Raw genomic sequence first — 56,651 nt, forward strand, 5'->3', positions numbered from 1 at the left:
GGCGTAGGGCGCGCCGCGCTCGGCGGCGGTGCTGGCCAGTTCGCGGCCGCGGTCGAGGGCGGCCTCGGCGTAGGGCGCGCCGCGCTCGGCGGCGGTGCTGGCCAGTTCGCGACCGCGTTCGGCGCCAACGTGCAGGCCGTGCGCGATCTTTTCGCCGAGCTCACCGAGGTCGGTGTCGAACAATGCGTCGTCGGACCCGGGCAGCACCGAGGACACCCGGTCGGACAGCCGCTCGGCTGCCTTGCGGCCGCGCCATCCCAGCGACGGCTTGCCGGCGGTGTCGGCGGACGCGATCATCAACCCACCCAGCAGGCTCAGGTCTTTCAGGAACTCGCGGCGTCGCTCGGCTTTGCGCTGCGGGTCGCTCTCATTCCAGAACGAGTAGGAGCCGAAGTTGGCCGGCAGCACCGTCAGGGCAAGTACGGCCGACGCGACGCGCGGCATTTTCCCGGTGGCCAGCAGCAGCCCGCCGCCGATCTGAACACCGGCGGTTATCTGGGCGAACGTTTGGGGGTCGTTGGGCATACTGCGGGCCACTTGGTCCGGCAACGCCTGCAGGCCATCCACCGCGGGGGCTGCGGCCTCGGCGGCAGCTTTCGGATTAAGTAGGGATTCAACTCCTTGGCCGATAAAGGCAACCGACAAGAGGGGACGTGCGATTCTGCGGATCACCATGGCAGGGGGTGTACCCGGGGAGTCGGCAAACAAACCGACTCTGCCGCAGTTGACGGCGATATGGTGGAGCGCGTGCGAGCGTTGATCATCGTCGACGTGCAAAACGACTTTTGCGCGGGCGGCTCGCTGCCCGTGCGCGGCGGCGCTGAAGTGGCCGGTGCCATCAACGACTATCTGGCCCGCGAGCCCGGCTACCAACACGTGGTGGCCACCAAGGATTTCCATATCAACCCGGGCGACCATTTCTCCGACCACCCCGACTACTCGTCGTCCTGGCCGCCGCACTGCGTTGTCGGAAGTCCGGGAGTGGAATTTCGTCCCGACCTCGACACCCGGCCGATCGAGGCGGTATTCCGCAAAGGCGCCCGCGCGGCGGCCTATAGCGGCTTCGAGGGTGCCGACGAGAGCGGGACCTCGCTGCTCGAGTGGCTGCGGCAGCGCGGCGTCGACGAGGTCGACATCGTCGGCATCGCCACCGACCACTGCGTCCGGCGAACCGCCGAGGACGCGGCGCGCAGCGGTTTGAGCACCCGGGTCCTGCTCGACCTGACCGCAGCGGTGTCGCCGAGTTCGGCCGCGCAAGCACTAGTCGAGATGCGAAGTGCCGGAATCGAAGTGGTCGAGGGCATCTGATGGTGGTGCCACTGGACCGCGAGTCCCTGCTGGCCGCGGTGGAGCGCTCGCCCCGGGCGGCCGCCGCCCACGACCGCGCCGGTTGGGTGGGGTTGTTCACCGAGGACGGCCGTATCGAAGACCCGGTCGGCTCCCGACCGCATCTGGGCCGGGTCCAGATCGGGGACTTCTACGACACTTTCATCGGTCCGCGAGCGATCAAGTTCCATCGCGACATCGACATCGTCTTCGGCACCGTCGTGCTGCGCGACCTCGAACTCGAGGTGTCGATGGGTGCGGCCGTCACGATGTACATACCCGCGTTCCTGCGTTACGACCTGCGAGAAGCGAACGGCCAATGGCAGATTGCTCATCTGCGCGCGTATTGGGAGCTACCGGCGATGATGCTGCAGTTCCTGCGGACCGGATCGTCGGCGGTGTCGCCCGCGGTGGCACTGTCGCGAGATCTGCTCAACAATCAAGGGCTGGCTGGAACTGCGGGCTTCGTGACCGGCTTTCGCCGACCCGGTGCCCGGCACAAGACGCTGGTGCAGACATTCCTCGGCGCTGTTTCGCGCGGCGATACCTTGGCTGCGGCTCACGCGCTATCACCTGCTGCTGAAATCACTTTAGGTGACAACGACCCGCTCGACATCGCCGAATTCGCGGCGGAACTCGCCGGCGCGAACTGGACCAAGATGATCGGTGCGGGATCCACGGTCACCGTGTCGCTCAATTCGGCTCACGGGCGCGGCATTATGTTTGCCGACCTGGGCCGGCGCGGCAAAGTGATCGATCACGTCCGCTATTTTCCGGCCTGAGCGTGCCCCGATCGGCTCGCTAACAGCGCCGCCCGCAACGACGGCGGAGTTTGCGGGTCATCGTCGCTCGTTCGGCCCTGCGTACCGCGTGGTTGCATGTATTGCCGAGAACCTGATAGGTGCCGTAGAAATAGCTGTCATGAAACGGAGGCAAGCGATGAGTGTGATAAGAACCGTCGGCGTTGGGGTGGCGGTCACCGCCTTGCTGACCGCCACGACAGCCTGTGGCAAAGATGAAAAGTCCTCTTCCTCTTCCTCGTCGTCGTCGACGTCGTCCTCGACTTCGGCGGCATCGTCGAGTTCGGCAGCGTCCTCATCCGCGTCGAGTGCGGCGCCGTCGGGGACCGCGCCGCTGGCCGACTACTCCAACTTGCTGGTCTCGGCTGCCGACATCGGTGCCGACACGACCTTGGGTCCGCCGGAGCAGAACCCGGGCGGCGTGGCCGGGGTGGCGGTGACCTTCAGCAACACCTCCAAGACTCACACGATCACCGATCTTCTCGTCGTGTTTACCGACCCGGCGTCGGCCGCCCAAGGCGCCAAGGACCGCCCCGCCTCCCTGGGCAAATACGTCACCGGTGCCCCGCAGCCGTTCGCGGTGGGGACCAACGGAGTCATCGTGGTCGGGCCGTCGCCCGATAACACCAAATCGGTGACCTACGTGGTGTTCTCCGAGGGCAAGGTCATCGTCGACCTGGAGTTCGACAGCGGACCCAACGATGCCGCTCCGCAGGACTTCGTGATGGATGTGGCCAAGAAGCAGGACGACGCGGTCAAGAGCCGCATGACCAGCTAGTAGCGCTGGATCACCAGCAGCGCCAGCGACGCTGCGGACAGGCACAGGAACGCGCCCGGAAAGGCGATGTTGTACAAGACGCGTGCCCTGACGTGAGTCAGCACCGCCCCGATGAAGAACAGGACCAGGCCGGCCGCGGCCGCGATACCTAACGCCGGCAGACCGGCCAGCCCGGCGACCAGTCCGACGGCCCCGGCCAGCTTCGTCAACGCCAACGCAGGTAGCCACGAACGAGGCACGCCGACCTCGGCCGAGTTCGCCAACACGAATTTCGCCGGGATGAGGTCGGCGACGGCGATACCGCCGGTGGTGATCACGGTGATCACGGTGATCACCAGGTATGCGATGTGCATGCCATCAGGTCCTTCCTTCGTTCAAACCGTTGTGGTGCAGCAATTTCCGCTGCGGCGAGCCCAGTGGCCGCGGTGCGCGCCGCGGCGCACAATCGGTAGGGTCATGGTGCTGGTCTCCTGGGTGCGAAGAGCTCGATCGATGCGGTCATCTTCTTGACGACTCCCGTGCGGAAAAGGTGACCCATGAATGCGAGAACCGAAAATCCGGTGGACCTCACCGGTCTGGCGCAGCGGTTTGACGCCGATCGTCAGCACCTGCGGGCGGTGGCGTTTCGGCTGCTCGGCTCGACCACGGATGCCGACGACGCGGTGCAGTCCGCGTGGCTGAAGGCCAGCCGGGCCTACGGGGGCGACGTCGGCAACCTGACCGGTTGGTTCACCACGATCACCGCGCATGAGGCGTTCGACCAGCTGCGCATGCGAAAGCGCCGCGCCGAGCAGCCGGTGGCCGACGCGCACGAATTCGACCGCCTGACGGCCACCGCGTCGGTGCCGGCGGACGAGGACGCGCTGCTGGCCGACTCGGTCGGCACCGCGATGCTGGTGGTGCTGGATCGCCTGTCGCCCGCGCAGCGAGTCGCATTCGTGCTGCACGATGTGTTCGCCGTGCCGTTCGAGACGATCGGCGATGTGCTGGGCCGGTCGCCGGCCGCCGCCAAGAAACTGGCGAGTCGGGCACGTTCGCGACTGCACGGTGGCTCGCCCGCTCAATCCCGCCTCCTCGCCGGGCACCTCGAGATCGTCGAGGCGTTTCTGACGGCATCCCGCGGTGGTGATATCGCCACGTTGCTCGAGCTGCTGGCCCCCGATGTGGTGCGCAGGGTCGATCGCGTGTTGGTTCCCGACGACGTGGCGGTGCAGGTTCGCGGGGCCCGCGAGGTCGCCGAGGAGACGCGTCGATTCACGCGGCGTGCGCGGGCCGGCGTGGTCATGCTGATCGACGGGGCCGCAGGCATCGTGATCGCGCCGCGCGGGCGCGCGCAGATTCTGTTGCAGCTCGGCATCGGCGCCGACAACCGCATTCACACCATCGACATCACCGCCGACGGCGGCGGCCGGCGGCGGGCCGAACTTGCATTGCCGGGGTGGCCGTCTTAGGCGGATGCCAGACCGATCGGGTACCAAGGACATGGAAACGGCCGATGGAGACGTCGGCGATGGGCGAGAACGGGAACACGATGCTCGATAAGCCGTTCGGACGGCGCAGCTTGATGCGGGGCGCCGGCGCTGTTGCGGCAGCGGCTCTGGCGCCGTGGGCCGGTGGGTGTGCTTCCGACGACGACGCGTTGACGTTCTTCTTCGCCGCCAATCCGGACGAGGCCGCCGCCCGCCTTCGTGTCGTCGCCGAGTTCGAGCGCCGCCACCCCGACATCAAGGTCCGGGCGGTGCGGTCCGGGCCCGGAGTGATGCAGCAGTTGTCCACGTTCTGCGCGGGTGGCAAATGCCCGGATGTGCTGCAGACGTGGGATCTGAGCTATGCCGAGTTGGCCGCCCGGGGGGTGTTGCTCGACTTGAACGACCGCTTGGCGCGCGATCAAGCCTTCGCCGCCCAGCTCAAGACGGACTGCGTCGGGCCGCTCTATGACACCTTCACGTTCGACGAGCAGCAGTCGGCTTTTCCCGAGCAGTGGTCGGGAAACTTCTTGTTTTACAACAGGCGGCTGTTCGCCGACGCGGGCGTCGCGCCTCCGCCCGCGTCGTGGGACAAGACGTGGACGTTCGCCGAATTCCTCGACACGGCCAAGGCCTTGACCAAGCGGGACGGATCGGGGCGCGTCACGCAGTGGGGTTTCGTCAACACCTTTGTCTCGTACTACTCGGCCGGATTGTTCGCGATGAACAACGGCGTACCGTGGTCGACGCCGATTCGGAATCCGACCCATTTCAATTTCGACAGCCCGGCGTTCATGGAGGCCGTGCAGTTCTATGCCGACCTCGCCAACAAACACAAGGTGGCACCGAATGCGTCCGAGGTGCAATCGATGTCGACGCCAGATCTGTTCGCCGCGGGCAGGGCGGCCATGGCGCTGGGCGGTCACTGGCGATACCAGACCTTCATTCGCGCCGAGGGATTGGATTTCGACGTCGCGCCCCTGCCGGTGGGGCCATCGCTGCCCAGCGGGCACAGCGCCTGCTCCAACATCGGCACCACCGGACTGTCCGTCTCGGCGAGCAGCCGGCATCAGGACCAGGCATGGCAATTCGTCAAGTTCGCCTGCGGTCCGGTGGGTCAAGCGATCATCGCCGAATCCTGCCTGTTCGTGCCGGTGTTGCGATCCGTGCTTGCCTCGGACGGCTTCGCCAAGGCCCACCAGGGGATTCGCAACCTCTCGGTGCTCACCGAAGGACCTGCTTATTCCGAACGCCTGCCCGTCACCCCGGCTTGGGAAAAGGTCGTTGCGCTGATGGATCGCAACATGGGACCCGTCCTGCGTGGCTCACGGCCCGCGACATCGCTGACCGGGTTGTCGGTCGCAGTTGACGAGGTGCTGCGCAACCCATGACATCGGTCAACAGATCAGCCGTGCTCACCCCGGCCGCCGCGAAACGCCGTCCCCAGGGTCCGTATCCGTCACGGCGGCGAGCCTGGGCGGGACGCTTGTTCGTCGCGCCCAACCTGGCCGCGGTCGCGGTGTTCATGCTGTTTCCGCTCGGGTTCTCGCTGTACATGAGCTTTCAGCAGTGGGATGTGTTCAGGCCGCCAAAGTTTTTGGGCCTCAAGAACTTCGAAGACCTCTTCACATCAGACCCGTTGTTCCTCATCGCGATCCGCAACACCATCGTGTTCTCTCTCGGAACGGTCATACCGACGGTCGTCATCAGTCTCATTGTGGCGGCGGTGCTGAACCGGAAAGCCAAGGGCATAGCCATCGTTCGGACAATCGTCTTCATGCCCCTGGCGATCTCCTCGGTGGTGCTGGCGGTCGTCTGGCAGTTCGTCTTCAACACCGACAACGGGCTGCTCAACATCATGCTCGGCTGGGTGGGACTCGGTCCCGTCCCGTGGCTTGTCGACCCCAATTGGGCGATGGCCTCGCTTTGCGTGGTCGCTGTGTGGCGCAGTGTGCCGTTCGCGACCGTCATTCTGCTGGCGGCGATGCAAGGAGTGCCGCAAACCGTCTACGAGGCAGCCAAAATCGACGGTGCGGGCGAGATACGGCAGTTCTGGTCGATTACGGTGCCGCTGATCCGCGGCTCGGTGTCGTTCGTCGTCGTCATTTCAATCATCCACGCATTCCAGGCGTTTGACATGGTCTACGTTCTCAATGGTTCCAATGGCGGCCCGGAGACATCGACCTATGTGCTGGGCATCATGCTGTTCCAGCACGCCTTCTCATTCCTGGAATTCGGGTACGCGTCGGCGCTGGCCTGGGTGATGTTCGCGATTTTGCTCGTTCTGACCCTGGTGCAGTTGCGGCTGACGCATCGGCGATCGTGGGAGGCTTCGCGTGGCCTTAGCTGAGGGAGTGTTCAAGCGCAGTGCTTTTCGCGCCGTGGTGGTCTACGCGCTGCTGATCACCATCGCCTGGTGCTGGCTGTTCCCGGTCGCCTGGGCGGTGTCGGGTTCGCTGAAGAGGGAGGGCGAGATCAGTGAGCCGAAGCTGCTGCCGTCGCACCCGAGGTGGTCGAACTACGTCGAGGTGTTCAATGTGATGCCGTTCTGGCGAATGTTTTTCAATACCGTGCTGTACGCCGGATGCGTGACCGCGGGACAGGTTTTCTTTTGCTCGCTGGCCGGATATGCCTTCGCGCGACTGCAATTCCGTGGTCGCGACACGTTGTTCGTGTTATACCTGGGGACGCTGATGGTACCGCTGACCGTGACGGTGATTCCGCAGTTCATCCTGATGCGGACGGCGGGCTGGGTTGATACACCCTGGGCGATGATCGTGCCCGGCCTGTTCGGCAGTGCGTTCGGCACCTACCTGATGCGGCAGTTCTTCCAAACGCTGCCCGCCGATCTGGAGGAAGCCGCGATTCTCGACGGTTGTACGCCGTGGCAGATCTATTGGAGGATTCTGTTACCCCATGCCAGGCCCGCGGTGATGGTGCTCGCGGTGCTCACCTGGGTCAACGTCTGGAACGACTTTTTGTGGCCGCTGTTGATGATTCAGCGCAACAGCCTGGCCACGCTGACGCTCGGGCTGGTGCGGCTGCGGGGAGAGTACGTTGCCCGCTGGCCCGTCATCATGGCTGCTTCGATCATCATCATGGTGCCGCTGGTGATCATCTATGCGGTCGCGCAGCGTTCCTTCGTGCGCGGCATCGCCGTCACCGGGCTTGGTGGGTGAATCGTGGCGTCAGTGAGTTGGGAACAGGCGACACGACACTTCCCGGGCGCACAACGCCCGGCCCTGGACGGCCTCGATCTGTTTGTCGGCGACGGCGAGTTCGTCGTCCTGGTCGGGCCGTCCGGATGCGGCAAGACGACTTCATTGCGGATGGTCGCCGGACTGGAAACGCTGGACGCCGGATGTGTTCGCATCGGTGAGCGCGACGTAACTCATGTCGATCCCAAGGATCGCGACGTGGCGATGGTGTTCCAAAACTACGCGTTGTACCCGCATATGACGGTCGCGCAGAATATGGGTTTCGCGTTGAAGATCGCGAAAACCTCGAAGGCTGAAATCACCGATCGGGTGCTCGCCGCGGCGAAACTGCTTGACCTGGAACCATATCTGGATCGCAAACCCAAAGACCTCTCCGGCGGGCAACGCCAGCGGGTGGCGATGGGACGTGCGATCGTGCGGCGCCCGCACGTGTTCCTGATGGACGAGCCGCTGTCGAATCTCGATGCCAAACTCCGGGTGCAAACCCGCAATCAGATCGCCGCGCTACAGCGACGGCTTCAGACCACGACCGTCTACGTCACCCATGACCAGGTAGAGGCCATGACGATGGGGGACCGCGTGGCGGTGCTGCGCGACGGCGTGCTGCAGCAATTCGCGGCGCCACGCGAGCTCTACCGCAACCCCGCCAACGTGTTTGTGGCCGGATTCATCGGGTCGCCGGCAATGAACCTGTTCACTCTGCCGATCATCGATTCCGTTGTCTCGCTGGGGGATTGGCCCATCCAGCTGCCGCGTGAGATCGCCAACAGCGCGAGCGAGATCGTGGTCGGTGTCCGGCCGGAGCACTTCGAGCTGGGCGGCCTCGGTGTCGAGATGGAGGTCGACGTCGTCGAGGAGCTCGGGGCCGACGCCTACCTGTACGGCCGGATCACCGACTCGGCGAAGGCAATTGACCAGGACGTCGTCGCGCGCGCGGATGGGCGCAACCCGCCCCAGAAGGGCAGCCGGGTGCGGTTGCATCCGGAACCCGGGCATGTGCACTTCTTCGGGGTCGACGGCGAGCGGATCTCGTGAGTACGCAGCCCGTCGATCTGGTTTGCGAGGGCGGCGGCGTCCGGGGTATCGGCCTGGTGGGTGCGGTGGACGCGCTGTCCGCGGCCGGCTACCAGTTCCCTCGCGTGGCCGGGACGAGCGCGGGCGCGATCGTCGCATCGCTGGTGGCAGCCCTGCAGGCGGCGGGCGAGCCACTCAGCCGGCTCGCGGAGATCATGCGTTCGCTCGACTACCGAAAGTTTCTGGACCGCAACCTGATCGGGCATGTTCCGCTGATCGGTGGGGGACTGTCATTGCTGGTATCGGATGGGGTTTACCGCGGCGCCTATCTCGAACACCTGCTCGCCGGCTTGCTGGCCGACCTGGGTGTGCGGACCTTCGGCGACCTGCGCACCGGTGAAGAACCCGAGCAATTCGCGTGGTCGCTGGTCGTCACCGCCAGCGACCTGTCCCGGCGCCGGCTGGTGCGCATACCGTGGGACCTCGACTCCTACGGAATCGACCCGAACGACTTCTCCGTGGCACGCGCGGTGCACGCGTCGGCGGCTATTCCCTACGTGTTCGAACCGGTCCGGGTGGGCGGCGCAACCTGGGTCGACGGCGGCTTGTTGTCGAGTTTTCCGGTGGAGCTGTTCGACCGGGCTCAGCCGCGGTGGCCGACGTTCGGGATCCGGCTATCGGCACGGCCGGGCATTGCGCCCACGCATCCGGTGCACGGGCCGGTGTCGTTGGGCATCGCGGCGATAGAGACGCTGGTAAGCAATCAGGACAACGCCTACATCGACGATCCATGCACGGTGCGACGCACCATCTTCGTGCCCGCCGACGAGGTGAGCCCGATCGATTTCGACATCACCGCCGCGCAGCGCGACGCCCTGTACCAGCGTGGATTGGTCGCGGGCCAGGAGTTTTTGAAGACGTGGAACTATGCCGACTATCTGGCGGCCTGCGGCGGGCCGGTCGAACAGGGTTAACGCCGTGCGCACCCCATCGCATCGAGTCTTTGCTCGACGCGCACGATGTCGTCCAGCGAGGGCATCTCGTTCGTGATCCGAAAGATCGCGACTCCGACATCGACGGTGCCGACCGGCCCGGCTTTACGTGCCATGAATTCACTTGTGATGGTGGTGATTTCATCATCGGTGACGCGGCGGCGCAGCAGCGCCAACAGCGGCACGTAGCCGCGCTCCGGCGCCCCGGCCGGGTAGCCGGCGCGCAAAAACGCGACAGCCTTCGACACCAGGCCGGCAATCCCCATTGCTTCCACCTCATCAACTGCTGCGCGCAAGGCGCACTTAATTAACGTAGCAGCAAAGCGCTCATTCGCGGGTGGGACAACGCGGTCCTTACAGGTTTCGCGCCGATTTTGCCGCTTCATTAACGCCCGTCGGCAGGCGCTCATGGGCGCGCCGATCACCGATTTCGGTCGCGACCGTTCCTAGTATTGCCCGCGTGATGGATCGTTACGGAACCGATGTCCTGGCCGCCGCTCGGCGCAAGCCACGTTCGGCCGAACACCCAGCTGAGCTGGGACTTGTTGTCGAGGATGTCGAGACAGGCTACGTCGGTGCGGTGGTGCGGGTCGAGTACGGACGCATCGACCTCGAAGACCGGCATGGCCACGTCCGAGGCTTTCCGCTCGGGCCCGGATACCTGCTGGAGGGGCGTCCGGTGATCCTCACCGAGCCGCGCCGCGCGGCGCCGGCGGCCGCGAGCCGTACCGCGTCCGGATCCGTCGCGGTGCCGGGCGCTCGCGCCCGCGTCGCGCGCGCCAGCCGGATCTACGTCGAAGGCCGTCACGACGCGGAACTCATTGCGCAGGTCTGGGGCGAGGACCTGCGTATCGAAGGTGTCGTCGTCGAGCATCTCGGAGGCGTCGACGATTTGGTGGGCATCGTCGCAGAGTTCGCTCCCGGTCCGGGGCGCCGGCTCGGCGTTCTCGTCGATCACCTCGTCACGGGTTCGAAGGAGGCACGCATTGCCGAGGCGGTGCGCCGGGGACCCGGCGGGCCCGACACGCTGGTCGTCGGCCATCCCTACGTCGACATCTGGCAGGCGGTGAAGCCGCAACGGCTCGGCCTGACTGCCTGGCCCGAGGTGCCGCGGCACCTCGAATGGAAGCACGGCGTGTGCCAGGCGCTTCGCTTGCCGCACGCCAACCAGGCCGACATCGCCCGGGCGTGGCAGCGCATCCGGTCGCGGGTGCGGGACTGGAACGACCTGGAACCCGCACTGATCAGCAAAGTCGAAGAACTCATCGACTTCGTGACCGAGCCGGGTCGCTGACGCGGGCGGGAAGTGCCGGCGCTCTTAATCACGACGGCAAGTTAGGTTAGGCTAAGTCGAAGGTCCCGATCCACGGGATGGGAATCGGACGCATGCAAGGCGTATTCGGCGTTTTCCTCGGCACGTTCCTCATCGGCCTGCGCGAAGGCCTGGAGGCGACGCTCATCGTGAGCATCGTTGCGGCCTTCCTCAAGCGAAACGGGCAGTCGACCCGCCCGATGTTTGCCGGCGTGGCCTTGGCGGTGCTGATCAGCGTTGCGGTCGGCGTCGGTCTGGATCTGTTCTCGGCGACGCTTCCGCAGGCCCAGCAGGAGATGATGGAGACGGTCATCAACGCCATTGCCGTGGTGTTCGTGACCTCGATGATCATCTGGATGAACCGCAACTCCAGGCGGCTCAAAGGCGAACTCGAGCGCGAAGCCCAACAGGCGCTCAACCGTGGCGGGGCGCTCGCGCTCGTCGCGATGGCCTTCCTCGCCGTCCTCAAGGAGGGCTTCGAGACATCGGTCTTCCTGCTGGCGGCTGCCCAGACGTCGCACGGCAACCGGTGGTTCGCCGTGCTGGGCGGTGCGGTCGGGCTCGGGGCGTCGATCGTGCTGGGTGTCGGCCTGTACTTCGGCGGTCTGAAGCTCAATCTCGGCCGCTTCTTCCGAATCACCGGGGTATTCCTGGTGCTGATCGCCGCCGGACTGGTGCTGGGCGCGCTGCGCACCGCACACGAGGCGGGCTGGGTGACCATCGGCCAGCAGCAGGTGCTCGACTTCTCGTCCTGGATACCGAGCCAGTCCGTGCTGGGCGCGTTGCTCGCCGGCGTGTTCGGCATCCCCACCGACCCCCGCCTCATCGAGGTGCTGGGGTGGCTGCTGTACGCGGTGCCCGTGCTCGTCGTCTTCCTGTGGCCCGAGCGCCTGGCCGCGACGCCGCGAAGCCGCTCCCGGCTACAGCTGGCCGCCGCGGCGGTGCTGGTCATCATCGCGGCGATGCTGGCGGCGATGACGCCCGCGGGTAGCTCGTCGCCGAGCGCGCGGACGCGCACCGTCATCGACCACTCCGGCCACACCGCTCAGGTGTCGATCACGACCGGGCCGCACGGACGCGAATTGATTCTCACCGACGAAGACACCCCGACCGGCCGTCGTATCCCGCTGATCCCGGCGGACGACCAAACCGTGGACGGGTTGCCGGTCCAGGCGTGGCAGGCTTCCGAGCCCGCCGGCGCCGATGGCGCGCCGGCCGTAACGCTGGATCAGTTGCGAAACATGGCGGGGGGCCGGCTGCCGGTCGGTCTCGCGCCCGGCCGCACGCCGGGGCCGTTTGTGGGGCAATGGGCGACGACTACCGCGTATACCGTTCTTACGCGAGGCGATTTCGTGATCAGCGCGCAGGCGACGAGCAACCGCACGGCGATCTTGACCGGCGGTGGGCTGACCGGAGCCAAGACCGTCAGTCTCGGCGGGCTAGCAACGGACTGGTCGACCGCCGCCGCCGAAGATCAGTCGACCGCCGCCCAAATCGCCGCCGGCACCCAGAAGCACGCCGAGCGACAGTTGTGGCGGGTCTGGCTTCCGTTGGTACTGGCCTGCTTTGCGCTGGCTTGTGCCCTGGGCGCCATAATCTCGATGCGCAGCGACGCGCGAGCCCTACAGGAGAGGAAAACGAGTGATAGCGAATCGCACCGCCCGGGCAAGGTCGCGGTCTCGTGAATTCTGGCTTACCGCACCGGCTTTGGTTTCCAGCGCGGTGTTGGCCGCGGCCGGCTGCAACCACTCGAGCCCAGCCGCGGGCCCCCCGCCGTCTCGACAAGCCAGTCCGACCGGCGGGACGAACGCCGTCAAAGTAACGATGGCCAACAGCAGTGGAAAAGACGGTTGTGCCCTGGACACCACCAGCGTGCCGGCCGGCCCGGTGACCTTCACCGTCGTCAACACCAGCGCGCCGGGCATCAGTGAGATGGAGTTGCTCCGAGATCAGCGCATCGTTGGTGAGAAGGAGAACCTCGCACCCGGATTGAACCCGGTGTCATTCACCGTCACTCTGGACGGCGGCTCGTATCAACTGTATTGCCCCGGAGCGAGTGTGGAATACCAAACCCTGTCGGTGACCGGTCAGGCGCCCGCAGGGCCGACGGGCACGGTGGCGAGCATCCTGGGTCAGGGCACCAGGGACTACGCGACCTACATTGTGACTCAGATCGGCCAGCTCAGTGACCAAGTGAAGGCACTCGATGCCGCCATCCAGTCCGGCAACCTCGACGCCGCCAGGGCGGCCTACGCCAAAGCCCGACTGTTCTATGAGCGCGCGGAATCCAGCGTCGAAGGCTTCGTCCTGCCGGGCTTCGCGGTCGGCGACAACGCGGGCAGCCTGGACTATCTGATCGACATGCGCGCTTCCACTCCGGTGGACGCCAAAGTCGGGTGGAAGGGCTTCCACGCGATCGAGCGCGACCTGTGGCAGGATAACGCGATCACGCCCGGTACCAAGGCGTTGAGCACCGAATTGGTCAGTAACGTAGGAAAATTGAAAGATGTAGTCTCCGGCTTACAGTACAAGCCGGAAGACTTGGCCAACGGTGCAAGTGATTTGATCGAAGAGGTGCAGAACACCAAGATCACCGGTGAGGAAGAGGCATTCAGTCACATTGACCTGGTTGACTTCTCGGGCAATGTCGAAGGCGCCCAACAGGCTTACGCGTCACTTCGGCCGGGCTTGGAGAAGATCGACGCCAACTTGGTCAGCCAGATCGATCAGCAGTTCCGTGCGGTGCTCAGTGTGCTGGACGGCTACCGCGACCCCGCCGCGCTGGGCGGCTACCGGACATACACTCCGGTACTGCAGGGTAGCGATGCGCCGAAACTGACCGCGGTGATTCAGCCGCTGCACCAGAGCCTGTCCATGGTTGCTCAAAAAGTGGTCTCCGCCAACTGATCATGGCTGACGACGAACTGGTTGAACCTGACGGCGTTGAGACGCCCGCCGATGAAGCGTCGGTATCGCGGCGGCGGATGCTCGGTGGCGCGATGCTGGCCGGTCTCACCGGGACCGCGATCGGCGCCGTCGGTGGCGGGTTCGCCGGATATGCGTCCGCGACAGCCCACCACGGCGGCTCGGATGCTGGAGACGACATCGTGGACATGCGCCGTAGCTATCCTTTCTACGGCCAGGTGCATCAGGGCGGAATCGCCACGCTCCCACAGCGTTACGCCGTCTTCATGTCGTTCTCGTTGGCTTCGGCCGCGGTTCGCGCCGATGTCCAAGGGCTGCTGGCGCGCTGGTCGGCCGCGGTGGCGGTGCTGCAGCAGGGTAAGCCCGTCGGCACGGTTGCGCCGCAGGTCGAAGTGCAACCTCCCACCGACACCGGGGAGGCCTACGGACTGAGCCCCGCCAGCCTCACCGTGACGATCGGATTGGGGCCGTCACTGTTTGGTGATCGGTTCGGTCTTGGCGCGCGGCGTCCGGCGGTATTCACCGATCTGCCGCCGCTCAACGGGGACAACCTCGATCAGAGGCTGCACGGTGGCGATCTGTCGGTGCAAGCCTGCGCAGACGACCCGCAGGTCTGCTACCACGCGGTGCGCAATCTGGCCCGCCTCGGGCGCACCATCGTGTCGCCGTTCTGGGCGGTGCTGGGCTTCGGCCGAGCCTCCGCCGGCCCCGGTCAGCAGACCCCGCGAAACCTGTTGGGATTCAAGGACGGTACCCGCAACGTCGCCACCGAGTCAGAGTACGAGCGTTTCGTCTGGGTCGACAACAGCGACCAGCCGTGGATGAACGGCGGCACCTATCAGGTGGTCCGCAAGATCCGGATGCTGCTCGAGACGTGGGACGTCGACCGGATCGGCAACCAGCAGAGGATCTTCGGCCGTACCAAGCAGGAAGGAGCGCCGCTGAGCGGCAAGGCCGAATTCGACACGCCGAATTTCGCCGCCAAAGGCGCCGACGGCGAACCGCTGATCGATCCGCGCTCACACGTCGGCTTGGCTGCCCGGGAAAACAACGACGGGATCATGATCCGCCGCCGCTCGTACAACTACACCGACGGCCTGGACCCCAACGGCCAACTGAACGCCGGACTGCTGTTCGTCTCGTATCAAAAAGATCCGCAAGATTTTATTCGTTTGCAGAACCGGTTGGGCGCCAACGACCTACTCAACGAGTACATCCGTCACATCGGATCAGCTATCTTCGCAGTGCCGCCCGCGCCGGCAGAAGGCCACTACATCGCGCAAACCCTGTTCGACTGAGCAAATCTCGGGTGGGCTCGGTGGGCACCGACGGCACGGCCGTTTCGGGCAGCGGCAATCTTGCGTCGTCCACCTAAATCACACTGACCCGCCGTCACGCACGGGGATCAACCGAGCACTAACCCGGTGGAGACCAGAATCAGCGAGAAACGGAGGAACTCCATGACCGACGCGCTCGTCATCGACGCGGAAGGGCTTGACCGGCTGTCCTGTAATGCCAAGGCCGATCCCGCCACCGGCAAGAAGACCCTGAAGGCCAAAACGGTGTGTGAAGCCGGGTTTCGCAACATGACCTACGTGCGCGACCTCGCACCACTGCTCGTCGGGGAACCACCCGCATTGCTGGGCGACGACTCCGCGCCCAATCCTTCCGAGACCGCCCTGGCCGCCCTGGGGTCCTGCATCTCGGTCGGGCTGTTGGCCAACGCCACCCACCGCGGTGTGACGCTCACCAAGATCGAGGTCGAGATGGAAGGCGACATCGACATCTCCGCGGTGTGGGGAGTCGGCGACACCCCGGACGGCAAGGTGCTCGGCTTCACCGCGGTCCGCTGCAAGGTGGCGTTGGCCGGTGACACCGATGACGAGACGCTCAGGCAGATCCACGACAACGCCATCGCCTGGTCGCCGGTAGTGAACACCTTCAGCCGCCCCGCGAGCGTCGACTCGACTCTGGTCATCGATTAGTCCGGGAAACACACCGAACAGGAGTCCGTGCCGTGACCTCAACCGTGGATGCCGCAGTCGAGCGGCTCGATCCAGAGCTGCTGGCAGACATTCGTGCCCATGCGAGCGCACTGGACCGCTGCGAGCAAACCTCGCGCCGCAGCTTCACTCGGCTGGGTGCGGCCGGCCTGCTTGGCCTCGGCGCCCCGGGAAACTCCGACGGGCGGCTCCCTCAGATGGCCGATGTCATCGGCCTGATCTCCGCAGAGTGCATGAGCACGGGGTTCTCGGTGTGGGCCAATCGCATGGCGCTGGAGTATCTCCTCACGGCCGCAACGCCATTCAGCCTCGCGGCGGCCCAGTCGCTGCTTGCCGGAACCGCGCTGGGCGTGACCGGAATGGCTTCAGCGTTCAAGGAGGCGGCCGGTTGCGGCACCCTCGATCTCACCGCAGCAGCGGTCGATGGTGGATACCGGCTGAACGGTTCGATCAGGTGGGCCAGCAATCTCTATCCCGACTCGACGATGGTGACCGCGGCGCGCACCGATACGGGCGAGAGGTTGATCGTGGCGCTTCGGCTGGATACGCCGGGCGTTACGGTCGGTGACCACTTCGACCTGTTGGCACTGGGGAGCACGGCGTCGTCATATCTGACGTTGGACAACGCACATGTGAGTTCGGAACAGGTGCTGTCTAATGGCTTTGACGCGTTCCTGCAGACGGTGCGACCGACTTTTCTCGTGCTGCAGTCGGCGATGTGCCTGGGGCTGGCCCGGACCACCGTCGAGCAGAGCAAGCTCGGGCTCACCGGGGTCAACTCGGTGTTCACCGCCGAGGTCGACGCCATCGCGGACAAGCTCGCGGCGGCGGAGACGACGCTGGCCGAGTTGGCCGGTGCGGTCGGCGGAGCGAACTCGCCGTCGAAGCGCGAACTGCTGTCGCTGCGTCTTGCCGCTGCTGAATTATCCAGTGCCAGTGCTAATTTAGAAATCCGCACCGCCGGTGGCAAAGGGTATGCGAGCCGGACGTCGGCGAGTCGCCGCTACCGGGAGGCGGCGTTCATCCCGGTGCAGTCGCCGTCGGAGGCGCAATTGCGCTGGGAACTGGGCAGATGCGCTTGAGTTCGGGCCGATGGTGAGCCAGGTGGCGGTGCCTCCGGAGGACACTGCGCACCTGGTCGGCGGGATACCGCTGGCCAGTTTGGTCCGTGATTTTCACCGGCCGATGGTGAATTTCGCTCGCACGATGGTGGATTCGACGGCGGTAGCCGAAGAGGCGGTGCAAGAGGCGTGGGTGCAGGTTTTGCAGTCGTCGGCTTCGTTCGAAGGGCGCTCCTCGGTGGGCACCTGGTTGTTCGCAATCGTCAAAAACACCGCTTCGCGTCATCGCCGCCGTGAATCCCGGATTCGGGACCACGAGGTGCTGTCCGCCACCGAGACCGACCCGCTCGCCGGCCGGATGCATCCGGCCGGCCATCCCGACGCCGGGCATTGGAGTGACCCGCCGTCGCGGCGCTTTCTTCCGGAGGACCGCACCGTGGCCCGGGAGCTGATCGGCTACGTGCGGGCGGCGCTGGAGGCGCTGCCCGCACGGCAGCGCCAGCTCGTCATCCTGCGTGACCTCGTCGGAACGTCTGCCGAAGAGGCGGCGGCGATCCTCGGCCTCTCCGCCGAGGGGCAGCGCGCACTTCTGTACCGCGCGCGGGGCAACCTTCGTAATGAACTAGAGAAGTGGCACCGCCAATGACCGTCCACGACAACACAGTTCCCGCCATCGACTGCGTGGATTTCGTCCGGCTGGTCGACGACCTGGTCGACTCCAGTGCCGACCAGTGGGGTCCCATCGTGGCTAAACACCTCGAGGATTGCCCGCCGTGTCTGGTTTATCTGCAACAGATGGCCGACCTCAAGGTTCTGCTCACTCACGTCTTTGACGGGCAGAAGCTCAGCGAGGACCACATCGCCGGATTCGTCAACGCGATCAACAAGCTCAAGGACAGTCGGCACCGATAGCGCCGCAACGCCGAAAGCCGCCGGTCAATCCGCTGCTGCCCAGTTCACGAAGGTCCTGAAGTCCCGGTGGTTGGGGACCAAAGCCTCACGACCGCACACCCCGATGGTCAATAGCGTTACTCCCGACGAAAGGAGTACGAAATGTCGGCACCTGTCAAAAAACTCGGCATCGTTGTCGCGGTCGATGGCTCACCCGCATCGGATACCGCCGTTGTCTGGGCGGCCCGCGACGCCGCGATGCACAACATTCCGCTGACCCTTTTCCACGCGGTGGTTACTCCCACCACCACTTGGCCGCCGGTTCCCTATCCCGACTCGCTGTTGGTCAAGCTGGAAGATGATTGCCGCCAGCAACTCGCTCACGCATTCAAGTTGGCCGAGGAGGCGATGCCGGCAGGCCGTAAGGTCACCATTACCAAGGAGTTTGTCTACTCGACTCCGGCGCTGGCCCTGATCAAGATGTCCGACGACGCCGAGATGATCGTCGTCGGCAGCTCGGGTCGCGGGCTGCTGGCGCGTGGTGTGCTCGGTTCGGTCAGTTCAACCGTGGTGCGCCACGCTAAGTGCCCGGTCGCGGTCATCCGTGACGAAGACGTGCCGGACCCGCAGCACGGCCCCGTTCTGGTGGGAATCGATGGTTCACCGGCGTCGGAACTCGCAACGGCGATCGCGTTCGATCAAGCGTCGCACCGGGGAGTCGATCTGGTGGCGCTGCACGCCTGGAGTGATGTCGCAATCCTCGAACTTCCAGCATTCGACTGGGAGTCGGTCGAGGCCGAGGCCGAGCGCAGCCTCACCGAAAGACTGGCCGGTTGGCACGAACAATATCCCGATGTCACCGTGCGCCGTGTGCTGGCTCGGGACCTGCCCGCCCAACAGATCATTCAACAGACGAAGTCTTTAGAAGCGCAGCTGGTGGTGGTGGGCAGTCACGGCCGCGGTGGTCTCACCGGTCTGATCCTGGGCTCGGTCAGCAATACCGTTCTGCATTCGGTGTTGGTGCCGATCATCGTTGCGCGGCCGACGCAGGTGTAGCACCGAATCGGCCATTCACGACGCTACATGCCCATGCGCACAGCGCGCAGATGTCGCGCCCCGCGCGCATGACCGTCCGATCCGGGCGGACCAGCGCGGCGGTGGCGTGGCCTTCGTGCAGCCAACGCGCCAGCTCGTCGCCTGGCTGGGCAACCAGCACGATGAAGCCGCGCTGCGCAAGCGCGGCTTCATCGGCGGCGCTCGGACTGCGGATGGTGATCAGGCCGAAGCCGCTTCCCAATACCTCGTCGAGCCGCTGATCGTCGCCCAGCCGCGGGTTCGGGCATAGCGTGCCGGCCAGGTGGCCGGGCTGGCGTGATCTGCACACCAGCGCGGAAGAAGACAGTGCCGGTGTGGTGGAGTCGACCACCTTGTCGCGCAGGCCAGGGATCAGCCGCAGCCGGGGCAGCACCACGCGGCGTAGCGCATTGCCCACCCGGGCGCCGCCGGTCATCGCACGACCGACGTTGAGCGCCAACCGAATCAGGCTTCGGGTGTGCGGTTTACGTTCCTGCTCATAGGTGTCCAGCACGGCTGGAGCAAGATTGCCGTGGTGTACCCCGGCGATCTTCCAGGCCAGATTCATCGCGTCGCGCACCCCGGCTCCCATGCCCTGGCCGATAAACGGGGGAGTGAGGTGCGCCGCGTCACCGAGGATGAAGATGTTTCCCCGGCGCCAGCGCTCGGCGATCTGGGCGCGAAACGTGTACTCCGCGACGCGCAGCAGCGCCAGTTCGTGGTCCTCGACACCGGCGGTCCAAGGTTTGATCAGTGGCCACAAGGCAGTCAAAGTGCCGAATTGGTCGGCACTTTCGCCGTCGAGCAACTGAAACTCCCAGCGGTAGCGTGACGCTCCGATGCGCATGTAGGTGCCCGCGCGCACCGGATCGCACACCTGGTGCACGCCTTCCCACTGGCGCAGGTCGGCGTCGGTGGCGACGTCGACCACCAGCCAGCGCTGTTCGAAGTTCAAATCCTTGATCGTTGAGCCTATTTGGGCGCGCACCAGGCTGTTGGCTCCGTCGCAACCCAGCAGGTAGTGGGTATCGACCTGGTGCACCGCGCCGTCGGTGCGGTCGGTGAAGGTGACGCGCACGTATTCGTCGGTGTCGGTCACATCGGTAACCTCGGCGTCGCCGCGCAGCTGAGCCTGCGGGTGCCGCTTGAGGTTTGCCCGCAGCAGTGCCTCCAACTCCGGTTGGTCGAACATGTTGGCCTGCGGAAATCCATTGCGGCTGTGAGCGGTGTCGCGAGTGAACTCGGCGAGGACGCGAAGACGACCGTCGAGCAATCGCAAGCCCAGCGTCGGCCGGGAAATAGCCGCAAACTCATCGGTGATGCCGAGCCGGGCGATAATGCGGTAAATCTCGTCATCTAGATGGACGGCGCGTGGTTGTTGATAGACGCCGCGCCAGCGATCGAGGATCAGGGTGTCAACGCCGTACTGCGCCAACAGTGTGGCGGCGGTGATACCGGTAGGTCCGGCGCCGACAACCACGACGGGAACGCGCCGAATTGCCTTAGCGCTCACGCGAATCGGACTGCGTTGCGCTGTGTCCCGAGGTCGATGGCTCCGTCATCGGTGGCGACCGATGCCTCGACGATGTCACCGTGTCGCAGATAATTCGGGTTGCCGGCCTGACGACTGAAGAACACCTTCCACTTGAGGGAGGTCGGCAGCAGGTTCCCGATCATCGCCAGCGGCTTGGGCGGAGCACTGAGCGCGGTGCCGGCCGGGGTGCCGGTGAGCACCAAGTCGCCCGGGGCGAGTTCCTGGAACTGGGTGAGTGACTGCAGAGCTTGCAGCGGCCGATACAACATGTCCCCGTCGACCAGCGCGTTCTGCCGTTCGACGCCGTTGACGCGCAGCCGCAGCCGCAGATCGCCGAAGCGGGCGAGCTCGTCGGCTGTCAGCAACACCAGCTCCGGTCCCACCGGGGTGAACGTCGGATACGACTTGGCCTCGTAGAACTGGGTTTGCGGAAGCTGGACGTCGCGCGCCGAAACATCGTTGGTGACCACCAATCCGGCGATGAACTCGGCCAAGTTCGCCTCGGAAATGGTGGTGCCGACCGGGATTGCACGCCCGATCACCAACCCGATTTCCACCTCGTAGTCGAGCAAACGGACGTGTGGGGGTTTGACGATCTCGTCGAACGGACCGGTGATCGATGCCGAGGCCTTGCGAAAGAACGTCAGCGGAACCGATGCCGGGTCCATGCCCGCGTCCCTGACGTGCGACTCGAAGTTGGTCATTTGAGCCACTACTCGGCACGGCCGGGTCACCGGCGAGAGCAATGGGAGGTCGGTTATCGGCACGGTGTCGGTCTGTATGGCGGCTTCGATTGCCGCCCGGTCCATCAGCAGCGCGCCGGTCGTCGTCGCCGCGGTGTCGATCTTGGCCGCACCCGTACCGGTTTTGAGCCACCAGGCGTCGGCGGTACGCAGGACGGAAACGGTCATGATGTGGGTACTTTCAGTAGGCCGATGAGGCGGCGGATATCGAACTCGTTGCGGGCGCGCAGCGCGGTGATCATCGAAACCAGTTCGTGGCGAGCCGATTTCAGATCAGTTCCTAAAAAGTCTCTGGTCGCCGCAGGTCCCCACTGGGCCAAGCCGGACGCGCGAAACGGTGCCCAGCCGGGTTCGACGGTGTTGTCGAACAGATCTCCGTCGGCGAAGTGCTCGACCAGAAATCCGTCGGGATCGCGCCAATAGTCGAAGATCTGGCTGCCCTGGATGTGCCTGCCGATTCCCCACGACCGAAAGTAGCCACGCTCGTGCAGGTATTCGCCGCCCGCGGCCAGGGCATCGAGATCGCTGACCTGATAAGCGGAATGGACGTAGCGGTTCGCCGGACCCAGAGCCAGCGCCAGCGTGTGGTGATCGGCGGGGGTCGCACCTCGATCGCACCGGATGAAGCTCATGGTCGGTCCGCGCTCGCGTTGACCCGGAAAGAACAGGAAGTCGCTGACGACCATCCCCAGATTGTCCAGATACCAGTTCAGGGTTTCGACGTACTTCGTGGTCTGCAGCACCAGGTGACCCAGCCGTTGCACTCGGGCGGGCACCCGTGCCGGGCGCTGGCCGGTGTTGATCCGTTGCGGGTGGTCTCCGAAGTTGAACGTGTGGAGCTGCTGGCTCGGCAGTTCCGGCAATTCGTGCATGCCGGCGACCACCCGGACCGGCATGCCGGTGGGGTCGACCAAGTCGACCGACAGGCCGCCGAGGGAATCCGGCAGCGGCCGCGCGCGGGTGCCGTACGTGTCGGCCAGGCGCAACACGTCGGCCTCGTCGCCGGCCCGAAAGGCCGCACCGGTGAACCGCGTTCGCGGACCGCGGCGCACGATCACACAGGGTGCACCCGCCCGGGTGCCACGGAGCTGGATTTCGTCCGGGCCGCGCTGGGCCGATTGAAACCCGAAGGCCCGCGCGAATGCCTCGGAGCGGGGCAGATCCGGCTTCTCGAACTCGAGCCATGCGATGTCGACGACCTTGATCACCGGGTTCCGGGACCGGCCGCTGGGTTCACCCGGGAGTGCGCCCTGCTCGCTGTGCAGATCCCGGTGCGTGGCGTTGGCTTGAGTAAACATAACTGACGAAATCGTCACATACGAGACAATGCTCAGTCAAGGTTTCTGACGAAATCCTCAAAAGTGATGCATACTTTGTGAGATGAGCGCGATGCCCGAGGAAGCCGACCCGCCCAATCGGCTGGAGCGGCGCAAGCAGCGCACCCGGGCGGCGTTGATTCAGGCGGCGCAGCGGTTGATCGCCGAGGGCAAACTCAACGTGCCGGTACTCGAGATCACCCAGGCCGCCGACGTCGGAATGGGTTCCTTTTACAACCACTTTGACACCAAGGAGGAGTTGTTCGAGGCCGCGGTCGCCGACGTGCTCGATGCCCACGGGGCGATGCTGGACCGGTTGACCGAATCGATCGAGGATCCGGCGGAAACCTTCGCCGCCAGTTTCCGGCTGACCGGTCGGCTATTTCGTCAGCGACCCCAGGAAAGCGACATTCTGCTCGCGCATGGGCCCGCATTGCTGTCGTCCGACCGCGGCCTGGCTCCCCGGGCGCTGCGCGATATCAAGGCCGGCGTCGATGCGGGCAGGTTTGATGTCGACGACCCGGAACTTGCCCTCGCCATGGCCGGCGGTGCACTGCTCGGGCTCGGAAAGCTACTGCGCGACGACCCGGGCCGCGACGACGCGCGTGCGGCCGACACCGTCACCGAAAATGTGCTGCGCCTGTTCGGGTTGGGGGCCGACGAGGCCCGCGACGTTTGTCGGCGCCCGCTGCCCGACGTGTTCAGCCAGGGCTAGATCCCAACTACAAGACAAGCCGGGCATGTCGATGTTCTGGCGCTCAACGTGTGGTCGACGCGGGCGCCGCTGGTCGCGGGCTGACCTGTTTGGGACGAAGCGCCACCAGTAGCGCGCCGATCGCGAAGACCGCGACCGTAATCCGTGCAAAGTGCCCGTCGGGGGCGAACCCGTCGGCGGCGACGAACTCGAGGCCGTACGCCGCCAGCACGGCTCCCAGCACCATGACCGGTTCGGTCCAGCGGTGCGGCAGTGGAATGCCGAGCAGGGGGAGCGGAGCGGCGAACAGGCGCCGTCCCCACCACAACAGCACCATCTCGACGGCCGTCACGAGTCCCAGGATGGCAACCCATTGCAGCCGGCCCAGCCACCACTGCGCCGTGCCCTCCGCGGGTTGCATCAACAAGCCGGCCGGGTAACCGACGAGGGCCACGATCACGACGGGGATCATGTGCCATAGATAGAGGGCCATCACATTGTTGTTGCCGACGGCGAGTACTCGCTGGATCGCGCCCCCGCGCAGGATGCGATTGAGCGCCGGCGCGGCCGCCATCGCGATTCCGGCCTGCGCGCAGCCGAATGCGAGCATGGCGACCGTCGGGGGTGAGGTGTTCTGCACGGCTTGGCCGGGAACGCCGATCATGCTGACCGGATAGCCCGCCAACCAGATCAGGAGTGCGAGAGCGACAGCAGATCCGGTAGCAAGCACAACGGGTCTACGGTCGGCCAATAACCCACCATGCCAAGCGATACCGAGCTGATACAGCGTTCCCCAACACAACAGATAGTTCAGCCAGCCGAGGTCGTGCAACGGCCCCTGCTTCAACGTGGTGTCCACCACGGTGACTGCCACAGCGACTACTACCGGCACCCAAAGTCCCCAACGGCGTTGTGCGGCAATCGCAATCGGAGTCAGCGAAACCACCAAGACGTAAACGGCGAGGAACCACAAGTGCATCGCGACCGCCCAGCCCGCGTATTCCAGTAGCGAACCGCCGACACCGTGGGCCGCCGCGGCCACCACGATCGCTGACACCAGCGCGACGTACACCACGGTCGGACCCAGAACTCGCGCGAGCCGGCGCCGAAGCCAGTCCTGGCGCGACACCGCGCCGCTCTCGCGGTGATGCGTCCAGGACACCGCACCCGCATAACCGGCCACCAGGAAGAACACCGGGACCGCCTGAAACGGCCAGGTCAGCCACTGTGTCCAGGGCATGTCGACGAGCGGATTCTGCCGTCCGAATTGACCGTCATGGTAGGTCACGGATCCGGCCAGCCAGTGTCCCAGCACGATCAGGATCACGCCCGAGACGCGGTAATAATCCACTGCCAGATTGCGGTCCGGGCGTGTGGTGTTGGCCTGGTCCATCAGTTCGCGCGAAGCTCGAGCGGATACACAGCGCCACGGTACCTGTTCGCGGTCAAGCCGCAGCGGAGGTCAGGCTGGTGGAAATGATGTGGTGCGGCGCGCCGATTTTCACAGCGCGTGGTGCAGCGCCGGCGATTCGGCCCCCGCGGCGGTGTCGCCATCGGCTGACACGATCTGGGCAACCAGCTTGCCGCCCCGGACGACCTCGATCGTCTGCCCAGCGGCAACCCTGTCGAAATAGCGCCCCGCACGCTTTCGCAGTTCGCCCAGCTCGATCCGTCGACCACCGTCCGCCGCGCTCGGGTTCATCCTCGAAGCGCCCGCCGGGACGATCCGTGCCAGTAACCTGCCGCCACGGACGACACAAATCGTCTCCCCGGCTGCAACCCGATCCAGGCACCGCCCGGCGCGCGTTCGCAGTTCGTCCAGCCCGACCCAGCCGCCGGCGTCCGGCGCCACGATCTTGGCAGATCGTGCGGGTATCGGAGCCACCCGCCAGTCGCCGACTGGCACGATCCGGGCCACCACCTTGCCGCGGCGGACGACGTCAATAGTCACCCCGGCGGCTACCTGCTCCAGATATGCACACGCGTTGCTCCGGAGTTGGCCTAGGCCAATCACTTCCCGCATTTCGCTCCGATCTCGTCTGCACCCGCCGGCCGCGGTGCGTTGAGCCGGGCTGGGTACAAATCGGCGACACGCTCCGATTCGGGAACTCGGAACGACGGCCGCCGACCACCAGTATATGACTGTACGTGCGGTCAGTGTCAACGGTGCGGTCGGACTCGGCGCGGAATCGACGCAACCAGCACAACGAGTTTGCGGCCAGCCGATATTCATGAAAAGCGTTGAGATTAAGTAAGATTGGCGCGAGATGGGCTCAGTTCGGCGGTGCGAGCATGTCCTTCCAGCCGTCGTCTCCTGTTTTGGCCGAATTCTGGACGGAGTATTTGACACCGTCGGGGCCCACCAGTTCACCGCTTTGCGGGCTGTAGACGGCCGGGGGAGGGGCGCTGGGGGTGTAGACGCAGGGATTCGGCTGTTGCCCATTGCACTGTACGGTCCCCGACCCCGGTCGCTGCAGGACATCACTGATCGGAGGCGGTGTTCCCGCTACCCGGTCGGAAGGTGCCGGGTTGAGGCCGTTGTCGATCGACGGCGCGGGCATCACCTGGCCGGGTTTCACCGGCTGGTCGCAGCGCGCCGCGGGCGCCGGGCAGGTCAGGATCTGGTTCGGGTCGCCGTACCAGGGGTTGGTGCCCGACGGGACGTAGGGTTTGGGGTCGCGGCACTCCCGGGGCGTTGCGGCGCGCTTACCGGGAACATCGACACACGGGATGTTGCGTGCACCGCGCACGGCGTTGGAGGGAGCGTCCTGCGGGATTTTGCAATACGTTCCGGACGGCATAGGCGCCAGGCTGGTATCCGCCGGAGACCGCCACTGCGATGCCGGCAGAAAGCCGGTCAGACACGGCGGGGGCTGGTTGATCGTCAGCGAAGTGCCCAGCGCGGCGTAGCCCGGGAAAGGCGTCGTCACCGTCTGGCCTTCTGATGCGCCCTGCGGATACGCCACCAGCAGTTGCTCGACGCCCTTGTGGTAGCGCTTGAGCATGTCCAACACGATCTCGAGATTCGCCAGTGTCTGCGGCAGCGACTCCCGGACGTCGTTGAACACTGCATCGACCTGATCGGCGGTCGGCGCGGCGTGGGTCAAAATGCTTTGCACCCGCTGGTCGTTTTCCGCGCTCTGGGCGGCCAGGATGTCCAGGTTGTGTGACCAGCGCCGGATCGATTCACCCGAATCGACCTGGCTGTCGATGATCGGCCCGGAGTTTTGGATGATGTCGTCGACATCGCCGATGTTGGTCTTGAAGTCGCCGGCGATTGCCTGCGTCGCATCGACCAGGCGTTGCAGCGCGGGGCCCAAACCTCCTACCGCTTGGGCTGTTTCGTCAAGCAGGGAGCCGATTTTTTCCTTGGGCAGGGCGGCCAGCCCGCGGTTGGCCGCGTCCACGGCGGGCCCGATCTCGGTGGGCACGGTGCCCTTGGTGACCGTCTGTCCCGGCGCGAAGTACGTGCCCGGGTTGCCTGACGACACCAGATCCAGATACTGCTCACCGACCGCCGACACCGAATGTACATTCGCCGACGCGTCAATCGGGATCTGGTAGCTGTCGGCGATACTCATGGTCACTCGCGCGCCCGTTTCGGTCGGTTCCACCGCGGTCACCGTGCCGATCGTTTCACCGCGGTAAGTCACGTTGGCGGTTTTGTAGAGACCGCCCGACGCGGGCAGGTCCGCCTTCAGCGTGTACCGACCAATCCCCGCCGCGGTGGGAATTTGTAAGTAGTACCAGCCCAAGGCAATCGCGGTGATCACGCTGAGGATGCTGAAGATGATCAGCTGGCGCCAGATGAAGCGCGTCAACATTGCCTATCCGCCCTTTCGACCAGCGGACCGCCCGGGGCATCGTTGGGGTTCGGCGTGTATCGGACGTCGGGGATCATCGTTTCGGGGTCACGGCCCCACGACTGCTCGAGCGCGCGCAGCCCTCCGGAGAAACCGGTCCCGGTGAGGATTGCGTTGTCGACCGAGCTGAGGGTCAGGTCGAGCGTCAGCGAGAGGTTGAAGTAATCGCCGCGGAACGACTTCGGCACGGCGTCGATGTCGAAGGGCCGCACGAGGATCAGCTTGAGGGCGCGGATCAGATACGGCGAGGCCCGGCCGAGTTCACGCAACGGGCATTGCAGCGACACCAGGTCGGAATGCAGGTCGCTTCGCGAGCCGGAAAGATATTGGTCGGCAACTGCGCTCAGCCTTCCTGTCGCGTCGACCGCGTCGACCAAGAGTTTCTGCTTGTCGGCGAAATGCTTTAGCAGCGGCGGAAACTCGGTGAGGACCCGATCCAAGACATCCGAGCGCGAGCTCACATACGCCAACAGCCGGTCGGTGGAATCGATCGCCCGGGTGATGTCCTCGCGTTGCTCGTCGAGTCGGGCGGTGAAGGTGTCGAGCTTGCCCAGGAAGGAGTGGATCTGCTCGGCCCGCCCGTTGAGGATGTTGTAGACCTCGTTCTGCAGCACTTCGAGGTTCGGGATACCCCCGCCGCGCAGGATCAACGCCAGACTGGCCAGTGTCTGCTCGGTTGTGGGGTAGGCGAACGAATTCTTCAGCGGGATGGTGTCACCGTCCCTGAGCGGCTCTGCGGACGGGTTGGGCGGGGAGGCCAGCTCAATATGTTGAGAGCCCAAGAGACTTGTCTGCCCGATCTTGGCGGTGGCGTTCTTGGGTAACTTGACGTTCTTGTCCAGACGCAGCGTCAGCGTGGCGACCCAGTTCTTCAGTTGGATCGCGCGCACCGTGCCGACAAAGACGTCGGCCACCCGAACCCGGCTATTGTCGTTCAGCGCCAGCGTGTCGGGCATCTGGACGTAGACGGTGTAGGAACCGGGCCCGCTGCCCGGGCCCCCGGGCATCGGGATATTGGCGATTCCGTGCCACTTCGAGCACGACGTCAGCGTCACTGCGGCCACGAGCAGGACTAGCCCCTGCCACGCGCGATGGCGACTGTGAGAACCCCACGCGCGCAACATGGTTGAGCCTCTCACGAGCCTGGTCCCGTCGACGCCGCGGCCTGCGCGGGCGGTGGTGGTCCGGGTGGAGTCGGTGCGACCGGTCCCGGGATGACGCCCGGTGCCGGTGGCGGTGGCGGAATCGGCACCTGCGGCGGGTTCTGCCCGATGACCGGCACGATTGGGTTCTCGTCGTAGGCATTCGGCGGTCCGGGCGGCGTCTGCAACCCCGACACCGGGGGCGTGATGTCGGGACCACCCATCAGTTCGGCCAGCGATTCGGGGGTCAGCAGGCCCCCCGTGATCGGGCCTACCTGGACGCCTTGCATGCCGGGCGCGACAACCCAGCCGGGCTGGGTGTTGCGGTGCGAGAACGGGGTATCGGGCACCCAGACCCCAGGAACGGTGGTGTCCTTGTATCCGCTCGGCGGCTGCAACCGGGGCTCGGAGTAGGCGACTTCCTTGGGCAGCGTCTCGGCGGTGCTGAACAGGTTCAGCCCGAACGGCAGGTAGTTGAACTTGATTGCGTCGAGAATCGGCGCCAGGTACTGCGCACACAGTTCGGCGGAATCTTGATAACCGAGCCTGCTGCCGGCCTGAATCATGCTGCACATGAACTGCATTGGATTCGCGAAGTTCGGGATCGCCGGAATCGACATGACCGCACCGTGCGCCGGGTGGTAAATCTGGCTGAGGTTGGTCTCCAGCGTCGGCAGCACATGCAGCGCGGTCTCCAAACCATTCAGCGGCTCGGGTTGTACCAGCGTGGTGGTCAGGTTGGCGAGGTTGGCGATGTCGTGCGCGAACACCCCACGATTCTTGTCCAGGAACGGGCGCAGTGTTGAGAGCAGGCCGTCGAATTGCTTTATCGCCGTGCCGAGTTCGCCGTCGGACCCGGTCAACCTGTCGGTGAATTGAGCCAGATTGCGATTCAACGCCACGAATTGTTGGTCGTCTTTGTGCAAGGCGTTGACGAACAGAGCCAGGCTGTGCACTACCGCGAAGAAGTCGCCGCGGCCCTGATTCAGCGCGGTGAGTGCCTGCGCCAGGCTGTCCAGCGTGGCGTTGATCTGCTTGCCCTTGCCGGCCAGTCCGTCGGCGTACGCCTCGATGAGGTCACCGAAGGGGCCCTTGGGCTGCTCGGGGGTCGGGCCGAGTTTGTTGATGGTGTTGGCGACACTCTCGCGCAGTTCGTCGAACTCCGTTGGCACCTGGGTGCGCTCGATCGGGATGACCGCGTTGTCGGTCATCACCGGGCCACCCTTGTACGGTGGCTCTAATTGAATGCTCCGCGACGCCACCAGGGTTGGGTTCACTACCACGGCGGACGCGTTGGCGGGCACCTTGTATTTGTTGTTGTAGTGAAACGTCACCTTCATCTTGCCGGCGGCCGGCTCGATCTTGTCGACTGAACCCACCCGAACGCCCATGATCTGGACCTTGTCCCCGGAATACAGCGCATTGGCGGCCGGGAGATAAGCGACCACGGTGTTGGTGGTCATTTTCTGGTAGAGCCGCCAGCCGGCGAGCCCGGCGGCGAGGGCCAGCACCAGCACCAGTGCTCCGACGACGCTGCGGCGCCCCGGGCGGTGGAAATCAAAGACGGCGCTCAATTTTGGCTACCTCCCGTGATGCCGCTGCCTCCCGTGCCGCCGGGGTTGATGAACGGCGCCGGCAGCTGGGTCCCGGGTCCGGGCGGGGCGGGTGCCCCCGGCGGCAGGCCTGGCGCGAACGTCGACGGTTGCGGGACGGGGCCCGCGGGTTGCAGGTTCTCGGTGCGCGCGCCCGGCGGCGCCTGGGCGGGCAGCGGCGCCGGTGTGCCCGGCACGTCGGGCGGCGGTTCACCCGGACGTCCGGCGATCGCTATCCCTGGTGTCGGTGGCAGCCCATCCGGGTTCGGCGGTGAGGTCTGCACGTCGATCGGTGCCGGGAAACTGCCGCCGAACGGCCCGATGTCTATTCCCATGCAGGGCAGCGGGTTCCACGGCCGCGGGGGAGCCCCGGGCGCCGGAACGTACGAACACGCCGTTCCCGGCGGGACGGCCGGCCCCGGATGATCCGGGGTGCCTTCGGACACCGGGGGTGCGGGCGGCGGCGCGCCGTTGGGGAACCGGGTGCCGTTGGGGTCGGGCCAGCGGAACGCGGGCAGGCCGGCGCTGCGCCAGAATTCCTCCGGGTCGATCCCGCGCTTCTTGAAGGCGGCATCGACAGACGGCTGCAGGACCCAGTACGGCAGCAGATTGGACAGGACGATCTTGAAGAACGGTCCAGATGCCACGGATTCGCCCAGCGATGCCGCGAATTGACTTACGTACGTGAGAGTTTGAGCCAAGTCGTCCTTGCGCGCCACCAGCACATCGCTGAGGTTGCGCAACTGTTCGAGGACGCGATTCAGGTTCGGGTTGTCGTTGATAAATCCCTGCACCTGGGTCGAGAAAGCTGAAATATTCTGCAGCAGTGCGTCAATCGCCCGGCCACGTTCGTTGAACGCGGCCAGCAGCGTCTTGGCGTTGACGAGCAGCCGGTTGATTTGTTCACTACGGTCACCGAGCACGCTGGCAACCTGGCTGGCCTGAGCGAGCAGGTGCTTGATCGCGTCGTCGCGCTTGCCGATGGTGTCGGAGAATTTGGCCAATCCGTCGAGGGCTGGGCTCAGGTGCGGATACGTCTGATCAATGGTCTGCGACAACACATTCAGCGATTGCTTGACCCTATCGATATCCCAGCCCGCGGCGGCCTTGTTGACATCGAAGACCGCGTCGTAGAGCTGGTAGGGGGTGGTGCTTTGGCCCAACGGCAACACGCCCCCCGGCCGCAACGTCTGGGCTCCCCGCGGCTCGATCTCGAGCACCTTCTTACCGAGGATGGTGTCGGTCTTGATCGCGAGCCTGCTCTCGGTGCCGATGGTGTTGGCGCCGATGGAGAACTTGATCACGACGTGGTCGCCGTCGATGTCGAGCGCCTCCACCGTGCCGACGTTCACACCGCTGATGCGCACCTTGTCGTTCTTGTTCAGTTGACCGGTATCGGTGAACTGCCCGTAGTAGCTGGGACTCGCGAACAGCATCGGGACACTGGTGAAGCTTTGGCCGACGGCGACGACCAGAGCGAGCACGGTGATGCCCATCAGGCCGACCCGGCCGCGGTTGAATTCGGTCAGCGTTCTCATTGCGGCGTGCACCTGCCCGTGGGCTGCTGCCAGAGCCGGACCGTGCGGACCGGACCGCCGGGCTGCAGTCCGTTCCACTTGATCGTGAGGTCGCAGAGGTAGAAATTCACCCAGTCGCCGTAGAGTCCGATGCTGCGCCCGATCAGGTTTAGGGCTGTCGGAGTCTTGCGGATCAGGTCGTCGAGCTGATCGCTTCGGTCGATGAGCGGCTGCTGCAGCGCCTGCAGGTAGTTGATCTCCTTATGCAGCAGAGCGCGGTCCTCGGCCAGCAGATCGGCCACCGTTCCGGCGGCGTTGCTGATGTTCGCGGTGCCCGCCGCCAGCGGATCGGCGTGATTGGCCAGCCCCGTGATCAATTTCTCGAAATTGTCCACGGTTTGGTCGAATTCCTTGCGATGCCTGACCGTGGTGTCCAGCACGATGTTCAGGTTCTTGACCACTTCGCCGATTGCCTGGTCGCGTTCGGCCAGGTGCGCGGTCAGCCGCGCGGTCTGATCGAGGATGTCGTTGATCGTGCCGCCCTGACCCTGAAACACAGTGATGATGGCCGACGCGATCGTGTTGACCTTGTCCGGATCGAGCGCCCGGAACAGCGGCTTGAAACCACCGATCAGAGCATCGAGATCCAAAGCCGGCGACGTTCGAGACAGCGGGATGAACCCACCCGGCGGCAGGACCCGGGCGGCGCCCTCGCCTTCGCCACGTTTGAGCTCCAGATAGCGGTCGGCGAACAGATTCAGATAGCGGATCTGCGCGGTCGTGGACTGATAGAGCGGTATCGAGCGATCAACGGTGAAGTCCACTCGCACTCGCGTGCCGCCCTGCACCAGCTGCACCTTTTCCACCTTGCCGATCTCGACTCCGGCGGCGCGGACGAACTGGCCGTCTTTCAGGCCGGTGGCATTGCTGAATTCCGCGGAATAGCTGTTGGTGCTGTTGAAGCGCATCTGGCCGAACACCACAACGATCGACAGGGTGATCAGCAGCAGGACGAATGAGATGGTGCCGAGCTTGATGGCGGGTCCGGTGATTTTCATGGGTTGATCGTGTTGTCCCCGACCTGGCGGCCCCACACATACTCAATTGCGTACGGGGAGCCGGTTTCTAGATGGTTATATGGCGCGAGGCTGGCGCCGGTGTCCACCACCAAGGACGGTGCCGGCCACAGGTCGTGGGTGATGGCCTGCCAGCAACCCGGAGCGCCCCCGGGGCCGCCTCGAGCATTTACCCGCGGCAGATTGTCGGGATACACATAGGGATTCGGTGCCCCGCCCACCACACCGGCCAGCCCGAGGAGCCCCATGGTGGCCGCGGTGCCGGCCAGTCCCGGGAGGGTCAGCAGCCCTCCCAACCCCGATGTCAGCTCCGTCATGGTGTGCAGCGCGTAGCCGTTCCCGCCGCCTGTTGTCTCATAGGCGTGAGGTTCTTCGTCGTAGTAATTCCGGATGGTGCAGAAGATTTCGGGACTGTAGGTGTCGAGCAGCTGCGCGGTGGGCACCAGATCGGCGGTCCCGCGCTGCAGGTAGGGGCCGCCTCGCCGGACGATGTCCTCGCCCGTGTTGCCGAATCCCGCCGCCGCCAACAACGCAGCATCCAGGTCGGATTCCTGGCGGTGCAGCGTTCGCGCCGTTATCACGGAGTTGTTGAGGGCGTCGAACAGAGCCGGTGCCGCATCGGCATACGTGTCGCCCAGTGCCGCCAGTTGCCGGATGTCGTGCCGGATCTGAGGCATCCGCGGATTGATGTCGTCGAGAACCGCGTTGGCGTTGACGATCGACTGCCCGAATTTGTCGCCCAACCCGGTGAATGCCTGCGCCGCCGCGGCCAGCGTCAGGTTCACCTTGACCGGATCCACCTTCTCGGTGATCGAGTTAAGGGTCTCGAACAACGTATTGAATTCCGTCGTCACCGATCTTGCATCAATGATTTGATGAGGTGTAATGCGTTGTGGGGTAGGGATTTTAGGTGAGGTGAGCGACACGTACTTGTTGCCGAACACTGTGGTGGCCTTGATTTTGGCGTCGACATTCGCCGGAATGAGCTTGACGTACCTCGGATCGACATCCAAGACGAATTTGGCCGCCGGGACACCGTCACGTTCGATCTCCGAAATGCTGGACACCCGACCGATTTCCGCGCCGTTGTAGGTGACCTTCGAACCCGGATCCATCACCAATCCGGACCGGGGCGCCAGCATCGTCAAGGTCGTCTTCGGCGTGAGCTCGCCCCGGAACTGCAACCATACGAGCGCCAGCACCATTGCCGCGACCGCCAAGAACACCGCGGCCGCGGTCTTGTACGGCGGGATACGCGGCTGATTCTCCTTGGCCGGGGTCGTCATGGCGATTACACGGTGAGGTTGAAGTTCGGGCTTTTGCCATAGACCGCCATGGCGGTTAACACGACGACGACAACGATCGTGATCAAGGACAACCGCATCGACCGGCCGACCGCTTCTCCGACGCCGACCGGGCCGCCGGTGGCGGTGTAACCGTAGTAGCAATGGGTGGTCATCACGACCACCGCAACCAGGATCACCTCCGCGAAAGACCACCCCACGTCGGTGAGGCGCAGGAACGTGTGGAAATAGTGGTTGTAGGTGCCGATGGACTGCCCGTAGAAGAACACCGTGGTGACCTGCTGGGACAGGAAGGCCATGGTCATCGCGAATCCGTAGAGCGGGACGATGACGACCAGGCCCGCCAGCACGCGGGTTGACGCCAGAAAGGCGACCGACCTGATCCCCATCACTTCCAGGGCGTCGATCTCCTCGCTGATGCGCATCGCGCCCAGTTCGGCGGTGGCCCCGGCACCGACCGTCGCGGCCAGCGCCTGACCGGCGGCGACCGGTGCCACAAACCGCACATTGACCAGTGCGGCAAGAAATCCGGTGAAGGCCTCGACACCGATGTTTCCCAGCGTCGCGTAGCCCTGAATGGCGACCAGGGAGCCGGCGGACAGGGTGATGAAGCCGACGATGGCGGCAGTGCCGCCGACCACGGCCATGGCGCCGGTGCCCATCCCCATCTGGGCCACCATCCGCAGCAACTCTTTGCGGTAGTTGTGCAGTGCGTACGGGATCTGTGCGACCGCGCTCAGCGCGAACCAGACCATCTCTCCGGTCTCGACCATCAGCCGCACCGGGATGTGCCGGTATCGGAGTAAGGCGGCCCGCGGGAAACGGATGTGGGGCGCAGCGGCTGTCGTCATGTCAGCGTCCCGTTCCGAAGCGGACACCGATGGTGGTCAGCGCGGCGTTAACCGCGAACAGCGCGATGAAACACAGCACCACCGTCTCGTTGACAGCAGTGCCAAGACCTTTGGATCCGCCGCGGACGATCAGCCCGCGATAACAGCCGACCAATCCGGCGATCAGTCCGAACGTCGCGGCCTTGATGAACGCGATCACCACCTCGGGTAAGCCGGTGAGCGCTGTCAACGTCGAGAGGTAAGCCCCGCTCGAGACGTTTTGCAGGTACACGCTGAACAGGTAGCCGCCGCCCAGGCCAACGGCGACCACCAGCCCGTTGAGCAGCACGGCGACGATCGTCGAGGCGACCACGCGCGGCAGGACCAGCCGGTGGATCGGGTCGATACCGAGCACTTCCAGCGCATCGATCTCCTCGCGGATGGTGCGCGCACCGAGATCAGCACAGATGGCTGTGCCCCCGGCGCCGGCGACCACCAGCACCGTCACGATCGGGCCGAGCTGGGTGACTGCGCCGATCGCGGCGCCCGCACCCGAGACGTCGGCGGCGCCGATCTCGGCGAGTAGGAGGTTGAGGGTGAAGATCAGCAGCACGGTTTCCGGGATGGACACCGCGATGGTGGGCAGCAGCGACACCCGCATCAGGAACCAGCCGTTCCAGATGAACTCGCGCCATTCGAACGGCTGCTTGAGCGCTTTGGCGGTCAGCACGCACATTCGGAAGAACCCGCCGGCGACTTCTGTCCCCGGTCGGATCCTGGCGAGCACTCTGCCGCCAATTACGTTCGTCGTGGTCATCGGCTCGGCCTTTGCCGTAACCACGCTCGGCGGATCGCGTCCCGAGCCGCTGTCCTGGTCGCCGTCGTCATGTGCGCCCGCGATGGGAAATCGCCGCGAAAAGTGCTTCGCCATATGGGATTTCAGATCCAGCCGAGACGACGGAGACTTTGGGCCTTTCCGTGCGGAGCCCCGGAGTGCGGGTTATCGCCCCCCGGATCCCTCTCGGCCGCGTTTGCTCCACGCAGCAACTATGGCACTAGACCGTACGGTCAGTCAATAAACTCGGACGGCGTGGTTCGACCGTGCTGACCGCCGTGCACCGGGCCCCGGGCCGCGTGGTGGTGACGAGGCGTCTTTGCTTGCGTGGCGGGCGCCGCGGCGCCGGGTACCCACTGAAAACACCGCGATCAGCGGCGAACGGCCGCCGACATCTCGTCGGTTAGAATTGATTTGGTTGCGCCAATTGCGCTGGCGCGCAAGACAATCTGCGCTATGCGGTCAAGAAGTCGCACTCGTTACCGCGGCAAGGCATTCGCGCACCACCGAGACGACGTTCGCCGACGGGTCCGCCCACTTGCTCAGCCCTAAGCGGTCGAGTAACAGCCCGCCGAGAAACACGTCAACAAAAGCGGCGCCGACTTGTTCGGGAGTTCGGGAATCGGTGGGATCGAACCAAACCCACATCCACTGCAAGGACCCCCACAGTTGCAATGCCGCCAGCTCGACGTCCACGGTCCGGAACACACCGCTCTCAATCCCGTTACGGATCTCGTCACTGGCAAGAGCTTGAAGTTGATGACGCAGCTTACGCACTTGCTGCATAGCCGGATCGTCGGACAACTGCACGACTTCACGCTGGCTTGCCACCGTCGCATTGCGGGCGATCACTTGCAGCATGGCCGAGGCGTAAATGATCGCTGCGATGCGCTCGTGCGGCGTGCCCAGCCGATCCCATACCATTCCCAGCGCGTCGAGCTGCAGGCCCAGATGGGCTTCTTCCAACTCGCGCAACATCTGCGCTTTGGTACCGAAGTGATGGACGATGGTGCCTTTAGACATGCCGAGCTCGTCGGCGATGTCACCCATATTCGTTCTGTCGTAACCTCGTTCGGCGACATAGCGGACAAACGCGTCGAGAATCTCGGTACGTCTACCAGGCAATCGGGGCATTTCGAACCCTTCGGCTAACCGTACGAACGGTCTATCATAACCTCCGGGACGGGAGAAGCCGCCTACCGGTCGCGCCGGCGTGGACCGTGTCCGATAGGTCAGAGAGCCTTCAATGCCCGCGAGCCGCTCGCATCCGGTGCGGTGATCACATGCGTCGTCGCGCCGGGTGCTGACTTGATTTCGCCGGCGGTGTATATGGTCATGAGCTCTCTGCCATCACTGTCCGCGATGCACACGTAGGTGTCGGTCTCAGGGTCGTAGTCGAAGCTGTCCCAAGCCAATACGAACGCCAAGCAATTGCCGTCGCGATCTGTGACGACCAGCTTGTGTACACCCGACTCTTTCAAGATCTTGGCGTCCTGCGCGCGCTGCTGAGGGGACCGATTGTGGTGGATCGTTACGCTGTTCGACATTTGCGTACTCCTTTGCCGATGCAATCTTCGTCTGCCCTAGCGCTCAAATACTCCTAATCTCCTGGACATTACTTTTTCCGCGGTACGTCCGACGAGGGCATTACGGCCCCTTCCAATAGGCCGTAGGTCGCATCGCGCAGAGTCGGTTTTGCGGCTGCGAAATGTGCTATACCGCGCTGCGGTCGCTGAGAAACCTCAACCAGATTCGTTGGGGCTGAATGTCAGAACCTCACCGAGTGGCCGCCGCGGCGTCAGCGGGGCCGCGGCGGTGGGGCCAAGTGCTTCGCCGACACGGATCAGCAGTTGTGGCATCGCCGCCCGCCCGATCAGGGTCGCGATGAGATCGCGGCTGGCCCACAGTTCGGTGAGTTGGGTCAGTGTGCACGTCGCCATCCCGGCTAACGTGCATTCCAACAACACCGCGGACAACGCTTCGCCACAACGCAGAGCATCAGCGGGGGTGTCCTCGTTGGTCGACAAAACGAGCACGGTGGATTGGTCTTGTCCAAGCGGGGTGTGCCGCTCGCTGTGCGGGCTAACCGGGAAGGCCCTTCCGATGTCGACCTGTTCGTTCTCGGCTGCCGACAACAGCGAGGTGCGCGGAATTCCGTCGACGTTCTCGAAATGACCTGTCCACCAGTCTAATTCGGTATGATACGAGGTATCGTATAGCCGCAGCGACTCGGTGAGCCGCGACGCGCGGGCTAATTGTGGCCGCAGCTCTTCGGGGATCACGTCGAGGTGAATTGTGGCGGCGTCCGCGGCTTCGCGCAGCCTCGCCTCCAACGCCGCCCAGTTGCTCGGTGGGGAGAAGGGGAGCCGATCGGTGCGCCGGTGCGCGATGGCCTCGGCCCGCCGGCGTTGGTCATCGGTGACGGGGCGTTGCGGGCTGAGATCGACTGACGCGAGAAGATCGGAGTTGTCCGGGTCTGGAAAGAGATCGACCTGGCTGGCCCACCCTGCTGCTGCCAACGCCACGCGCAGATGGTCGAGCACGGCGCCGCAACTGATCAGCGCCTCGCGGCCCGATTTGTCGGCAGCTGGCAGGCTGCGGCTTTCATCGATGTAGAGGAGCAACCGTGAGCCGGTAGCAACCCACTGCCAGGGCTGGCTGTTGTGCAACGACGGGGCCCGGCAGGCCAACTGCACGGCGTCCTTGACTACGTCGATGTCCACCAGCGCATCCGGCATGTTCGACCTCCAATCTAAGGTCAATCGTGGAACACGAGCGCGTACAGCGCCAGGGTCGTTGGTCCTCGAGTCCAACAAGGGCACGAACAGGAGAACGTGGCATGAAACAGGCTCACCTCGGCGACCTGCAGGTCGGCCGTATCGGCTTGGGCGCGATGGGTATGTCCGCCGCGTACTCGATCGGCGGATTCGACGACGCCGAATCCATCCGCACGGTGCACCGCGCCATCGATCTCGGTGTCACGCTGATCGACACCGCGGAGATCTACGGCCCCTTCGTCAACGAGGAGCTGCTCGCCCGCGCACTGCAGGGCCGGCGGGACCGCGTGGTGCTGGCCACCAAATTCGGCCTGATCTCGCACACCGGACGCAATGGCCTCGACAGCAGCCCCGAAAGCATCCGCGTCGCGGTCGACGGATCGCTGAAAAGGCTGGCGACCGACCACATTGACCTTTACTACCAACACCGCCTAGACCGCGATACTCCGATCGAGGACACGGTGGGAGCGCTGGCGGAGTTGGTCGCCGCCGGCAAGATTCGGCATATCGGTCTTTCCGAGGTCGGCGTCAACACCATCCGCCGCGCGCACGCGGTGCACCCCATCGCCGCCGTGCAATCGGAGTACTCACTGTGGACCCGCGATCCCGAAGACGGGATTCTGGCGGTGCTGCGCGAACTGGGAATCGGGTTCGTCCCATATTCACCGCTGGGCCGGGGCTTCCTCACCGGCGCAATACGATCCAACGCGGAGTTTCCCGACACCGACTATCGCAAGACCAATCCGCGCTTCTTCGACGAGAACTTCCAGCACAACCTGCGCAGCGCGGACGAGCTGCGCGAGATCAGCACCGACATCGGCGCCACCCCGGCTCAGGTCGCACTGGCCTGGCTGTTGGCCAAGGGATCCGACATCGTGCCTATTCCGGGGACCAAAAAGGTTGCGCGCCTTGAGGAGAACGTCGGTGCCGACGGCGTCGAACTTTCGCCCGAGCAGCTGTCCCGGCTGGACCAACTCACCCCGGCCGCCGGAGGCCATCACGCCGAAGCGCAAATGGAATGGATCGACCGCTAGCCGCTGGCTACAACGAACGTTTCAGCGCGGCAACGGTTTCCAGGTCATCGAGCGCGGCGACACCGCGTCGCAAGCCTTCCATCGCGATGTCTTCGACCTGCATTCCGCCCATGCCCGCGGTGATCAACGGGGCGACATAGGCATACAACGCACCCTGCCGGTAGCGCAGCCAGAGGTCGTCGCGGTCCAGGTCGGGTCCATCGGCTGCCAGCAGTGCCTGTCGATAGATGTCGAGCAGTTCGCGCTGAGCACTCTGGCGGTCGCCGGGCGTGAGGCTGGTGATCAGGGTGTAGGCCAGTTCGCGGGACGGATGGCCGCGTCGCACGGCCTGCCAATCCAGCAGCCCGGCCTCGCCGTCGCGGAAGTAGATGTTGCCCGGGTGGGCGTCGCCATGCATGACGGTATGCGGTGCGGTGTCGATCACCGCGGCGACCGCGCGGTAGTTCTCGGCGATGAATCGGCCGTTGTCCACCGGGATGGTGGTGCGCTCAGCGAGGCGCTTCATCGAGGTGGTCATCAGTGCACCGGTCAACAGTGATGTGACGTCACCCGACGGCGTGTAGAGCCAGCCCAGCGGCCCGCGCCCGTTCTGGCGCATGCGGTTCCAGAACGTTGCGTGCAGGGTCGCCAGCAACTCGACGACGAGGCCCGCCTGGCCGGTGGTCAGCGGGTGCAACGTGTCGGGGAAGACGCATGACGCGGGCAAATCTTCCAGCACCAGCAGGTAGCGACCGGTCCAGGTGTCGAAAGCCGCGCCGTAGGCGATCGGGACGCCCGGGAGTTCGGGGGCGAGCTGGCTGTAGAAGCGCACCTCGGTGCTGCCCAGCCGGCCCAGCTCACCCATCAGCCGGGTGGCGGCGGTCTGCGCCGTGATCTTGACGAAGACCGACTCCGGTACGTCATCGCCGGTCAGCACGAGCCGGGCCCGCGACGAGGTGCCGGCGTCGCTGTTGAGCACCCGGATCGACCTGACATTGCGGCCCATCACGCGCGACAGCGTCGCGGTGGTGAGGTCGCCGACCGTACGGGGCAGCCCCGCGCGGCTGCCGACGACGGCGTCGGCGGCCACCCGGCCGATTCCCCGGCCGAGATGTGCGGCCAGTCCGACGGCCGAAAGGGCCTGTTCAACGGCATTTGTCATGACTGTCCATCCCTGGGTGCGCCGCCGCCGGATGCAGCGGGCGGCGCGCGCGTACGAGTTGTCGAGACAAAAATAACTCAATGTCTGGACATCAGACAAAGTGAGACTAATGTCTGATCTGTGGCACCAGTGCTCGTACCAGGAACTGCTCGACGAATTCGCGCTTGTCGGCAACCGGGCGGAGCCGCCATGCCGGCGACAGCAGGAACAACGTCGTCGCGCTCAGCCATTGCACGATTGAGCGGGGGTCGAGGTCGGTGTAGAGGTTGCCCGCGTCCTTCCACCGTTGCAGCAGTGGCCCGTAGTGCGCCAACATCAGCTCGATCATCGGTTCGGACCCCAGCTGTAGAGCCGCCGGCACGGCGGTGCTCTCCGCGGCGAACAGCGCCTCGTTCAACGGGTTGCCCGCCACCGACTCCACCCGCGCCAACACCATCTCGGGTAACGAGCGGACCGGGTCGTCGGGGTGACGCAGCGAGCCGACCAACTCGCCCAACGCCGTGTCGACCCGAGCCAGCATCAAACCCAGCAGGACCTCGTCGCGGTTGGGGAAGTAGCGGTACACCGTCGAGCGGGATACCCCGGCCTCATCGGCCAACTCAGCCATCCGGATCTGGGCGTTGCCCCGACGCACGATGCAGCGGCCCGCAGCGTCCAGCAGGCGCCGCCGCGCCTCCTCGTCATCGAGGATCGCGCGGTCGTCGCCCCACCACCGGCTCGGCTCCATTGCAGCGATAGTAGGGGATGTGTTGTGCCATTGAGTATCTGATGCGCGAGGTTTCGTCACAAATTTTTCGCCGACCTGATGTGGTCGCTAAAACCATTTGACGACAGTCGATTTCGTTAGAAGGCAGAAAGGCAATCCATGGGTTACAGCGCCGCCGACGAGTCATTCACCCATCAGCTGCCAACGACTTTCGATCAAGTGCATGATCCCGATCCCACTTGGTCGGACCGGTGTTACTTCTTCGCGGCCTCGCCGGACGGCGCCCTGCTGCTGGCCACCGGCTACGGTAATAACCCGAACACCGGCACCGGGCTGGGATACGTCAAGGTCAGCCTCGCCGACGGCCGGCACTGGGATCTGCTGGCCGGCCGTCCGATTGACGCTGGCGGCCGCGGCGATCTGAGGGCGGGGCCGATGCGCTGGACCTGTGTCGAGCCCCTGAAGAAGTGGCGTCTGGACGTGGAGCCCAACGATTCCGGAATCGCGTGGGAGCTCTATTACGAGCCCACCGCGCCGATGTGGGAGCTGTTGCCGATGAAGGTGCACGACTCCGACGGCCGGATGCTGGCCGACATGTACCACATGAAAGAGCCGGGAAGCTGGACCGGCTGGGTGCAGATCGACGGCGAGCGGATCAGTGTCGACGGCTTCCACGGCGGCCGGGATCGCACCTTCGGGGTGCGTGTCTCCGACAAGATCGATTTCTGGTTGTGGCTCGACGCCGGTTTCGAAAACCGTGCGATCGAGGCATGGATCATCGAATCATCCGATGGCACAGTCAACTACGTAGACGGCGGTATCACCCACAATGACGGCACGCTGTCGAAGCGGTTTGTGAAAATCGAGCACGATGTAAAATTCGACGCCGACCGCAAGCGACCCGCGCGGGCGGTGCTCGTTTTCACCGATGAGGACGGCATGACCTACCGGGTCACAGCCGATACCCCGCATCAACACGTCAACGCCTACTACGGCCTGCCGATGGCGCACTGCCAGTATCAGGACCTCGGTGAGGGTGCGTACTTCATCCACTTCCAATGGGACAGCAACGATTCCGCGCAACTCAGCGAGACCGAGGGTAAATCGATGGCGCTGGACCAGCTGATGCGGTTTGAACTCGACGGCGACACCGGCTGGGGCATCTTCGAATTGCTGATGGGCGGCCGTGGCTATACCCGTTACCCGAACTGGGCGGCGATGGACATGTCGGCCTTCACGCAGGACAAAACTCCGGTCGAAAGGCTGCCGGAGGACGATGGGGTACGCCAATGACGCAGGGTACCAACGTCGCTGGGCGTTTGACCGCCTGGCTAAGCACCCAACTCAATGCCGCCGACGTCCGCATCGAGGGCCTCGACCGGGTGAACTTCGGCCACTCCGCCGAGATGATGGTGCTCACGGTCGTCACCGGGGACACCCGTCGCGATGTCGTGGTGCGGCTGCGCCCCAAACCGCCTGCGCTGCTGGAACCCTACGACCTCGCGCGTCAGTTCTCGATCCTGCGCGCGTTGCAGGACAGCGCCGTTCGTGTTCCGCCGGCGCTGTGGCTCGAGGACAGCGGCGACGTCCTGGGACGGCCATTCTTCGTGATGGAGCGGGTCGGCGGCGACGTCTACGAAATGGACGCGCCCGCCGACGTGCCGGGCGCGATGGTGGTGCGGATGTGTCAAAGCCTGGCCGAACAGCTGGCGGCCATCCACTCTGTCGACCTCGAGCAGACCGGGCTCGGCGCCCTTGACGACGGCGGCAACCACCTGCGCCGCGAACTCGACCATTGGGCAGCCGAAATGGACCGGGTCAAGCGGGATTCATTGCCCGCGCTGGAACGGCTCTTGCAGGCACTGCGTGACAGCCAGCCGGAGCCGTGCCCGAAAGTCGCTCTGGTGCACGGGGACGCCAAACCGGGCAACTTCGCGTTCACCGACGGCGAGGTCAGTGCGGTCTTCGACTGGGAGATGACCACCGTCGGTGATCCTCTGACCGACATCGGCTGGCTCGAACTGCTCTGGATGCAGCCCGTCGGCATCACCAGTCACCCTGACGCGCTGGACATCGAGGCACTTCTTGAGCACTACCAAAGGGCCAGCGGGATCACGCTGCAGAACCGATCCTGGTATCGCGCCTTCAACGCGTACAAGATGGCCGTCATCTGCCTGATCGGTGCCATGCTCGTCGATGACGGGCATAGCGACGATCAAAAAATGCTGCTCGCCGCATACGGCACCTCGATGCTCACCCAGGTCGGGCTGTCGGAGTTCGGTATCACCGAGCCGATCGACGACGGTCCGGTTCTGCCCCGCGAGGAACGCATCCAGCAACTGCAGGCGAGCGCCCGCTAGGGGTATTGGTCCGCTTACTTATCGGCGTGGGCCAGCGCCGCAGGGCCGTATTTGTTTTCGATCATCGCCCAGGGGTCGGAGTAGGGACCGCGGCCCTCGGCGCGGTTCTGCAGCTTGAGCACGAGGCGCAGCACCGGCCGCAGTATCGGACCCAGGACGCGCAAGACGGTGCGCGTTTTCCCCTGGGATTTACTAACCCAGTCCATGGTCTGCTGCCAGTCGTGCTCTTGAAAGTCAAGCAGCGCTTGCGCTTCCGTGGTGTCGTACCAGCCGGTGAAGCTCCAGCCCCGGTCGTCGTCGGGATCGCCGGTCAGACCCGCCGACGGACCGAGGCGACCCAGTCCGACGGCGGTCATCAGGTCACCCTCGAGTTCATGCTGAAGCATCACGCACGTTTCGTTTCCACCGATCAACAGCGCCTTGCCGGAAATCGCGGCTTCGCGATCGACACCGTTGGCGAATGCCAGCGCCGCGTCTCGGGCGTCTACCGTGTGAATCCGGTTGTCGACGGGCATAGACCGCATGATCACCAGGTTGTCACCGTCCACACCACCCGATTGGGTATCCGGTGAGATGACGCCGGCCAGTCGGTACAGCGCATGCGGAAGACCGCTGGCCCGTACCCCGGCCTCCGCCAGCACTTTGTCCTGCCCGTACTGATCGATGGGGTTCACCGGAGTATCGGGAGTGATCCGTTCTGGAAACCGGTAGGGATTGCGCGAGCCGTACACCGCGGCACTGGACGCCAGCAGGAACAGTGGGGGCCGCGGCAGGGCGGTGGCCGCCGCCAACAGGTTTTCGGTGCCCCCGACGTTGACCTTCCGTGCCAGTGCGGGATTGCGGTATGACACCGGTGCGACCACCGCGGCCAGATGAATGATGGCTCCCGGCTGGTGGGTCATGATCAGCTCGCGCACCGCTTCGGCGTCGGTCAAGTCGACGTAGCTGGTAATCAGCGCCTCGGGTTTGGCGCTGGCCGACAATTCCTTCTGCACCGCAACGGTTTTGTCGTTTCGTAGGTCGGTCGCGATGACCGTTCGGCCCCGCTCGAGCAGAATCTGAGCGCATCGCTTGCCGACCTGTCCGAACGCGCCGGTGACCAGGATGGTGTCGACAGTCATGAAGTCTCCTATTTCTCCAGCAGCCGGTTGGCGAACCTGGCGGCGGTATTGCGGATCCGGTTGGAGATGTAGAACGAGAAAAACGGTGTGACGATGTCCTCGCGCAGCCGAGTTAGCTTGGAGCTCTTGATAAGCCACTGCCCGGCCACGAATTCGTAGGTCTCGTGGTAATGGCCGAAGCCCACCAGGCTCAGACCGGGCCCGAACCGCACGACATCTTGCAGCGCCCACACCCCGCGCGCCGTCGTCGCGGACGTGAGCTCGATCTCGGGGGCGTGTACCTGGTGCGCCGTGGCCTGTGCGGCGCGTCCGATGCTCTTGCGGGTGAACGCGACGAAGTCGTCGGCGCCGGTGATCAGTTTTCCGCCCGCCGCGCAGGTGTCGCTGACGAAGTCGTCGGCGAAGATCGCACGCCACGCGGCCCAGTCCTTGGTGTCCAGGTACCGGCAGTAGCGGGCCTTGAGTTGCTTGATGGACTCGATCGCCAGCAGTGCGGCGGCCTGGTCGTCCGCAATCACATCGTTGGCGCGCTCAGTCATTGCGGCTCGATTCTGGTGCACGGGTCTTTCTCGAGGTCACGCCCAGCCTGACATTCATCCGCTAGCCGCTCATCAGCGGGGCCGGTCAGGCCTTGAAGTAGACGATCTGATGCGTGGTGGCCAGCAGCACGCCGTGGCGACTCCACACTTGCGCGCTCTGATCGGAGTACCCGTGGGTGAACCGATCGGCGTGAGCGCAGGCCAGGACGAAGTCGCCGCCAAGCGCGTCCAGCTCCTGCTGATCGGCATGGAAATAGATCGTCATCGAGATGGTCCCGACCGGGACGACGCCGCCGCGGCGCTGAAACACCCGCGGATAGAACACGTCGCACAGGGCGGCCAGCGCCGGGTAGTCGACCGGGCGCTGCGCGCGGTCACGCACCCACAGTGCGATCTCCGATGCCGGGCTGGGCCGGGCGCCGGGGCCGGGAAACGCTCCCTCGGCGAAGCGCATGTCGTACAGGCGCGCCCAGGCGACGACGGTCTCCGGGCCACCTCCGGGGGTCAGTTGTTCCGGGGGAGGCGCGCTCGGTGGCCGCGCTTCGGTGTCGGCCCAGGTGTCGCGCCGGATACCGAAGACCGCGGTCGCCGTGGTCTTGACGTCACCGTCCTGGCTGAGTTCGGCTATCCAGTGCTGACTGCTGCGATTGGTGCGCGGGGTCCGAAGGCAGATGTCGAAGTCGCCGTCGGCGACGGGGCCGGCGAAGTTGACGGTCACCGCCAACGGCTCACCGATACAGCCGGGGTGAGTCTCGATGGCACGCAGCAGGACTGCCGCGGTGATCCCGCCGAACGGGCCGACCATGTTGGCCCACTCCGGATGCGTGCGGCCGCGCCTGGTGTCGGCGTCCAGGACATCGAGCCGCAGGGCTCGGTCGAAAGGGTGGGTCGGCGTCATGCTGACGGCAGACTACTTCGCGGCGACCCGAACTCCGGACACCGGGGTTATCACGTTCGGCGCAGGACCCGGCGCACCGGAAACCGGTGTTATTTTGAGAACCCGCCGTGCACCACGTGCTCTGTGATGACGACATGGGTGCGGCGCGCTTCACGATGCGGGCAACCGCGTTGTTCGCCGGGCGACAACCCTACGAGAACGAGTACTGCGTGTGGGTGCAGGTGCAAGACGGGTTGATTATCCGTTGCCCATGCGACAGCGCAATTCAGCTCCTGATCGATCGAGGTGCAGCAGGTGTTGCCCTGATACATGACACCATGATTACACTGTTATTTCGCTGTAAGGATTGTCGATGCCGCGAGCACGGTGAGGAACGCGATGGCATGGGATTTCGAGACGGATCCGGATTTCGCTGAAAAGCTCTCCTGGATGCGCGATTTCATCGATTCCGAGATTATCCCGCTGGAACCGGTCCTCGCCGAGATTTCACCCGACGAGTGGCAGCCGGTCAAGCGCTACCTGCAGGACCGGGTCAAGGCGCAGGGGCTATGGGGTTTGTTCCTCGATCCCGGCCTGGGCGGTGCGGGGCTGGGCCAGCTTAAGCTCGCGCTGATGTCGGAGATCATCGGCCGCTGCATGGTGTCGATGGAGCTGTTCGGGGTTCAGGCGCCCGACAGCGGGAACATGGAGTTGCTGGCACACGCAGCGACCGACGCGCAGAAGCAGCGCTGGTTGTACCCCAACCTCAGCGGCGAGATATCGAGCGCGTTCGCGCTGACCGAACCATTCCTGGCCGGTGCTGACCCGACCGTGATAGCCACCACTGCCGTGCTCGACGGGCAAGACTGGATCATCAACGGCCACAAGTGGTTTACCACAAACGCGTCGTGCGCCGACATCATCTTGGTGGTCGCGGAGACCGATCCTGCCGGCCGGCCGCACCGGCACGCGTCGATCTTCGTGGTGCCGACCGGAACGCCGGGATGCAACATCGTCCGGGACATTCCGACCATGGCGCATCCCGACCCGGAGTTCGGCCGGCGTGGCAACCATGCCGAGGTGGTGTTTACCGACTGTCGGGTTCCCGCGGATCACCTGATCGGCCCGCGGGGCGGCGGATTCGTGCTCGCGCAGCAGCGTCTCGGCGGCGGGCGTATCCACCACTCGATGCGTTGGCTCGGGCAGGCGCAGCGCGCCCTGGACATCATGGGTGAACGCGCGGTCTCGCGCCGGTCGCACGGTCGACTGTTGGGCGAACACCAGATGGTGCAGGACTATATCGCGTTGTCGCACACAGAGATTCAGGCAGCAAGATTGCTAACCTTCCAGACCGCTTGGAAGATGGACCGTTTCGGCGCGGCGCAGGTGCGTGCCGAGCTGGGCATGATCAAGGCTCACGTGTCGAAGGTGGTGCTCGCGGTGCTCGATCGCACCATCCAGGTGTGCGGGGCGCTGGGGTACTCCGGGGACCTACCGGTCGAATCCTGGTACCGGATGACGCGGTTCGGATCGATCGGCGACGGGCCCGACGAGCTGCACAAGTCGGTGTTGGCCCGGCATGTGCTCAAGAAGTACCGTCCGGTGCAAGGTTGGCCGACCGACCACCTTCCGTCGCGGCGGCCGGCAGCGGAACTGAAGTGGCAGGCACTACGTCAGGAGGCAGGCGTCGCATGAGTATTCCGGACCGTCAGCAGGCCATCGTCATGCCCGGGCCCGGTGAGCCCGTGCAGACCGTCGAAATGCCGGTGGGTGAGCCCGGTCCCGGGCAGGCACTGGTCAAGGTCAAGGCCTCGAGCCTTAATTTCCACGACAACATCAATCTGATGGGCCTGCTGCCCGGGCCCTGGCCGCGCGTACCGATGACCGATGGAGCCGGGGAAGTGGTGGCGATCGGGCCGGGAGTCGACGAGCTGCGGCCCGGGGATCGGGTCATGGGAGCGTTTCATCCGGGCTGGCACGACGGGCCGCCCAACCCGGAAGTCAAGCGTGAGGTGCCCGGCGACACCTGCGACGGGTGGCTGCAGCAATACCGGGTCGAACATGTCGCCGGCCTGGTCCGCACGCCTGAGCACCTCAGCGATGTCGAAGCCGCGACGATCCCCTGCGCGGGCGTCACGGCGTGGAGTGCGTTGGTGGAAGCCAACATCGGTGAAGGGGACGTGGTAGTGACCCAGGGCACCGGCGGGGTATCGCTGTTCGCCGTGCAACTAGCCCGGGTGCGGGGTGCCACCGTGATTCTGACCTCGTCGTCCGACGACAAACTCAAGGTCGGATCGGACTTGGGGGCAACGCATCTCGTCAACTATCGAACCACCCCGGACTGGGAGGCGCAGGTAAAGGAACTGACCGCCGGTCGCGGCGCCAAGTTGGTCGTCGACCTCGGTGGTCCTGCGACGCTGCCGCATTCGCTGCACGCGGCCGCCATCGGCGGCACAATCGCGGTGATCGGTGTGCTCAGCGGATTCGACATGGCGTCCATCGCGGTTGCCGAGGTGATGCTGAACAACCTGCGCGTCATCGGAATCACGGTGGGCAGCGTCCGCGCTCACCGCGAGATGTGCGAGGTGGTGTCCACGGCCGGCATCAAACCGCAGATCAGCCACGTCCTCGACTGGGAGCAGCTCGACGAGGCGCTTCGGGTGATGCGAGCAAACGAACACATCGGCAAGATCGCCCTGACCGTCCCGTAGCTTGCGAGGAGAAAGACGTGCCCAGCGAACTGGACCTCGACGCCGACCAGATCGTCGCGGCCGCAGTGGAAATCATGCGGGAAAGCGGCCTGGATGCGATCAGCATGCGCAGCGTGGCCACCCGGTTGGGCGTCACGCCGCCACCGGTCTACTCCAGAATCGGAAACAAGGATGCCCTGATCGATGCGGTCGCCGAGCATATGCTCGACGATCTCGCTCCGGAGCCCGAAAGCGACGAATCCTGGCCGGACTACGCGCGCCGCTGGACCCGTCAACTCCGCGCACGGCTGACCGACGCCGCCGACTGCCGGCTCTTCCTGCAGGCGAAGCGCCCGGCCTATCTGAAAGCATCGCGCCCGCTGCTGAAAAGCATGCGCCGCGATGGTATGTCGACTGATATGTCAGTGCGGGCCTGCCGTCTGTTGACCTGGGCGGCCGTGGGTTTCGTAGCCATGGACCATCCGCCGGGCACCAAGTCGACGCGCCGGAAGGGCCGCCTGGCCGGCAGCGACCCGGCAGGGGCGACTCGCGAGGAAGTCGACGAGTTGTTCGCCACGCACATCGACTACCTGATCGAAGGTATTCGCCGCGACAGCGCTTAGCCTGCAGTGTCGGCGCGACCCGGGCTTGTACGATGCAGCGATGGCCAAGCCGCTGATCCCGGCCGACGACATCCTCACCCACGCGCTGGACATGCTGGATTCCGAGGGCATCGAGGCTCTCAGCGTTCGTCGACTATCGGCCGCACTGAAGATCTCGCCGCGGACGCTGTACCAGCAGGTCGGCAATCGCGAAGCATTGATCAGGGCGCTGGTCGCGCGCCACTTTGCGCAGCTGAAGCTCGACTTCAAGGAATACGACACCTGGGAGTCGACGGCACTGCATTGGTGTCAGGCATTGCACAACGCCCTGCGAGCGCATCCGTTTCTGACTGAGTTGATGACCATCGACGACCGCAGCGCCGTTGCCGATTATGTTAATGCGTTACTCAAAGCGACTCTGCAAGAGGGAATTCCGCGCCCGCTGGCCACCGAGTGCTGCCGTGGCCTGGCGCACATGACGATCAACCATTCCATCGTCGAGGTGCGCGGGCTACGTGAACCGAAGCGCTCGGAATCCGAGACAGCCAAGATCGAGCGGAATTTTCCCCGGCTGGTCGAGTGGGTGATTTCCGGGGTGCGCGCCGAGGCCGGGGGCGTCGATGCCGCGGCGAAGCGGTGCCGCTGATCAGCCGGAGACACCGCCGTCGATGGTCATGAGTGATCCGGTGGTGTAACTCGATGCGTCGGAGAGCAAATAGAGAACAGCGCCGACGATCTCGTCGGGCCGGCCCACCCGTCGAAGCGCGATGCGGCGGACCAGCTCCGGCAGCAGGTCGGGGTCGCGGACGAAACCCGACGCCGCGTCGGTATCGAAGGTCCCGCAGATGATCCCGTTGACCCGCACGCCTACACCGGCGTATTCGATGGCCGAGGCGGTGGTCAGCGCGTTGAGGCCGGCTTTGGCCGCCGCGTAGACCGTGGTGACGGGGGTGGGCTTCACCGACGCCAGCGAACTGATGTTGATGACCGATCCACCGCCGGTCGCGGCCATTGCTGTGGCAGCCAGCGCCGTCAACCGGGTTGGGCCTTTCAGGTTGACGCCGATCACCTTGTCGAACAACACCTCTGAGGTTTCCAGCAGCGAGGGCGCAAGCGGGCTCATGCCGGCGTTGTTGACCAAGCCGTCCAGCCGGCCCCACCGGGAAACGGCGGTCTCGACGACCCCGGGTAGGGACTCCCAATCGCCGACATGGCAGGCCAACGGGTGGGCCTGCCCGCCCGACTCGGTGATCGTGGCAGCCAATGCCTGGCACGACTCGATCTTCCGGCTGGCGATCACCACGCGTGCGCCGCGCGCGGCGAGCCCGACACTCATCGCAGCACCCAGTCCGCGGCTGCCGCCGGTGACCAGGATGACCCGGCCGGACACGTCGAACAGCTCGTCAATCATTGCGCGAACCTCCTTGCGCGGCTGAGCAGTTCATCGATGACCGCCCCGAAGAACTCATGGACCGGATTGCGAGACTCACCGCGCCGAAACTTCGCGTACGACGCCTCCAGGACGATCGCCAGCTTCCACGCGCTGAACACCTGATACCAGCCGAACTGTGACAGGTCGCGGCCGGTGGCCTCGCCGTAGCGCTCGATCAGTTGATCCGGTGTCTGGCAATGGTCGCGATCAATGCCGTGCGGGGCGTCCGGCGACCCCAGCGCGATGGGATTTCCGGCCTCGGGCCAGAAGATCATCGCCCATGCCAGGTCGATCAGGGGATCGCCCACCGTCGTCATCTCGAAGTCGACGACGCAGGCGATCCGTGGTGGCGGCGCGGGTGACCAGATGACGTTGTCCAGCTTGAAGTCCCCGTGCATGACGGTGAGATCGCCGTCGGTGGGCAGGTTCTCGCGCAGCCAGCCGGCGAGCTCGTCCACGCCGTCCAACGCGCGGGTCCGGTAACTCTCCAGTTGCGCGAGCCACCGATCGACCTGGCGCGGCAGAAACCCCTGCGGGTGCGACAATTCGGCCAGTGCCGTGCCCATCCAGTCGACCGAGTGCAAAGCGACCAGGGTGTCGATCAGCTGTTCGCCGATCAGGTGGTGTGACGACCGATCCCGGTGCAGCGCTTCGGGAAGTCCGTCGCGGCGGATCACCCCGCCCTCGACGTACGACATCACGAAAAACGGGGCGCCCAGAATGGCGGGGTCGTCGCTGCGAGCCAGCACCGTGGGCACCGGTATTCCGGCGGCGCCGAGCGTCTCCATGATGCGCGCCTCGCGGATCACTTGGTGGGCGGTGTCCGAGACCGTGGCCAGTGGCGCCCGGCGCACCACCCAGGCCTGCCCCAGCCGGTCGATGCGGAACATCTCGCAGCTGCCGCCTCCGCGAATGGGCACCACCGACACGTCCGCCGCCTCGCCGGTCGCCTCGGCCAGCCAATCGCGAAACCGGGGAACGTCGAAACCCGTTGCGGCAGCGGCCATGCGCCGATCCTCCGATCGCCGGTTAAAATAGCGCCGATTCCCAAACATAGCAGCCCCGGACGCGTAATCGAGACGCGCACGCGTTGACCTGCGGCGGCAGGACGTCGATGTGTACAGTCATTAGCCGGGCGCTGTACGGTCGGCCCAGCACACGCTCGAGGTTTGGGCACGACAACGGCGTCGGGAGGTCAGCTGCGATGACGCGCAGACGAATTCGGCACACCCGGTGACCGACGAGACCGTAGCGGAGTTTCGCCACCGGGCCAGGGCCTGGCTGGCCGAGAACATGCCGCGACAGGGCCCCGCCGAAGCGGCGCTGCTCGAACGCGATGCGCAGGTGTCCTGGCACCGGGCGCGCGAATTGCAAAAGACGTTGTACGACGGCGGATTCGCCGGCATCTGCTTTCCCCGGGAGTACGGCGGTCTCGGGCTGGGCTACGAGTACAAGAAGGCCTTCGACGCCGAGGCGCAAGGCTATGAAACACCGTTGCTGCTCAACGTGCCGTCCTTCGCCATCTGCTGCGCCACGATCCTCGACATGGGCAGCGAGGAGCAGAAGCGCGCTCACATCTCCGCGGCGCTGCGTGGTGACGAAGTGCTGGTCCAATTGTTGTCCGAGCCGAGCGGGGGATCGGACCTCGCGGGCGTCATCACCCGTGCCGACCGCCGGGACGGGCGGTGGATCATCAACGGCGCCAAGACGTGGAGCACCTGGGCTTTCGCCGCGGATTACGGGTTATGCCTGGCCCGGACCGATTGGGACGCACCAAAACATGAGGGGTTGACGATGTTCCTGGTGCCGCTTGCGCACCCCGGAATAACGATCAACCGCATCCGGCAGATCAACGGCTCCATCGAATTCTGCGAGGAATTCTTCGATGACGTCGAGGTGGGCGACGAAGCCGTCGTCGGCGAGCCGGGCAAGGGGTGGGAAGTCGCCTCGCGACAGCTCTACCACGAACGGCGCAGCATGGGCGACGGCTCGGAGTACACCAGCGGCCCGGGAATCTCTGAGGCCGAAGATGTTTCGATCGACCTGCTGGCGCTGGCCGAAAAGACCAACCAGCGCGACGACGAACGCGTCGGCGAGATGATCGGACGTGTCCTGGTCTACCGAACGGTGGCGCGTCAACTCAGCGAGCACGTCTTCCACGCCGTGGCCCGCGGTGCGCTGCCGCCGACCGCGGGATCGATCATTCGCTTGCAGATGGCCGCGGTGCACGACGTCGAAATCGATACTGCGATCGCCGTCGCGGGTACGTCCGCGGTCGTCGAGGACGACGCGGAACTGCTCGATATCGGCATCCGGTATCTGGGCCGCCAGATCGCCAGCATCGGCGGCGGCACCACCGAAATGGCGCGCAACGTGATCGGCGAGCGGGTGCTGAATTTTCCCCGCGAGTACGCCGCCGACCGCGGTGTGCCGTTCAACCAAGTGCGGCGAAACAGACTGTCCTGACCGACGCGAAGTAGGGGAGAGAGGTGGCGCAAGTGAGCGACCAACTGCGAGACATCCGAGAGTTGGCCGGCGACGCCGACGCCTATCGCGATGAGCTGTATCGCCGGTGGACGGGTCTGCTCAGTTACCGCTACATCGGTCGTAAGCACTCGTCGATGGACATTGGCAACGTCGACGACACCGTCGTGATCCGACGCGACATGCGCAACGAGGCAGGCGGCATCATGGTTGCACCGCTGGCTATCTCGTCGCCCGAAGGGTGCCAGACCGACATGGTCGCGGTACCCAACCCGGTCATCGCGTCGGTGCAGATCATCGACCCCGGCTACGACGTCTCCCGGGTCGAGATCGTCGGCTCCGGCATCGTGCACCAAGGCCGCACCATGGGCTACGGGCGGTGCAAGATCGTCGACGCCGACAACCCGGACCGGGTGATCGCGTTCAACGAGGGCCAGGGCGCGATCATCGGGATCCCGCCGGAAGGGCTTGACAGGATGGACGTTTCGGGTACCGAGCTGATTGTCGAGGACTCGCCTGACCTGCCGCCGCTGTGGGCCGCGTTCGGTGCCTCCAGACGCGACGACGGGCACTGGATACTGCCCGCGCTCAGCCTCGAACTCGCCTCGCCGGACGCGGCGCTGCACATCGGGCCCCAGCACGTCGTGCTGGAGACCGCGGCTACCGATCTGGCCGCCGATCTTGCCGGGACTCGCGAGGTGCAGGTCGTCAGCTGGCACGTCATGTTCATGTCCCGCGGGAAGGTGGGGCCGTTCCGGGTGGAGGGCACGGCGCATGCCGGCGGTCCCGGACGCATCGGCGTGCGCATGCTGCTGCACGACGAAGGCAACGCGGACAAGGCCGTCACGTCGGCGGCGGCGATCTTCGAGGTGGTCGGCTGAGCGCGCCGCGGGGCTGCTGAGATGTCGGGGTTCGGTTTCGAGACGCTGGCGCTGCTGGCCGCGGTGGGTTTCGCCGGCCCGCTGGTGGCTTCGCTGCCGCGCCTGCGGATTCCGCTTATCGTCGGTGAGCTGCTCGCGGGACTCGTGCTCGGCAAAACCGGTTTCGGTGTGCTCGACGAGTCGAACCCGACGTTTCAGTTATTCGCGAACATCGGCTTCGCGCTGGTGATGTTCGTCGCGGGCACACATGTGCCGGTGCGAAATCCTGAGGTGCGCGCGGCACTGCCGCGGGCGCTGGCGCGAGCGTTGCTGTGCGGCGTCGTCGCAACGGCCCTCGGTGTGGCGTTGGCGTGGTATTTCGGTACCGGCCACGCGGCACTGTACGCGGTGCTGATGACGTCGTCATCGGCGGCGCTGGCACTACCGGTGATCGGCTCGCTGCGCCTGCAGGGGCCGTCCGTGCTCTCGCTCACGGCACAGATCGCCATCGCTGATACGGCCTGTATCGTGTTGCTGCCCTTGGTGATCGACCTGAACAGAGCGCCGACCGCAGCACTCGGTGCACTGGCGATCGCGATGTGTGCGGGACTGGTATACCTGGTCCTACTCGCGGTCGATCGCCGGGGCTGGCGCCAACGCGCGCACGACTTTTCCGAGGATCATAAATTCGCGCTGGAGCTGCGCACGAATCTGCTGGTGTTGTTCGCCCTAGCGGCACTCGCGCTGCGCACCCACGTGTCGATCATGTTGGCCGGCTTCGCATTGGGATTGGTGATCGCGTCGGTGGGCGAGCCGCGACGGCTTGCGCGCCAGCTGTTCGGAATCACCGAGGGGTTCTTCGGTCCGTTGTTCTTCGTCTGGCTGGGCGCCTCGCTGCACGTGCGCGAGCTGGGTGCGCACCCGAAATTGATTGTGTTGGGCGTGGCGCTGGGGCTGGGCGCCGTGTTGGCACACTGTGTCGGCAGGCTGCTCGGTCAGCCGATAAACCTGGCCGCGCTCGCGGCCGCCCAGCTCGGGGTGCCAGTGGCCGCGGCCACGATCGGGAACCAGGAGAACCTGCTCGCGCCGGGCGAAGGTTCGGCGCTGATGCTCGGCGCCCTGCTGACGGTTGCGGCCGCCTCGATCGCCGGCGCGTTGGCGGCACGTCGGCAGTCCGCGACGGACCCGGATAGCGCAGCACGGGGCGACAAACGCGGGTAGCGGGCCGCTACGGCCCAAATACCCGCGACGAACGGGTATTACGGCACTTGCCAGGGAACGCGGTGACTGTTGGACTCTGATCCGGAATTAGTTGTGGCCGAAGGGGTCTGTCATGGACAGCGGTTGCGCTGGCCGCTTTATCCCTCGGGCGCGCTCGCTGGTCGAACCAGCCTTGGCGGTATTCACGTTCGCCGCCTTGGCGGCCGGCGGCATCGCGTGGCTGGCCGGCTGGCGGGAGGTGGCCGACGGCTGCTGGATCGCCGGTACCGCCGCCGCGATCGCGCCGGCTTCGGTGTGGGTGGTGTCAGGCTTGCGGCGCAAGCGCGGCGGCGTTGACATTATCGCGGTGTTGTCACTGGTCGGCAGCCTGTTGGTCGGTGAGTATCTCGCCGGCGCGCTGATTGCTGTGATGATGGCGGGTGGCCGTGCGCTGGATGCGGCGGCCGAGCGTCGCGCGGCACACGATTTGCGTGCCCTGCTCGAGCGCGCCCCACGATTCGCCCGGCGACGGACGGGCACGCAGGTCACCACCATTGCTTTGGCTGACGTCAGTGTCGGCGACGTGCTGGTCGTCGGCCCCGGCGAGGTGGTGCCGGTGGACGGGCGGGTTGCCGACGCGGTGGCCGTACTCGACGAGTCCGCCCTGACGGGCGAATCGCTGCACGTCGAACGCCGCATCGGTGAGCCCGTGCGCAGCGGCGTGATCAACGCGGGCGGCCCTTTCGAAATGGATGCGACCGCAACGGCTGAGGGGAGCACGTATGCGGGCATTGTTCGATTGGCGCAGCAGGCAGGTGCGCAGACCGCGCCCATTGTGCGGTTGGCAGACCGCTACGCGACATGGTTTCTTCCTGCCGCGTTGATCCTGGCCGCCGCGGCGGGATTAGCGAGCGGGTCGCCGGTGCGCGCCGTGGCGGTGCTGGTGGTGGCGACTCCATGTCCGCTGCTGCTGGCGGCACCTGTCGCGATTGTTTCCGGGTTGTCCCGGGCATCTCGGGACGGTGTGGTCATCCGTGGCGGCGGGGTCCTGGAAAACCTGGGCCGTGCGAAAACGTTGGTGATGGACAAGACCGGCACCCTGACGGTGGGACGGCCGACGGTGGTCGATGTGATAGCCGCTCCTGGGTACGACGCGATATCGGTGTTGCGACTGGCCGCATCGGTCGACCAGTTTTCTCCGCATGTCATGGCCGAGGCCATCGTCACCGAAGCGCTGCGCCGCGGCCTGCAGCTGTCGCTGCCTGTCGATGTGCTCGAGCAGCCTGGCACCGGTGTCTTAGCGAGCGTCGACGGACGTCGGGTGTCCGTCGGCAAACTTCCCGCCGATGCTGTGACCGCCGGGTGGACACGAACGGTGCTCAATCGGGCTCGCCTCGACAGCTCGGCCATCGCGTGGGTCTGCACCGGGAATCAGGCGTTGGGTGCTGTTTTCTTGCGAGATCCGCTGCGTCGAGAGGCGCCGCGGACGGTACGACGACTGCGCGAGGCGGGGCTGAATCGG

The 56,651-nt window shown here is 65.2% G+C and carries 56 protein-coding genes (2 of these 56 cut by a window edge); 30 read left to right on the forward strand and 26 right to left on the reverse strand.

What is annotated here, in order from left to right; translation table 11 throughout:
• On the reverse strand, positions 1-675 hold the 5' portion of the coding sequence (locus AAHS21_RS20640) for a DoxX family membrane protein (RefSeq protein WP_342929421.1). The gene continues 342 nt to the left of window position 1, outside the view; 675 of the gene's 1,017 nt are visible here — the first part of the coding sequence; the start codon lies at positions 673-675; its stop codon lies off the left edge, out of view.
• A 72-nt stretch (positions 676-747) separates the two neighbouring features.
• Between AAHS21_RS20640 and pncA the strand changes: the two genes are divergently transcribed.
• From pncA to AAHS21_RS20655, 3 genes are all read left to right on the forward strand, one after another.
• On the forward strand, positions 748-1,308 hold the full coding sequence (gene pncA, locus AAHS21_RS20645) for a pyrazinamidase PncA (protein ID WP_342929422.1): 561 nt from the start codon (positions 748-750) through the stop codon (positions 1,306-1,308).
• A complete protein-coding gene (locus tag AAHS21_RS20650) occupies positions 1,308-2,108 on the forward strand; it encodes a ketosteroid isomerase family protein (protein ID WP_342929423.1) in 801 nt (266 codons plus the stop codon). Before pncA ends, AAHS21_RS20650 begins: the two co-directional genes overlap by 1 nt.
• Positions 2,109-2,265: 157 nt before the next feature.
• Positions 2,266-2,904, forward strand: coding sequence for a hypothetical protein (locus AAHS21_RS20655; RefSeq protein WP_342929424.1), 639 nt, complete (start codon positions 2,266-2,268; stop codon positions 2,902-2,904).
• Here AAHS21_RS20655 and AAHS21_RS20660 read toward each other — a convergent pair.
• On the reverse strand, positions 2,901-3,257 hold the full coding sequence (locus AAHS21_RS20660; protein WP_342929425.1) for a DoxX family protein: 357 nt from the start codon (positions 3,255-3,257) through the stop codon (positions 2,901-2,903). The genes AAHS21_RS20655 and AAHS21_RS20660 overlap by 4 nt on opposite strands.
• Before the next feature lie 183 nt (positions 3,258-3,440).
• Between AAHS21_RS20660 and AAHS21_RS20665 the strand changes: the two genes are divergently transcribed.
• From AAHS21_RS20665 to AAHS21_RS20690, 6 genes are all read left to right on the forward strand, one after another.
• Positions 3,441-4,355 (forward strand): sigma-70 family RNA polymerase sigma factor, encoded by a 915-nt coding sequence (locus tag AAHS21_RS20665; protein WP_342929426.1) that lies wholly within the window; start codon positions 3,441-3,443, stop codon positions 4,353-4,355.
• A gap of 80 nt (positions 4,356-4,435) precedes the next feature.
• Positions 4,436-5,761: a sugar ABC transporter substrate-binding protein gene (locus AAHS21_RS20670; RefSeq protein ID WP_342929511.1), complete on the forward strand. Its 1,326-nt coding sequence runs from the start codon at positions 4,436-4,438 to the stop codon at positions 5,759-5,761.
• Positions 5,758-6,720: a sugar ABC transporter permease gene (locus AAHS21_RS20675; protein ID WP_342929427.1), complete on the forward strand. Its 963-nt coding sequence runs from the start codon at positions 5,758-5,760 to the stop codon at positions 6,718-6,720. Before AAHS21_RS20670 ends, AAHS21_RS20675 begins: the two co-directional genes overlap by 4 nt.
• Positions 6,707-7,549 carry a carbohydrate ABC transporter permease gene (locus AAHS21_RS20680; RefSeq protein ID WP_342929428.1) on the forward strand — a complete coding sequence of 281 codons (843 nt, stop codon included), beginning with the start codon at positions 6,707-6,709 and terminating at the stop codon, positions 7,547-7,549. Before AAHS21_RS20675 ends, AAHS21_RS20680 begins: the two co-directional genes overlap by 14 nt.
• Before the next feature lie 3 nt (positions 7,550-7,552).
• Positions 7,553-8,623 carry a sn-glycerol-3-phosphate ABC transporter ATP-binding protein UgpC gene (ugpC, locus tag AAHS21_RS20685; RefSeq protein WP_342929429.1) on the forward strand — a complete coding sequence of 357 codons (1,071 nt, stop codon included), beginning with the start codon at positions 7,553-7,555 and terminating at the stop codon, positions 8,621-8,623.
• Positions 8,620-9,576 carry a patatin-like phospholipase family protein gene (locus tag AAHS21_RS20690; protein WP_342929430.1) on the forward strand — a complete coding sequence of 319 codons (957 nt, stop codon included), beginning with the start codon at positions 8,620-8,622 and terminating at the stop codon, positions 9,574-9,576. The genes ugpC and AAHS21_RS20690 overlap by 4 nt, the downstream gene beginning before the upstream one ends.
• On the opposite strand, the gene AAHS21_RS20695 is transcribed toward AAHS21_RS20690, so the two are convergent.
• Positions 9,573-9,980: a DUF3349 domain-containing protein gene (locus AAHS21_RS20695; RefSeq protein ID WP_342929431.1), complete on the reverse strand. Its 408-nt coding sequence runs from the start codon at positions 9,978-9,980 to the stop codon at positions 9,573-9,575. The two genes, AAHS21_RS20690 and AAHS21_RS20695, sit on opposite strands and share 4 nt — an antisense overlap.
• 74 nt (positions 9,981-10,054) lie before the next feature.
• On the opposite strand from AAHS21_RS20695, the gene AAHS21_RS20700 reads away from it, so the two are divergent.
• The 9 genes from AAHS21_RS20700 to AAHS21_RS20740 all read left to right on the forward strand — a co-directional run bounded on the left by AAHS21_RS20700 (position 10,055) and on the right by AAHS21_RS20740 (position 18,842).
• Positions 10,055-10,888, forward strand: a complete 834-nt coding sequence (locus AAHS21_RS20700) for a DUF3097 family protein (protein ID WP_342929432.1) — start codon at positions 10,055-10,057, stop codon at positions 10,886-10,888.
• Between the two features lie 92 nt (positions 10,889-10,980).
• Positions 10,981-12,591, forward strand: a complete 1,611-nt coding sequence (efeU, locus tag AAHS21_RS20705) for an iron uptake transporter permease EfeU (RefSeq protein WP_342929512.1) — start codon at positions 10,981-10,983, stop codon at positions 12,589-12,591.
• Positions 12,551-13,813 carry an iron uptake system protein EfeO gene (efeO, locus tag AAHS21_RS20710; RefSeq protein ID WP_342929513.1) on the forward strand — a complete coding sequence of 421 codons (1,263 nt, stop codon included), beginning with the start codon at positions 12,551-12,553 and terminating at the stop codon, positions 13,811-13,813. The genes efeU and efeO overlap by 41 nt, the downstream gene beginning before the upstream one ends.
• Before the next feature lie 2 nt (positions 13,814-13,815).
• Entirely contained in the window at positions 13,816-15,129 is a 1,314-nt protein-coding gene (gene efeB / locus AAHS21_RS20715; protein WP_342929433.1) for an iron uptake transporter deferrochelatase/peroxidase subunit, read from the forward strand.
• 162 nt (positions 15,130-15,291) lie between these two features.
• Entirely contained in the window at positions 15,292-15,816 is a 525-nt protein-coding gene (locus tag AAHS21_RS20720; protein ID WP_342929434.1) for an OsmC family protein, read from the forward strand.
• 32 nt (positions 15,817-15,848) lie between these two features.
• Positions 15,849-16,916 carry an acyl-CoA dehydrogenase family protein gene (locus AAHS21_RS20725; RefSeq protein ID WP_342929435.1) on the forward strand — a complete coding sequence of 356 codons (1,068 nt, stop codon included), beginning with the start codon at positions 15,849-15,851 and terminating at the stop codon, positions 16,914-16,916.
• A gap of 10 nt (positions 16,917-16,926) precedes the next feature.
• Positions 16,927-17,541, forward strand: a complete 615-nt coding sequence (locus AAHS21_RS20730; protein ID WP_342929436.1) for an RNA polymerase sigma factor — start codon at positions 16,927-16,929, stop codon at positions 17,539-17,541.
• Positions 17,538-17,807: a hypothetical protein gene (locus AAHS21_RS20735; RefSeq protein WP_342929437.1), complete on the forward strand. Its 270-nt coding sequence runs from the start codon at positions 17,538-17,540 to the stop codon at positions 17,805-17,807. The genes AAHS21_RS20730 and AAHS21_RS20735 overlap by 4 nt, the downstream gene beginning before the upstream one ends.
• Positions 17,808-17,948: 141 nt before the next feature.
• Positions 17,949-18,842, forward strand: coding sequence for a universal stress protein (locus tag AAHS21_RS20740; protein WP_342929438.1), 894 nt, complete (start codon positions 17,949-17,951; stop codon positions 18,840-18,842).
• Here the strand turns inward: AAHS21_RS20740 and AAHS21_RS20745 are convergent.
• Genes AAHS21_RS20745 through AAHS21_RS20755 form a run of 3 tightly spaced genes read right to left on the reverse strand, consistent with a single transcriptional unit; the run spans position 18,814 to position 22,435 of the window.
• Positions 18,814-20,373 (reverse strand): bifunctional 3-(3-hydroxy-phenyl)propionate/3-hydroxycinnamic acid hydroxylase, encoded by a 1,560-nt coding sequence (locus AAHS21_RS20745; RefSeq protein ID WP_342929439.1) that lies wholly within the window; start codon positions 20,371-20,373, stop codon positions 18,814-18,816. The two genes, AAHS21_RS20740 and AAHS21_RS20745, sit on opposite strands and share 29 nt — an antisense overlap.
• Positions 20,370-21,305: a fumarylacetoacetate hydrolase family protein gene (locus AAHS21_RS20750; RefSeq protein WP_342929440.1), complete on the reverse strand. Its 936-nt coding sequence runs from the start codon at positions 21,303-21,305 to the stop codon at positions 20,370-20,372. The genes AAHS21_RS20745 and AAHS21_RS20750 overlap by 4 nt, the downstream gene beginning before the upstream one ends.
• A complete protein-coding gene (locus tag AAHS21_RS20755) occupies positions 21,302-22,435 on the reverse strand; it encodes a VOC family protein (protein WP_342929441.1) in 1,134 nt (377 codons plus the stop codon). Before AAHS21_RS20755 ends, AAHS21_RS20750 begins: the two co-directional genes overlap by 4 nt.
• A gap of 82 nt (positions 22,436-22,517) precedes the next feature.
• Here AAHS21_RS20755 and AAHS21_RS20760 point away from each other — a divergent pair, with 82 nt between their 5' ends.
• Positions 22,518-23,168 (forward strand): TetR/AcrR family transcriptional regulator, encoded by a 651-nt coding sequence (locus AAHS21_RS20760; protein WP_342929442.1) that lies wholly within the window; start codon positions 22,518-22,520, stop codon positions 23,166-23,168.
• Between the two features lie 43 nt (positions 23,169-23,211).
• Here AAHS21_RS20760 and AAHS21_RS20765 read toward each other — a convergent pair whose 3' ends face one another.
• The 13 genes from AAHS21_RS20765 to AAHS21_RS20825 form a co-directional block, all read right to left on the reverse strand.
• Positions 23,212-24,540, reverse strand: coding sequence for an acyltransferase (locus AAHS21_RS20765; protein WP_342929443.1), 1,329 nt, complete (start codon positions 24,538-24,540; stop codon positions 23,212-23,214).
• A 108-nt stretch (positions 24,541-24,648) separates the two neighbouring features.
• Complete coding sequence (locus tag AAHS21_RS20770; RefSeq protein WP_342929444.1) at positions 24,649-25,098, reverse strand: hypothetical protein; 450 nt, start codon at positions 25,096-25,098, stop codon at positions 24,649-24,651.
• A gap of 322 nt (positions 25,099-25,420) precedes the next feature.
• The gene (locus AAHS21_RS20775) at positions 25,421-26,971 is read right to left on the reverse strand and encodes an MCE family protein (RefSeq protein ID WP_342929445.1); all 1,551 of its coding nucleotides are present in this window, start codon (positions 26,969-26,971) and stop codon (positions 25,421-25,423) included.
• Positions 26,965-28,134 carry a virulence factor Mce family protein gene (locus AAHS21_RS20780; protein ID WP_342929446.1) on the reverse strand — a complete coding sequence of 390 codons (1,170 nt, stop codon included), beginning with the start codon at positions 28,132-28,134 and terminating at the stop codon, positions 26,965-26,967. The genes AAHS21_RS20775 and AAHS21_RS20780 overlap by 7 nt, the downstream gene beginning before the upstream one ends.
• An 11-nt stretch (positions 28,135-28,145) precedes the next feature.
• Positions 28,146-29,726 carry a virulence factor Mce family protein gene (locus AAHS21_RS20785; RefSeq protein ID WP_342929447.1) on the reverse strand — a complete coding sequence of 527 codons (1,581 nt, stop codon included), beginning with the start codon at positions 29,724-29,726 and terminating at the stop codon, positions 28,146-28,148.
• A complete protein-coding gene (locus tag AAHS21_RS20790; RefSeq protein ID WP_342929448.1) occupies positions 29,723-31,282 on the reverse strand; it encodes an MCE family protein in 1,560 nt (519 codons plus the stop codon). The genes AAHS21_RS20785 and AAHS21_RS20790 overlap by 4 nt, the downstream gene beginning before the upstream one ends.
• Positions 31,279-32,319: a virulence factor Mce family protein gene (locus tag AAHS21_RS20795; RefSeq protein ID WP_342929449.1), complete on the reverse strand. Its 1,041-nt coding sequence runs from the start codon at positions 32,317-32,319 to the stop codon at positions 31,279-31,281. The genes AAHS21_RS20790 and AAHS21_RS20795 overlap by 4 nt, the downstream gene beginning before the upstream one ends.
• Complete coding sequence (locus AAHS21_RS20800; RefSeq protein ID WP_342929450.1) at positions 32,316-33,623, reverse strand: MCE family protein; 1,308 nt, start codon at positions 33,621-33,623, stop codon at positions 32,316-32,318. Before AAHS21_RS20800 ends, AAHS21_RS20795 begins: the two co-directional genes overlap by 4 nt.
• 5 nt (positions 33,624-33,628) lie before the next feature.
• The gene (locus tag AAHS21_RS20805; protein WP_342929451.1) at positions 33,629-34,492 is read right to left on the reverse strand and encodes an ABC transporter permease; all 864 of its coding nucleotides are present in this window, start codon (positions 34,490-34,492) and stop codon (positions 33,629-33,631) included.
• A gap of 1 nt (position 34,493) precedes the next feature.
• Positions 34,494-35,288 carry an ABC transporter permease gene (locus tag AAHS21_RS20810; protein WP_096291183.1) on the reverse strand — a complete coding sequence of 265 codons (795 nt, stop codon included), beginning with the start codon at positions 35,286-35,288 and terminating at the stop codon, positions 34,494-34,496.
• 480 nt (positions 35,289-35,768) lie between these two features.
• Positions 35,769-36,440, reverse strand: coding sequence for a TetR/AcrR family transcriptional regulator (locus tag AAHS21_RS20815; RefSeq protein ID WP_342929452.1), 672 nt, complete (start codon positions 36,438-36,440; stop codon positions 35,769-35,771).
• Positions 36,441-36,538: 98 nt separating this feature from the next.
• The gene (locus AAHS21_RS20820) at positions 36,539-36,853 is read right to left on the reverse strand and encodes a hypothetical protein (protein WP_342929453.1); all 315 of its coding nucleotides are present in this window, start codon (positions 36,851-36,853) and stop codon (positions 36,539-36,541) included.
• Between the two features lie 195 nt (positions 36,854-37,048).
• Entirely contained in the window at positions 37,049-38,044 is a 996-nt protein-coding gene (locus AAHS21_RS20825; RefSeq protein ID WP_342929454.1) for an NAD(P)H nitroreductase, read from the reverse strand.
• A gap of 101 nt (positions 38,045-38,145) precedes the next feature.
• Here AAHS21_RS20825 and AAHS21_RS20830 point away from each other — a divergent pair, with 101 nt between their 5' ends.
• Positions 38,146-39,117, forward strand: coding sequence for an aldo/keto reductase (locus AAHS21_RS20830; protein WP_342929455.1), 972 nt, complete (start codon positions 38,146-38,148; stop codon positions 39,115-39,117).
• 7 nt (positions 39,118-39,124) lie between these two features.
• On the opposite strand, the gene AAHS21_RS20835 is transcribed toward AAHS21_RS20830, so the two are convergent.
• Positions 39,125-40,258: a phosphotransferase gene (locus AAHS21_RS20835; protein WP_342929456.1), complete on the reverse strand. Its 1,134-nt coding sequence runs from the start codon at positions 40,256-40,258 to the stop codon at positions 39,125-39,127.
• Positions 40,259-40,364: 106 nt separating this feature from the next.
• Entirely contained in the window at positions 40,365-40,985 is a 621-nt protein-coding gene (locus AAHS21_RS20840) for a TetR/AcrR family transcriptional regulator (RefSeq protein ID WP_342929457.1), read from the reverse strand.
• A 138-nt stretch (positions 40,986-41,123) separates the two neighbouring features.
• Here AAHS21_RS20840 and AAHS21_RS20845 point away from each other — a divergent pair, with 138 nt between their 5' ends.
• Both AAHS21_RS20845 and AAHS21_RS20850 read left to right on the forward strand, forming a co-directional pair.
• Complete coding sequence (locus AAHS21_RS20845) at positions 41,124-42,257, forward strand: hypothetical protein (RefSeq protein ID WP_342929458.1); 1,134 nt, start codon at positions 41,124-41,126, stop codon at positions 42,255-42,257.
• Entirely contained in the window at positions 42,254-43,324 is a 1,071-nt protein-coding gene (locus tag AAHS21_RS20850) for a phosphotransferase family protein (protein ID WP_342929459.1), read from the forward strand. The genes AAHS21_RS20845 and AAHS21_RS20850 overlap by 4 nt, the downstream gene beginning before the upstream one ends.
• 14 nt (positions 43,325-43,338) lie before the next feature.
• On the opposite strand, the gene AAHS21_RS20855 is transcribed toward AAHS21_RS20850, so the two are convergent.
• From AAHS21_RS20855 to AAHS21_RS20865, 3 genes are all read right to left on the reverse strand, one after another.
• Positions 43,339-44,445, reverse strand: coding sequence for an NAD(P)-dependent oxidoreductase (locus AAHS21_RS20855; RefSeq protein WP_342929460.1), 1,107 nt, complete (start codon positions 44,443-44,445; stop codon positions 43,339-43,341).
• A gap of 8 nt (positions 44,446-44,453) precedes the next feature.
• Complete coding sequence (locus AAHS21_RS20860) at positions 44,454-44,984, reverse strand: nuclear transport factor 2 family protein (protein WP_342929461.1); 531 nt, start codon at positions 44,982-44,984, stop codon at positions 44,454-44,456.
• Between the two features lie 85 nt (positions 44,985-45,069).
• Entirely contained in the window at positions 45,070-45,882 is an 813-nt protein-coding gene (locus AAHS21_RS20865) for a thioesterase family protein (RefSeq protein ID WP_342929462.1), read from the reverse strand.
• Positions 45,883-46,260: 378 nt separating this feature from the next.
• Between AAHS21_RS20865 and AAHS21_RS20870 the strand changes: the two genes are divergently transcribed.
• The 4 genes from AAHS21_RS20870 to AAHS21_RS20885 are packed head-to-tail and all read left to right on the forward strand — an operon-like array spanning position 46,261 to position 49,799.
• Positions 46,261-47,556: an acyl-CoA dehydrogenase family protein gene (locus AAHS21_RS20870; protein ID WP_342929463.1), complete on the forward strand. Its 1,296-nt coding sequence runs from the start codon at positions 46,261-46,263 to the stop codon at positions 47,554-47,556.
• On the forward strand, positions 47,553-48,572 hold the full coding sequence (locus tag AAHS21_RS20875; protein WP_342929464.1) for an NAD(P)-dependent alcohol dehydrogenase: 1,020 nt from the start codon (positions 47,553-47,555) through the stop codon (positions 48,570-48,572). The genes AAHS21_RS20870 and AAHS21_RS20875 overlap by 4 nt, the downstream gene beginning before the upstream one ends.
• Before the next feature lie 17 nt (positions 48,573-48,589).
• Complete coding sequence (locus AAHS21_RS20880; RefSeq protein ID WP_342929465.1) at positions 48,590-49,174, forward strand: TetR family transcriptional regulator; 585 nt, start codon at positions 48,590-48,592, stop codon at positions 49,172-49,174.
• Positions 49,175-49,214: 40 nt separating this feature from the next.
• The gene (locus AAHS21_RS20885; RefSeq protein WP_342929466.1) at positions 49,215-49,799 is read left to right on the forward strand and encodes a helix-turn-helix domain-containing protein; all 585 of its coding nucleotides are present in this window, start codon (positions 49,215-49,217) and stop codon (positions 49,797-49,799) included.
• On the opposite strand, the gene AAHS21_RS20890 is transcribed toward AAHS21_RS20885, so the two are convergent.
• Together AAHS21_RS20890 and AAHS21_RS20895 are read right to left on the reverse strand one after the other, a co-directional pair.
• On the reverse strand, positions 49,800-50,564 hold the full coding sequence (locus AAHS21_RS20890; protein WP_342929467.1) for a glucose 1-dehydrogenase: 765 nt from the start codon (positions 50,562-50,564) through the stop codon (positions 49,800-49,802).
• Positions 50,561-51,592 carry a phosphotransferase family protein gene (locus AAHS21_RS20895; RefSeq protein ID WP_342929468.1) on the reverse strand — a complete coding sequence of 344 codons (1,032 nt, stop codon included), beginning with the start codon at positions 51,590-51,592 and terminating at the stop codon, positions 50,561-50,563. Before AAHS21_RS20895 ends, AAHS21_RS20890 begins: the two co-directional genes overlap by 4 nt.
• A 226-nt stretch (positions 51,593-51,818) precedes the next feature.
• On the opposite strand from AAHS21_RS20895, the gene AAHS21_RS20900 reads away from it, so the two are divergent.
• The 4 genes from AAHS21_RS20900 to AAHS21_RS20915 form a co-directional block, all read left to right on the forward strand.
• Complete coding sequence (locus AAHS21_RS20900; RefSeq protein ID WP_342929469.1) at positions 51,819-53,051, forward strand: acyl-CoA dehydrogenase family protein; 1,233 nt, start codon at positions 51,819-51,821, stop codon at positions 53,049-53,051.
• A 32-nt stretch (positions 53,052-53,083) separates the two neighbouring features.
• Positions 53,084-53,950: a hypothetical protein gene (locus tag AAHS21_RS20905; protein ID WP_342929470.1), complete on the forward strand. Its 867-nt coding sequence runs from the start codon at positions 53,084-53,086 to the stop codon at positions 53,948-53,950.
• Positions 53,951-53,971: 21 nt separating this feature from the next.
• The gene (locus AAHS21_RS20910) at positions 53,972-55,150 is read left to right on the forward strand and encodes a cation:proton antiporter (RefSeq protein WP_342929471.1); all 1,179 of its coding nucleotides are present in this window, start codon (positions 53,972-53,974) and stop codon (positions 55,148-55,150) included.
• Positions 55,151-55,262: 112 nt separating this feature from the next.
• Positions 55,263-56,651: the 5' portion of a heavy metal translocating P-type ATPase gene (locus tag AAHS21_RS20915; RefSeq protein WP_342929472.1), read on the forward strand. 963 nt of this gene lie beyond the right edge of the window; only the first 1,389 of its 2,352 coding nucleotides appear in the window; the start codon lies at positions 55,263-55,265; its stop codon lies off the right edge, out of view.

It is taken from the genome of Mycobacterium sp. 050272 (assembly GCF_039023525.1).
Taxonomy (GTDB): domain Bacteria; phylum Actinomycetota; class Actinomycetes; order Mycobacteriales; family Mycobacteriaceae; genus Mycobacterium.

Coding starts and splice junctions, on each gene's coding strand:
- AAHS21_RS20650 (WP_342929423.1), top strand. CDS start 1,308: ATGGTGGTGCCACTGGACCGCGAGTCCCTGCTGGCCGCGGTGGAGCGC.
- AAHS21_RS20655 (WP_342929424.1), top strand. CDS start 2,266: ATGAGTGTGATAAGAACCGTCGGCGTTGGGGTGGCGGTCACCGCCTTG.
- AAHS21_RS20660 (WP_342929425.1), bottom strand. CDS start 3,257: ATGCACATCGCATACCTGGTGATCACCGTGATCACCGTGATCACCACC.
- AAHS21_RS20665 (WP_342929426.1), top strand. CDS start 3,441: ATGAATGCGAGAACCGAAAATCCGGTGGACCTCACCGGTCTGGCGCAG.
- AAHS21_RS20670 (WP_342929511.1), top strand. CDS start 4,436: ATGCTCGATAAGCCGTTCGGACGGCGCAGCTTGATGCGGGGCGCCGGC.
- AAHS21_RS20675 (WP_342929427.1), top strand. CDS start 5,758: ATGACATCGGTCAACAGATCAGCCGTGCTCACCCCGGCCGCCGCGAAA.
- AAHS21_RS20695 (WP_342929431.1), bottom strand. CDS start 9,980: ATGAAGCGGCAAAATCGGCGCGAAACCTGTAAGGACCGCGTTGTCCCA.
- efeU (WP_342929512.1), top strand. CDS start 10,981: ATGCAAGGCGTATTCGGCGTTTTCCTCGGCACGTTCCTCATCGGCCTG.
- efeB (WP_342929433.1), top strand. CDS start 13,816: ATGGCTGACGACGAACTGGTTGAACCTGACGGCGTTGAGACGCCCGCC.
- AAHS21_RS20720 (WP_342929434.1), top strand. CDS start 15,292: ATGACCGACGCGCTCGTCATCGACGCGGAAGGGCTTGACCGGCTGTCC.
- AAHS21_RS20730 (WP_342929436.1), top strand. CDS start 16,927: ATGGTGAGCCAGGTGGCGGTGCCTCCGGAGGACACTGCGCACCTGGTC.
- AAHS21_RS20735 (WP_342929437.1), top strand. CDS start 17,538: ATGACCGTCCACGACAACACAGTTCCCGCCATCGACTGCGTGGATTTC.
- AAHS21_RS20740 (WP_342929438.1), top strand. CDS start 17,949: ATGTCGGCACCTGTCAAAAAACTCGGCATCGTTGTCGCGGTCGATGGC.
- AAHS21_RS20750 (WP_342929440.1), bottom strand. CDS start 21,305: ATGACCGTTTCCGTCCTGCGTACCGCCGACGCCTGGTGGCTCAAAACC.
- AAHS21_RS20755 (WP_342929441.1), bottom strand. CDS start 22,435: ATGTTTACTCAAGCCAACGCCACGCACCGGGATCTGCACAGCGAGCAG.
- AAHS21_RS20760 (WP_342929442.1), top strand. CDS start 22,518: ATGAGCGCGATGCCCGAGGAAGCCGACCCGCCCAATCGGCTGGAGCGG.
- AAHS21_RS20765 (WP_342929443.1), bottom strand. CDS start 24,540: ATGGACCAGGCCAACACCACACGCCCGGACCGCAATCTGGCAGTGGAT.
- AAHS21_RS20775 (WP_342929445.1), bottom strand. CDS start 26,971: ATGTTGACGCGCTTCATCTGGCGCCAGCTGATCATCTTCAGCATCCTC.
- AAHS21_RS20780 (WP_342929446.1), bottom strand. CDS start 28,134: ATGTTGCGCGCGTGGGGTTCTCACAGTCGCCATCGCGCGTGGCAGGGG.
- AAHS21_RS20790 (WP_342929448.1), bottom strand. CDS start 31,282: ATGAGAACGCTGACCGAATTCAACCGCGGCCGGGTCGGCCTGATGGGC.
- AAHS21_RS20795 (WP_342929449.1), bottom strand. CDS start 32,319: ATGAAAATCACCGGACCCGCCATCAAGCTCGGCACCATCTCATTCGTC.
- AAHS21_RS20800 (WP_342929450.1), bottom strand. CDS start 33,623: ATGACGACCCCGGCCAAGGAGAATCAGCCGCGTATCCCGCCGTACAAG.
- AAHS21_RS20805 (WP_342929451.1), bottom strand. CDS start 34,492: ATGACGACAGCCGCTGCGCCCCACATCCGTTTCCCGCGGGCCGCCTTA.
- AAHS21_RS20810 (WP_096291183.1), bottom strand. CDS start 35,288: ATGACCACGACGAACGTAATTGGCGGCAGAGTGCTCGCCAGGATCCGA.
- AAHS21_RS20815 (WP_342929452.1), bottom strand. CDS start 36,440: ATGCCCCGATTGCCTGGTAGACGTACCGAGATTCTCGACGCGTTTGTC.
- AAHS21_RS20820 (WP_342929453.1), bottom strand. CDS start 36,853: ATGTCGAACAGCGTAACGATCCACCACAATCGGTCCCCTCAGCAGCGC.
- AAHS21_RS20825 (WP_342929454.1), bottom strand. CDS start 38,044: ATGCCGGATGCGCTGGTGGACATCGACGTAGTCAAGGACGCCGTGCAG.
- AAHS21_RS20830 (WP_342929455.1), top strand. CDS start 38,146: ATGAAACAGGCTCACCTCGGCGACCTGCAGGTCGGCCGTATCGGCTTG.
- AAHS21_RS20835 (WP_342929456.1), bottom strand. CDS start 40,258: ATGACAAATGCCGTTGAACAGGCCCTTTCGGCCGTCGGACTGGCCGCA.
- AAHS21_RS20840 (WP_342929457.1), bottom strand. CDS start 40,985: ATGGAGCCGAGCCGGTGGTGGGGCGACGACCGCGCGATCCTCGATGAC.
- AAHS21_RS20845 (WP_342929458.1), top strand. CDS start 41,124: ATGGGTTACAGCGCCGCCGACGAGTCATTCACCCATCAGCTGCCAACG.
- AAHS21_RS20850 (WP_342929459.1), top strand. CDS start 42,254: ATGACGCAGGGTACCAACGTCGCTGGGCGTTTGACCGCCTGGCTAAGC.
- AAHS21_RS20855 (WP_342929460.1), bottom strand. CDS start 44,445: ATGACTGTCGACACCATCCTGGTCACCGGCGCGTTCGGACAGGTCGGC.
- AAHS21_RS20860 (WP_342929461.1), bottom strand. CDS start 44,984: ATGACTGAGCGCGCCAACGATGTGATTGCGGACGACCAGGCCGCCGCA.
- AAHS21_RS20865 (WP_342929462.1), bottom strand. CDS start 45,882: ATGACGCCGACCCACCCTTTCGACCGAGCCCTGCGGCTCGATGTCCTG.
- AAHS21_RS20870 (WP_342929463.1), top strand. CDS start 46,261: ATGGCATGGGATTTCGAGACGGATCCGGATTTCGCTGAAAAGCTCTCC.
- AAHS21_RS20875 (WP_342929464.1), top strand. CDS start 47,553: ATGAGTATTCCGGACCGTCAGCAGGCCATCGTCATGCCCGGGCCCGGT.
- AAHS21_RS20885 (WP_342929466.1), top strand. CDS start 49,215: ATGGCCAAGCCGCTGATCCCGGCCGACGACATCCTCACCCACGCGCTG.
- AAHS21_RS20890 (WP_342929467.1), bottom strand. CDS start 50,564: ATGATTGACGAGCTGTTCGACGTGTCCGGCCGGGTCATCCTGGTCACC.
- AAHS21_RS20895 (WP_342929468.1), bottom strand. CDS start 51,592: ATGGCCGCTGCCGCAACGGGTTTCGACGTTCCCCGGTTTCGCGATTGG.
- AAHS21_RS20910 (WP_342929471.1), top strand. CDS start 53,972: ATGTCGGGGTTCGGTTTCGAGACGCTGGCGCTGCTGGCCGCGGTGGGT.